The following is a 57,671-nucleotide window of genomic DNA, read 5'->3' as shown; positions in this document are numbered from 1 at the left end:
TAAATATTCTGGATATGAGTATTGAAAGCATTGTCGGCTTTATTGGCAATACAACGATTCAAGTAGCTTTCCGTGCCGCAATTGTGCTAATACTGCTGGCTGTTATGGATTACTTTTTTCAAAAGTGGGAATTTGAGAATGATTTAAAAATGTCAAAGCAAGAGATTAAGGAAGAGTATAAGCAAACAGAAGGAGATCCTCAGATAAAATCAAAAATCAAAGAAAAGCAGAGACAGATATCGATGCGCAGAATGATGCAGGATGTACCGAAGGCTGATGTGATTATAACCAATCCAACTCATTATGCTGTTGCAATACGCTATGACAGCAATTTAGACGCAGCTCCTATTCTGTTGGCTAAAGGGGTAGATCTCATTGCACAAAACATTAAAAAAGCAGGGAATGAACATGAAATACCGATTGTAGAAAACAAATTGCTGGCAAGAACAATTTTTTACCAAGTGGACATAGGTGCAAACATTCCACCTGATCTTTATCAAGCAGTAGCTGAGGTTTTAGCCTATGTATATCAATTAAAAAACATATATTAGGGGGAACATCCATGAAGTTTGGTGATATTGTTGTATCACTGGCAATCATTGCAGTCATAATGATTATTATTATACCGGTACCATTACCGGCTTTGGATATACTGCTTAGCTTAAATATATCTTTATCCTTACTTATTCTTCTGATTGCCATATATAATAAGGAGCCGCTCCAATTTTCTGTATTTCCATCAATGCTCCTTTTAACAACGCTATATAGATTATCATTAAATATATCAACTACAAGATATATTTTATCAAGAGGAAATGCAGGAAATGTAATTCAGGCATTTGGTGACTTTGTAATCGGAGGAAATGCAGTAGTCGGTTTTATTGTCTTCTTGATTATTGTAATTATTCAGTTTATGGTAATCACCAAGGGAGCAGAAAGAGTTTCTGAAGTTGCAGCCCGGTTTACATTGGATGCAATGCCAGGAAAGCAAATGGCTATCGATGCGGATTTGAATTCTGGCTTAATCAGTGAAACCGATGCAAGAGAAAGAAGATTACGCATTCAGAGAGAAGCAGATTTTTATGGTTCTATGGATGGAGCCAGTAAATTTGTAAAAGGGGATGCCATTGCAGGAATTATCATTACACTTATAAATATTATAGCAGGCTTTATCCTTGGAATGACTGGCGGAGGATTAACCTTTGCTGAGGCAATGCAAAAATACACATTGCTGACAGTAGGAGATGGTCTGGTGAGCCAGATTCCTGCACTTTTAATTTCAACAGCTACTGGTATCGTAGTTACCCGTGCAGCATCAGACTCAGATTTAGGAAATGATGTGATTCGTCAGCTCTTTAACCAGCCCAAAATCATGTTTATCATTGCAGGCGTATTATTTTTTCTAGGACTGACACCCTTGCCAAACACGCCCTATTTTTTACTTAGCATTATGTTTCTTGTATTAGGTTTCGTTCTACACAAATCATTAAAAGAAAATGAAATCCAGGAAAAAGAAACTGCTCAGGATGTAGAAGTTGAAGAAATTAGAAAACCGGAAAATGTTATTCCGCTTCTGCAGGTAGATCCTATCGAACTTGAATTTGGTTATGGAATTATACCATTGGCTGATCCAAATCAAGGTGGAGACTTATTTGACCGATTGGTTATGATTAGACGGCAATGTGCACTTGAGCTGGGAGTTATCGTGCCGATGATCCGGTTGCGGGACAACATCCAATTGGAACCAAACCAGTATATTATTAAAATCAAAGGCATTGAAGTTTCTGATGGAAGTATTGTTTTTGATCATTATTTAGCGATGAATCCTGGAAATGCTGAAGGAAATATAGTTGGTATTGATACTGTAGAGCCAGCCTTTGGCTTGGCTGCCAAGTGGATAACCGAAGATGAAAGGGAAAAGGCGGAAATATTCGGTTATACTGTCGTAGACGCTTCTTCGATTATCTCAACCCATCTCACTGAGATCATTAAGAAACATGCCCATGAGCTGTTAGGTAGACAGGAGGTTAAATCTTTAATTGACAATGTAAAAGAACATCATAATGCGTTGGTAGATGAACTGGTACCTAAAATATTGGGCTTAGGAGATATTCAAAAAGTTCTCGCAAACTTACTGCGAGAAGGGGTTTCTATAAGAGATATGATTACCATATTGGAAACTTTGGCAGATTATGGACCGATTACCCGTGATACAGATCTGTTAACCGAATATGTCAGACAAGCCCTAGCCAGAGCAATTACAAAACAGTTTATCAGCAGCAAAAAGGCAAAAGTGATTACCCTGGACGGAGAGTTGGAACAAATGATTATGGAATCTATACAGCAATCTGAACATGGTTCCTATCTAAGCCTAGATCCAGTGACTACACAATCCATACTCAATAATCTGGCACAGCAGGTGCAAAAATTGATGTCTGTGGGAGAGCAGCCAATTATTCTTACTTCTCCTATTGTGAGATTTTATTTCAAAAGACTAACGGAGCAGCTAAGTTCAGATCTGATTGTACTATCATATAATGAAATCGATTCAAAAGTAGAGGTTCAGTCTATAGGAACGGTGGGGGCTTAGAATGAAAGTAAAAAGATATATTGGTAATGATCCACAAGAAACTATGCTTAAAATAAAGTCAGAGCTTGGTTCAAATGCGGTCATATTACACTCCCGCAAAATAAAAAAGCCTGGGATATTCGGATTTATGAAGAAACCATTAATTGAGATGGTTGCAGCAATAGAGGAAAACAAAGAGAAACAGGAAAAGGATGCACTAAGAGGAAGAATTGGGCTCTCTGGAACGAATGCTGTTCATTCGGAAGGAAATAAAATCGATTTATTGCAAAATCAAGTAGGGAATATCGAAAATCTCCTAAATAATGTATTAAATAAAATTGGATACAGTCAGGATGATAAAGAAGACAGTCAAGAAACGCTCTATAAAAAATATCATGATCTTTTGGTTTTGAATGATATTGAACCAGAGTTAGCGGATAGAATTTTAGCCATCGTAAGAAAGCAGGTAAGTTTTGCTGAAGGTCATGAAGAAGCCATTTTAAAGACAATTAGAATTGTGGTAAGAGAGTACCTGGAGACACCGGAGACGATTGGCGACAGCTTTGAAAAGAACAAAGTAGTCGTGTTTGTCGGACCTACTGGAGTGGGAAAGACAACAACTTTAGCAAAGTTGGCGGCAAAACTGTCGATTACAAAAGGAAAGCGTGTAGGCGTTATCACTTCAGATACCTATAGAATTGCAGCGGTAGAGCAGCTTAAAATATATAGTGAGATATTAAGCATTCCAATTCGAATTGTTTATGAACCCACGGAGATCGCTGAAGCCATTGAAGCTTTTTCAGACAGGGATATTATTCTCGTAGACACAGCTGGCAGAAATCATAAAAATGAAGAACAACTGAAAGAAATTAAGGCCTTGTTGGAAAATATAAAGGATCCTGAAATCTTTTTAGTCATGAGTGCTACAACCGGAAATAGAGATATGGCCAGCATTGTAAAATATTACCAATTTATTCAGAGTTATAAAATCATTTTTACGAAGTTAGATGAAGCCGTTACAGTTGGCAATATTTTAAATGCAAAACTACAGACAGGAAAAAAACTTTCTTATATAACTACAGGACAAAGCGTCCCAGATGATCTGGAAATTGCACATCCCGATAAACTAGCAAACATGATTGTAGGTGAAATCCATGAGTGATCAGGCACAGCGGCTAAGAGATATGATCAACACGATGAAAAAACAGCGGATGTACGAAAACAATAAAGAAGCAGACCTAGAAGTGGAAATGAAAGAAGAAGTACATGCAAGAGTCATCACCATTACAAGTGGAAAGGGTGGTGTTGGGAAGACGAACTTTACAATTAATTTAGGCCTTGCCTTGAGAAAGCTTGGATATCGCGTCACAATCTTAGATGCTGATTTAGGATTAGCAAATATTGATGTAGTAGTAGGTTTGATTCCGAAATACACATTGGCTCATGTAATTCGCAATGAAAAAACCATTGAAGAGGTTATCGTGGAAGGGCCAGAAGGTATAAAGATTGTTTCAGGAGGGTCCGGATTAAGCGAACTGGTAAATCTATCTGAGGAGCAGCTGTCAAATTTAATTCATAGCTTGAAGAGCCTGGGAAGATCCGCAGATTTCTTACTAGTAGATACGGGAGCAGGCATTAACCATTCAGTGATGTCCTTTGTACATGCCACCAATGAAATTGTATTGGTTACTACGCCAGAACCAACTTCTATTACGGATGCCTATGCAATGATCAAAAATATTGTTTCACAAGATAAGGATAAGAAAATTCGATTGCTTATTAATCGAATAGAAAATAATCAAGAAGGGGCAGCTATATTTGAAAAATTAAATACTGCAGCGCAACGATTTTTAAATGTATCTTTAGAGAAATTGGGGTATCTATATGATGACGCCAGTGTGTCAAAAAGCGTTAAGTCCCAAGTTCCCTTTATTTGCAACTATCCAAATAGTCTTGTAAGCCAAGGTGTTTTTACCATCGCATCAAGGATCATAAACGAAGCCAATGGAGAGATCTATCAGGTTGGCAGCTTTAAAAGGTTTATGAATAGATTATTCCACGGATATCGATAGTTAAGAAATAAATTAACTATATGTGTGATCATCAAACCGAGAGGAGGAAAAGTAGCACTTATGAGCAGCAATGTAAATCTACCTGGTGTTGGTGATAAAATTGAAATAGAAATTAAGAGGGAAAAAAACTTTGAAAAAGAAAAACCCTTGATTAGCCAGGTTCTGGATGTTATCGATCCGCAGCATCAATTTATCGCTACACCTATTCTAAATAGTACGATTGTAAGTATTCCTAATGATACTGTTATAAGGGTTATTTATTATAAAAAGAGTGCGGGTGTATACTCTTACCTGGCAAAGATTATTGGAAGAAAAACTGTGAATAATATTTCATACCTTAAGGTTCAGAAAATTGGGAACATCTTAAAAACGCAGAGAAGAAATTTTTTCCGGCTAGATGTGGTATTAAATGCGAAGATCAAAGTTATTGAGCCTCAAGAAAATAAAGAACTAAACATAGATGTTTTGACAAAAGACCTCAGCGGAGGCGGGACAAAGATGATCAGTAAAGTAAAATTATCGCCTGGTACAAACATTCAAGTAACAATTGAGGCCGACGGTAATTATATTATTACAGAAGGGAAGATCATTCGTTGTATTCCATGTTTAGAATCGGATTATCCCTTTGAGTTAGGAGTAATTTTCGAAGATATAGATGAGAAAATAAGAACGCAAATTGTTTCATTTATTTTTGATTATCAAAGAAAAATGAGAAAAAAGGGATTGATTTAAATGAAAAAGATATCTGTATTGGTAGTAGACGATTCTGCTTTCATGCGCAGAGTCATTACGGACATTATAGAATCAGAACCTCAGCTCAAGGTAGTGGATACAGCAAAAAATGGGAAAGAAGCCATTGAAAAAATCAAATCTGTACTACCCGATGTGGTGACGATGGATGTAGAAATGCCTATTATGGACGGCATTACAGCTTTGAAAGAAATTATGCAAGAGAAGCCGGTTCCAATCATTATGCTTAGTAGTTTAACTCAGGAGGGAGCAGATGCTACAGTAAAAGCATTAAGCTTAGGGGCAGTTGATTTTATTACGAAGCCTACAAGTATTTTTAAAATGAATACGGAAGACATGAAAATACATCTAATCGATAAGATAAAAATAGCAGCAAAAGTTAAGCTTCAATCTCAAAACACATTTTTACCACAGCAGAAAGTTACTGTTGTGAAAAACATGTCCCATGGCAGCTTAGGCCTAAAAAAAATTATAGCAATAGGAACTTCGACAGGCGGCCCAAGAGCGTTGCAGGAAGTACTTCCTTATCTACCGCAAAATTTGCCTGCAAGCATTTTAGTTGTTCAACATATGCCGCCAGGCTTTACCAGATCCCTGGCAGAACGATTAAATAGCATCTCCCAGATTCATGTAAAAGAAGCAGAAGATGATGACATATTGCAGCCTGGATATGCTTACATTGCTCCCGGAGACCATCATTTGAAAGTTATCAAGACGGGAAGCACATATCGTATTCGCCTGACGCAGGAAGAACCTGTCTCCGGACATAGACCTTCTGTTGATATGATGATGAATTCACTGGCACAGCTGCAAATCAGCAATATTATGGGTGTGATTATGACGGGAATGGGTTCAGACGGGGCAAAAGGGATGAAAAATTTAAAAAACCAAAAAGCATATAATATTGCACAAAACGAAGATACCTGTGTTGTCTACGGTATGCCAAAGTCAGCAGTAAATCTGGGGTGTATCGATGAAATAATACCATTACAAGAAATTGCGGAAAAGATCACAAAAGTGGTGGGGGTGTAAAATATGATGGATATGGGTCAATATTTAGAAATATTTATCGAGGAATCAAAAGAAAATTTACAGAATATGAATCAGAGCTTGCTGGATTTAGAGAACAATTATGGGGATAAGAATATATTAAATGATATTTTCCGTGTTGCACATACGCTAAAAGGTATGTCAAGCACTATGGGATTTAGCAAAGTAGCCAGCTTAACCCACGAGATGGAGAATGTGCTGCAGGCTTTACGAAACAATGAAATTTCTACTTCAGAGAAAATTATTGACCTCCTCTTTGAATGTCTGGATATATTGGAAGAGTATATTACGGAAATATCCAATATCGGTGATGAAGGGGATATAGAATCGGATCACTTGGTAAAAAAATTAAACAATATCATGAATGCAGATACGGAATTGGTGAATCAAGAAAACCATTCAGAAGAAATAGCGGTATCCAGCAATGAAGTTATCATTGAAACTGAAGAATTCTCAAGAAATATTGTAGAAAAAGCGGTACAGGAAGGGTACAGCGGATATCGAATAAAAGTAGAGTTAAATCCAAATTGCATGCTCAAATCTGCAAGAGCCTTTATTGTTTTCAATACGATTGAAAGAGATTGTGAGATTTTAAAATCCAGCCCATCTGTTGAAGACATTGAAGATGAAAAGTTTGACACCTCATTTGAATTAATTATTCTTACAAAAATAGATGAGGGAGAGTTAAAAGAAGAGTTATCAAGCATTTCGGAAGTTGAGTCTGTAATTATTGAAAAAATCGTGTTAAAAGAATATAATACGCTTGCTGAGCATTCCGAAACAGAAACAGAAACAAAACAAGACATGGACATGGAAGACAATGCTGATGAAGAAGAAGATAAGAAGCAGTCAAAAACAAAAAAACCAAAGGTTGGAAAAACCGTTCGAGTAGATATTGACCGTTTAGATAATCTAATGAATCTAGTAAGTGAGCTAATCATCATTAAAACAAGGCTGGAAGATATTGATGATGATGGACGTAAGCAAAATATGAATGAGGCAATTGAGTACTTGGAGAGAATTACCACAAGCTTGCATGATGCTGTAATGAAAGTAAGAATGGTACCGATTGAGAGAGTGTTTAACAGATTCCCAAGGATGATCAGGGATCTTTCAAAGGAGCTGGGAAAAGAGATATCCCTATTTATGTCAGGTGAGGAAACTGAAGTAGACAGAACCGTTATTGATGAGATCGGAGATCCATTGATCCATTTGATTCGCAACTCAATCGACCATGGAATTGAAGATCCGCAAACACGAAAAAGATTAGGAAAGCCTGATGCAGGTACAGTGAAATTGATTGCATACCCTGATGGGAATAGTGTAGTCATCGAAGTAGAGGATGATGGACAAGGAATTAATATAGAAAGAGTTAAAGCAAAGGCTTTGGAAAAAGGGATCATTACGAAGGACCAATCTGACGCTATGGATGAAAAGGAAGCCATCCATTTATTGTTCCATGCAGGCTTTAGTACGGCAGACAAGATATCGGATATTTCCGGAAGGGGTGTAGGGTTAGACGTTGTAAAGACAAAGATTGAATCCCTGGGCGGAATTGTAGAGGTACAGACTATAAAAAATAAAGGAAGCAAATTTATTATACGCTTGCCGTTGACACTGGCAATTATACAGGCACTTTTAGTCAATATTGGGTTAGAAAAATATGCAATTCCACTTAATTCTATAAAAGAAATTATTACGATTAAAACAGCTTCCATTAGAAAAGTGCAAAATCAAGAAGTGGTTTTATATAGAAATCACACCTTGCCGATTTTACGAATGGGTAAAATTCTAAATGTTGATCGGAAAGAACCTGAAAAAGAGGACTTAATCGTGGTTGTCGTGAAGAAAGGTGATAAGACAGCAGGATTTATAGTAGACAGCCTAATTGGGCAGCAGGAGATTGTTATTAAATCATTAGGCAAATTTCTTTCTGGTATCAAAGTCATCGCGGGTGCAACAATTTTAGGAAATGGACAAGTCGCATTAATTGTGGACACAAATTCTCTTTTTTAATGGAATAATGAGAGCAAGGAGAGTGATTTCATGAATCATCAAAAAAGTTCAGTGGAGCAGCAATATGTGTTGTTTAAATTAGATAACGAGTTCTATGGTATTGATATTCTTCAGGTTGAAACAATAGAAAAGGTAATGGACATTACCAGAGTTCCCCATGCGCTACCTTATGTACAGGGTGTAATTAATCTAAGGGGAGAAGTTGTTCCGGTGATTAATCTAAGAAAGCGCTTCAATCTTCCAGAAGTAGCTCTTGATGAGGAATCGAGAATCATGATCATATCCATTGAAGATATGATTGTTGGATTATTGGTCGATTCCTCATCGGAAGTAATTCAACTAGAAGATGCGGATGTAGACGAAGCTCCGGAGTTGGGAGAACAAAAAGACAACGAGTATATTAAAGGAATTGGAAAAAATGAGGATAGAATCATCATTCTGCTGGATTTGAAAAAAATATTGGGGATTACGGATACCAACGAATTATAATGAGTAGGAGGAGGCAAAGTGGGAATTACGCTAGATGAATTAAATGGTATACAACTGGATGTACTAAAGGAAATTGGGAATATCGGTGCAGGAAATGCAGCTACTGCTCTGGCAAAAATGATTGACAAAAAGATTGACATGAATGTACCTAAAGTTCAAATTCTTGAATTCAAAGAAGTCCCCGAATTAATTGGAGGCGAGGAAACGCCTGTCTGCGGCATCTATTTTCGTGTAGAGGGTGATATCACAGGACATATTATGTTTCTGCTGGCATTAAAATCTTCTAAATCGCTAACTAACATGCTGATGGCAAGAGATGATGAAACTGAGGCAATGGATGAAATTGAGCAATCTGCTATTCAGGAAATCGGGAATATTCTATCGGGTTCATATGTATCTTCTTTATCGGCGTTAACAAATCTAAACATCAAAATATCTATCCCCTCTCTAGCCATTGATATGGCAGGAGCAATATTAAGTGTCCCTGTTATTCAATATGGACAAATGGGAGACAAGGTATTATTAATTGAAACAGAACTTATAGAGGGTGGGCATCAAGTAAAGGGATTCTTCTTTTTGATTCCAGATATGGAGTCTTTTGAAACACTATTAAGCAGCTTGGGAGTATTAAAATAATGAGTGAAATTAAAAAAATTGGAATGGCTGATTTAAATGTCATAAAGAATCCTGGCATTTTAACAACGCTGGGCTTGGGTTCTTGTGTTGGGATTACGCTATATGATCCAATAACTAAAATCGCAGGAATGGCCCATATTATGCTGCCCTCTAGTAAAACAATACGAAATAATACCAATGCTGCAAAATTTGCGGATACAGGGACGCAACTGCTGCTGGAAGAGGTTTTAAAATTAGGCGCTAGCCGCGGGAGACTTCTAAGTAAATTAGCTGGTGGGGCGCAAATGTTCAGCTTTGCAAATAAGAATGATATCATGAAAATTGGTGAGCGAAATGTTATTGCCGTAAAAGAAGTACTGCAAGAACTTAGAATTCCTATTATTGCAGAAGATACAGGCGGAAACTTTGGAAGAACCATTGAATTGTATGCTGATTCAGGCATTTTGCTAGTTAAGACCATCGGTCATGGAACGAAACAAATTTGATAGGAGTCCTCATATGAAATCTTTAAAATCAATACCTTATTATCTGTTAGTCTTTTCGATATTTATCAGTACGCTCATTGCAGCCTTCCACAATATTAGTTTCATTAGCTATATAAAGAGATCCCTTCTCTTTGTTATTCTAATTTTTATTGCCAGTCTAGTTATTTCAAAAACATTACAGAAAAGTAAGTCAACTGAAGAAGCTAAGCCAACCATAGAATTGACAGTACCGGCCGAACAAATTACCTTAGACTACGGGGTAGAAAATTCAAGTGAAGAGGATTACATGGCAACGGAAGAAGAAGGCGATTTTGCACCCATGGATTTTCGGGAATATAAAGAAAAAAACGAAGAATAGCCGCCTCTTGAAAGTAGAATTGTATCCTAGGGGGTAAAGCAAATGGACAAAGAAGTTATGTGGGAAAAATACGCGAAATCAAGGGATAAAGCTCTAAAGGATCAGTTAATCGTCGGGTACGTTGATCTTGTTAAAATCATTGCCGGAAGATTATATACGAATTACGGAAAAACGGTAGAGTTTGATGACTTAGTCAGCTACGGAATTTTCGGCCTCATTGATGCGATTGAAAAATTTGATCCTACAAAAAATGTTAAGTTTGAAACCTATGCCTATATACGAGTAAGAGGCGCTATTATTGACCAACTCAGAAATTTAGACTGGATTCCCCGATCTGTACGCCAAAAGCATAAGAAACTTGAAGATATTTATAAGACCATTGAGAATGAATTTGGGAGAAGTGCTAGTGATGAGGAAGTAGCGGAGCGGCTTGGCGTAACAATGGATGCTTTTAATGGTATACTATCAGAAATTCATTCTTTTACAGTTGTATCATTAGAAGAAAAAGTTTTAAATAATTCAAACTTTTCGATCATAGATGACGATATAAATAGTGAACCGCAAACTTATTTTGAGCAGGAAGAGTTAAAAAGCACATTAATAGAGTTGATTCAAAATTTGCCCGAACGCGAAAGGAAAATCATTACCTTATACTACTATTCTGAGTTAACTTATAAAGAAATTTCCACAATATTAGGTGTATCTGAATCAAGAATTTCCCAATTGCACACAAAAGCAGTGATGAAATTGCGGGGAAAGTTGGAAAAATAAACTGAATAGCCAGATGGGAGTGGGGACTTGTGGAGAATAATTTTATTATCGTAGAGGGAAAAACTTTTGATGAAGCAGTTGAACAGGGACTGAAGACATTAGATTGTGACCGGGAAAATGTAACTATTGAAGTGTTAGAAGAAGGCAAATCAGTTCTAAATGTTACATTAAAGAAGCACAAGATAAAGATGACAAAGATTCATAAACCAGTTTCAAAAAATGACCCCCAAGAATCGTTAAGTGAAAATGGACGATTTGAAATTAAGACAATGGATCAGGAGAGCTTTTTATACATCTATCCGCCTAAAGGGGGAGGAAGCCCTGTTAGTGCGGATGAAATTGCTTTTGCATTGCAGAGAAAACAGATCGATAATATGAATATGGAAAAGTTAAAAGCTTTTGCGGCCAAAAGAGATTTGTTTATAGTGAATATAAATGCTTTAACAGGTGACAATCCTATCGATGGACAAGTAATTGTAGAAATTTCTAAAGATGTAATGACCGCGGTTGTAACACTTCTTCCACCTGAGGGAGGGAGAAGCCTTACCACAGAAGAAGTAGTCGAAAAGTTAAATAAGAATCATGTAGTTTTTGGAATCGATGAAAATAAGATTCAGGAAATATTAACCCATGAGAGATATTATCAAAAACATATTGTTGCTACAGGTGCAGCGCCTATACAGGGGACGGATGGTAAAATAAATTATCTTTTTAACGTGAATGCAAAAATAAAACCAGAAGTTCTTGAGGATGGCAAGGTGGATTTTAAGGAATTAAACCTGATTCAGAATGTAAAAAAAGGAGATGTCGTTGCAGAACGGATTATGCATACAGAGGGTACTGATGGGATGACTGTGATCGGAAGGCCTCTAAAAGCAAAATCAGGGAAGCCGATCAATTTCAAAAAAGGGAAAAATGTCGTTGAAAGTTCTGACGGTTTACAGCTGATTGCAGATGAAGACGGACAAGTAAAAGTAATAGAGGATAAAGTATCTGTACTGCAGGTTTTCGAGGTTAATGGAAATGTAGATAATGCTACCGGTAATATTTCATTTAACGGAAGAGTTGTTGTAAAAGGAAATGTTGCAACCGGTTTTAAAATAGAATGTGATGGAGATATTGAGGTTCTAGGTGTAGTAGAAGGTGCAACCCTCATAGCAGAAGGAAATATCATATTACACAAGGGAATCCAAGGGAATCATAGCGGAAAGCTAATTAGTAAGCAGGATATTGTTGCACGGTATATGGAAAATTGCTATGCAAAAGCTGCCGGAAATATCTTAGCGGATGCTGTAATGCATTGTAACTTGGAATCAAAGAATAAAATCACTGTTTCAGGCAAGAGAGGCTTGATTGTCGGTGGCGTGGTAAGGGCAAATAGTGAGATTGCTGCCAAGTATATTGGTTCTACTATGGCCACAAGTACAAAGATTGAAGTAGGGATTGATCCCGAGTTAAAGGAGCGGTATGATCAGTTAAAAGGGGAAATGGAGCTGCTGTATAAAAACAAAGAAAACGTTATGAAAGCAGTAGAATTGCTTACAAAAATGTCAAAAATGGGCCCCTTACCACCAGATAAAGAGCAGATTTTAACAAAATCTATTTCTACCAATGCGTATTTAGAGGAAAAAATAGAAAAGATAAATGATGAATTAGTTAATATAAAATACATACTGCAAACCCTGTCAGGGGGCAAGATTAATGTATCGGCTACAGTTTATCCAGGCGTAAAACTGTTTATTGGAAATTCTATGTATTTCGTTAGAGACCAGATCCAATGTTCTACTTTTATAAGGGAAAATGGAGAGATTAGAATAGCACCCTATATGGGCTAAAGGTTAGGGGGGGGTAACAATGGCCATAAGACCAATTGATTTTCAAATCTTAATCCCTAAAACACAACAGACATCCCAAGATTATCAGTCCCAGCAAAATAAAATCCGTCTCGAGCAGCAGCATCTTATTCAATCAGATCAAAAAGAAACAGAACATCATTTAAATAAAGTAAACGCTTTTTCAAATAAAGATGAGTCTAGAATTAAGGATCATAGGGAAAAAAATGGAAAGGGAAGCAAACATTCTAATGGAAGAAAGCGAGAAAATAAAAAAGATGCTTCAAATCAAGAAGAATCTACAGTACCAGGTGTTGGTGGAAATATTGATATTAAGATATAGTTGGGGGTTCAAATGATAAACTATGTTATCTTTACAATCGGCATCATTGTGATCGTTATTTCACTTCTTATCTTTAAAAAAGATACAGTCCAAGATTCAAAGATAGATTTGAAAAAGGTAAAGGAAGAGCAGCGGAAACTAATGGAATGCATTGAAATTGGAGAAGAAATCATTGAAGAGATCAATCAAGTTGGTGTTCATGTGATTGAAAAGATTGACAAAAAGACAATGGAGCTCCGGAATTTAATGAAGAATTGTGAAGAAAGCTCTTTACAATCTATTCATGAAGATTTAAAACAAAGAACATTACAGGAAGAAGTACCCATTGCAGAACCGGATATAAAAAAACAAAACATAGAACCACCAGAGAGATCATCTGTAGATTTAGAGCCAGAGGAAGATTTGTCGGAGAAAATATTGAAATTAAAAGCATCGGGATATACGATTTCTCAGATTGCCAAAGAATTAGACAAGGGAATTGGAGAAGTTCAATTGATTCTACAATTAAAAAAGAGGTGACATGTTGGATAAAAAAAATCTCAGAATATTGTTGCTAGGAGTAGGAATCGGACTAATACTATCTTCTAGTTTGAATCTCTTTTTCCAAAGTAGTAATCAAAAAAAGATTACACCAGAGTATATCCGGGCAGAAGCACGCAGGCTAGGAATGATAGAGCCTAAGGAATACTTTGACAAATCTGTGACTGATCAAAATCAAACTGCAGATAATCAACAACTAGAAATTGAAGAAGAAGCTGTAGTTGTTATTGTAATTAGGAAAGGCAATACAAGTGAAGATGTAGCGAAGCTTCTTAAAGAAAATAACCTTGTCGAATCGGAAAATATGTTTTTGAACCGAATTTATGCACGAAAAGCGGCTAGCAAGCTACAGACAGGAAGCTATGCTTTTAATAAAAATATGACGGTAGATGAAATGATTGATGCGATGCTGATAGGAAATAAGCCCTCTGGAAATTAGCAAAGATTCTTTCCAAATAAGATCAGTAGAGTATAGAAAGTATAAAATTGGCAATAATATTTTTTAGAGTCAATAGATGTATAAATTTTGGGTTGCAAAAAACCTTTGGGTTATGTTATACTACTTAAGGTGATTAAACACACACACTTTGGAATTTTCAACAGGGTCCTTCGGGTCGTTGAAAAGATGAACAAGGTGGAGGAAAAAACCAGGGAGGTGAAAAAATGTCAGTTATTTCAATGAAGCAATTATTAGAAGCAGGTGTACACTTCGGTCATCAGACAAGAAGATGGAATCCCAAAATGGCTGAATACATTTTTACAGAGAGGAACGGTATATACATTATCGACCTTCAAAAAACTGTAAAAAAAGTAGAGGAAGCTTACAGCTTCGTAAAGGAAATTGCAGAAAGCAATAAGACGATTTTGTTTGTAGGTACAAAGAAACAAGCACAAGAGTCCATTGAACAAGAAGCAAAAAGAAGCGGTATGTATTTTGTAAATCAAAGATGGCTTGGTGGTATGCTTACAAACTTCAAAACCATTCGAAAGAGAATTGACCGTTTGAATGAGTTAGTAAAAATGGAAGAGCAAGGATTGTTTGAGGTACTGCCTAAGAAGGAAGTAATTAAGCTGAAAAATGAACAAGAGAAGCTTGAAAAATTCCTAGGTGGAATCAAAGAAATGAACGATATCCCAGGCGCACTATTTGTTGTAGATCCAAGAAAAGAAAGAATTGCAGTAAAAGAAGCTCAAATTCTAGGGATTCCTGTAGTTGGAATTGTAGATACTAACTGTGATCCTGAAGAAGTGGATTATGTAATTCCAGGTAATGACGATGCAATTCGTGCAGTAAAGTTGATCACAGCAAAAATTGCAGATGCAATCATAGAAGGAAGACAAGGCGAGCAAATGGAAGAGTAATCACTAATGGTAAGGGTTAAGGAGGGATTTTTTCCCTTACTGCTCTTACCTTTTATAATATTTGATACTTGAGGAGGCGTTTGTATGGCTGTTTCAGCAGCAATGGTGAAAGAACTAAGAGAAAAAACCGGTGCAGGAATGATGGATTGTAAGGGTGCACTACAAGAATCAAATGGAAATATGGATAAGGCAGTAGAAATATTAAGAGAAAAAGGTTTAGCAAAGGCAGCAAAAAAATCTGGCAGAATTGCAGCAGAGGGCTTGGTAGAATCTTATATTCATGGCGGAAGAATCGGTGTTTTGGTTGAAGTAAATAGTGAGACGGATTTTGTTGCTAAAAATGAGGAGTTCAAAAAGTTCGTTAAAGATGTAGCTATGCAGATTGCAGCTTCTAATCCACAGTACATAAGAAGAGAAGAAATTGCTGAAGATGTAATTAATAAAGAAAGAGAAATTTTAAGAGTGCAAGCTTTAAATGAAGGAAAACCTGAAAAGATCGTAGATAAAATGGTTGACGGAAGAATTGAAAAGTTCTTTAAGGAAGTATGTCTGCTAGAACAACCTTTTATAAGAGATCCTGAAATTACTATACAAGATCTATTAAATGAAAAAATCGCTAAAATTGGCGAGAACCTTTCAATTAGAAGATTCGTTCGCTTCGAAGTTGGAGAAGGTATTGAAAAGAAAGAAGAAAATTTTGCAGAAGAAGTTGCGAAACAAATTAATAATTAATCGGACAATTAAACATAGAGAACACGGCGTGTGTTCTCTTTTTTAAGATAACCCTCCTGGAGGGTGAAGGGTTTTTAGCAGTTATGTAGAATAATTAGAACGGAGGTTATTCACAGTGAGGCCAAAATATAAACGGGTCATTTTAAAATTAAGTGGCGAAGCACTGGCAGGAAATAAGGGATTTGGATTAGATGAGGAAACACTTGACTCTATTGCCATGCAGATAAAAGAAATCATAGCACTAGGCGTAGAAGTATCCATCGTTGTTGGCGGCGGCAATTTTTGGAGAGGCAGAAGCGGAAAGGGTATGGATCGTACAACTGCAGATTATATGGGAATGTTAGCCACTGTGATCAATGGATTGGCCTTACAGGATGCATTGGAAAGCATGGAAATTCTAACACGGGTGCAAACTGCGATTGAAATGAGACAAATTGCAGAACCCTATATTCGGAGAAGAGCAGTAAGACATCTTGAAAAAGGAAGAGTTGTAATTTTCGCAGCAGGAACAGGCAACCCATATTTTTCAACAGATACCACTGCAGCCCTACGTGCCGCAGAAATAGAAGCAGAAGTAATCCTGTTAGCAAAAAAGGTAGATGGTGTTTATGATTCGGATCCGCATATTAATCCAAATGCAAAAAAATTTGAAACCTTAACCTATATAGATGTACTAAATAAAGGTTTAGGTGTAATGGATTCTACGGCAACATCCTTATGTATGGATAATAATATCCCTATTATTGTTTTTGGGTTGGATGAACCACAAAACATATACCGGGTAATAACCGGAGAAAATATTGGTACAATTGTAAGGGAGGAATAATTTATGAGTTTACAGGTACACAAAGAACTGGAAGAGAAAATGCAGAAAACGATTAAAGTGCTGAAAGAAGACCTACATAGCATACGAGCAGGTAGAGCAAACCCTGCCCTGCTGGACAGAATTGTGGTAGACTATTATGGATCTCCGACTCCATTAAAACAAATTGCTACCATATCTGCACCGGAACCTAGGTTATTAGTCATTCAACCTTATGACAAATCGGCCATACAGCCTATAGAAAAAGTAATTACACAATCAGATCTTGGAATCAATCCTTCGAATGATGGAAAAACGATTCGTCTTGCTATTCCTCAACTTACAGAGGAACGCAGAAAGGACTTATTAAAGGTAGTGAAAAAAACAGGTGAAGAGGCAAAAGTAGCCATACGAAATGAAAGAAGAGATGCCAATGATAAGCTGAAGAAGATGCAAAAATCAGGTGAACTTACGGAAGATGACTTGAAAAAAGCAGAAGATGATGTGCAAAAGGCTACAAATAAATATGTGGAAATAATAGATGAACTAGTAGTAAAGAAAGAAAAGGAAATCATGGAGGTATAAAATTGTCACATGTACCTGATGTTATCGGTTACACATGTAAGGAAGCAATAAAAGCTATTGAAAAAGCAGGCTGGCTGGTATCTATTCAAGAAACGATGCCACCAAAACAGCAAAGCAAAGATGGAGAATGTAGAGTAATTCGACAAATACAGTCGAATGAGCGGATTGAAATTGTTATTAGTTATTTTTAAGCCCCCAGACTTCCGGGGGTTTAAAAATATTTTTCATTATTGTCTACTGGAGGCATTTATATGGGGTTTTTTAAAAATTTATTTATAAAGGAAGATAGAAGAACGGATTTGGAAAAAATTGATCCTGAAAAAATACCAAAGCATATTGCTATCATTATGGATGGGAACGGCAGATGGGCCAAAAAGAGGAGTTTGCCGAGGTCTGCCGGCCATAAGGCAGGGGTCGAGGCCCTGAGAGAAGTAATAAAAACTTGTTCTAATCTTAATGTACAATATTTAACACTTTATGCTTTTTCAACGGAGAACTGGAAAAGGCCTGAAGAAGAAGTCTCAGCACTAATGAATCTACTGGTCTATTATCTTAGAAATGAAATCCAAGAATTAAATGAAAATAATGTTCGCATTAATACCCTTGGGGATATAAACAAACTTCCGAATACAGCTTTAATAGAGATAGAAGCTGCTCAAAAGCTTACAAGAAATAACACGGGTCTTACAGTAAATATCGCACTGAATTATGGTGGTAGACTTGAAATTATTAATGCTGTCAAATCGATCTGTATAAAAGTAATAAATAAAGAGATTGAAGTAGATCAAATTGATGAAAGATATTTTTCAGATCATTTATATACAAAAAATGTGCCTGATCCGGATTTAGTCATCCGACCTAGTGGAGAATTGAGAATTAGTAACTTCCTATTATGGCAAATTGCCTATAGTGAATTCTGGTTTTCAAAAATTTTCTGGCCGGATTTTAACGGAGAATATCTAGTAGAAGCGATCCTTGATTATCAAGGGAGAGATAGAAGATATGGTGGTGCAAAGTAAAGGCGGTGGAGTACAATGTTCGTAAGAATTCTTTCTGCAATTATTGGGATCCCATTACTACTTTTTATAGTAATTACAGGGGGAACACTTCTAAAGCTTTCAGTAGGGATAATGGCTTGTATTGGACTTAATGAATTTTTTAATGCCTTTCAAAATATTGGCATGAAGCCTTTAAAAAAAATAGGATTTATCAGTGCCGTTTTACTGCTTCTATTAACTTATCGCTGGACGATTGTAGAGATCATGATGTTCTGGATATTCTGTTCAATGTTAATGGTACTAGTGGTTAACTTATTTAGTTGCAAAGTAGATGTAAATGATTCCGCAGTAACTGTATTGGGAATTTTCTATGTTGTTTTTTTTATGTTTCATATTGTTTTTGTTTCTGATATCACTACCTATAGTTATTTAATTTGGATGATTTTTTTATCTGCTTTTGCTACCGATACTTTTGCCTATTTTACTGGATATTTTTTCGGTTCTAGAAAACTGTGTCCTACCATTAGTCCTAAAAAAACTGTTGAGGGCTCAATTGGCGGTGTAGTAGGAAGTATATTATCAAGTGCTGCCTTCGCATATTTCTTTAATATTGATTTAATCGTGCATTGTATGATTATGGGTTTCGTAGGGAGCATTTTTGCACAAATCGGTGATCTTACTGCTTCTAGCTTTAAACGTTATGTAGGAATAAAAGATTATGGAAAAATAATGCCTGGTCATGGAGGCGTGTTAGATAGATTTGATAGTATACTTTTCACTGCACCAACAGTATATTATTATATACTATTCTTTTTAGTAGGATTAAAATAAGCAATAATGCCTTTTTATTTTTAATTCTGTTGATCATTGAGATCTTAGAAGGGAAGATATTTAATAATGAAAAAAATTAGTATTTTAGGTTCTACAGGATCTATTGGCAGACAGACTTTAGATGTGGTACGTGCCAATCGAGAAGCATTTTGTATTATGGGATTGAGCGGCAACCACAATATTGATTTATTGGAAGCGCAGATAAAAGAATTTCAACCAAAAATAGCTGCGGTGATGGATCATGAGAAAGCACTGGAACTATCAAAAAGATTAGGAAAATGTTCAACCGAAGTTTTGGCAGGAATGGAAGGGCTCATTGCGATTGCTACTATGGAAGAAATCGAACTGTTAATGACGGCTGTAGTCGGAATGGTGGGGCTGCTACCCACTATAAAGGCGATACAGTCTAAAAAGAATATTGCATTGGCCAATAAGGAGACACTGGTAACAGCCGGTGAAATCGTTATGGAAGAGGCAAGAAGAAATCAAGTAAAAATTATTCCTGTTGACAGTGAGCATAGTGCAATATTTCAATGTTTGAAAGGGTATAATTTAAAAGAAGTGAATCGAATTATACTGACAGCATCCGGCGGTCCCTTTCGGGGATTTCAGCGGAATCAGCTAGAAAAGGTTACCCTTGAGGAAACGCTGAAACATCCTAAATGGAATATGGGAAAGAAAATTTCTGTAGATTCGGCTACCTTGATGAATAAAGGTTTGGAGGTAATAGAAGCAAAATGGCTTTTTGACTTGGAGCAGCATCAAATAGAAGTGGTTGTCCATCCCCAGAGTATCATACACTCAATGGTGGAATTTATTGACAGTTCGATTCTTGCTCAACTAGGCTGTCCAGATATGCGTGTGCCGATTCAATTTGCTTTAACTTATCCCAATAGGGTAGAAAATCAACTACAGAGATTAAACTTTTCAGAATTAAGGGAGTTGACTTTTGAAAAACCAGACATGGAAAACTTCACTTGTCTGAAGTTGGCCATTGAGGCGATGAATCAGGGGGGCAGCTATCCAACTGTATTGAACGCAGCGAATGAAGTACTGGTAGACCGATTTTTACAAAGAAAAATAGGATTTATGGATATACCGAATGAAATCGAGTCTGTACTAGAGAACAATCCTTTTAAGAAAGTAGAGGACATTAACGAAATTATAGTTATTGATCAGTGGACGCGGGATTTTGTCAATAACAGAATATCATCATAAGGTGGTGTAAGCATGGGAACGATTCTTGTAGCTTTTATTGTATTTGGTCTTTTGGTTATTTTCCATGAGCTAGGTCATTTTGCAGTGGCTAAGTTCGTGGGAATAAAAGTGCATGAATTTGCAATCGGTATGGGCCCCAGACTTTTAAAGGTAAAAAAAAGAGAAACAGAATATTCGCTTAGAATCTTACCAATTGGGGGATATGTAAAAATGGAGGGAGAAGATGAAGCTTCTTCCGATGCAGGAAGTTTTAACAATAAACCTATATGGGCGAGAATGGCTGTTCTGATCGCAGGTCCTTTTATGAACTTTGTTTTAGCCATTCTGTTATTTTCGATGATCTTTTACTCTTTAGGATTTCCAACAACCATCATTGACCGAGTCACTCCTGGATTTCCAGCGGAACAGGTAGGTTTAAGATCAGGGGATCAGATTATTGCAATTAATGAAGACGCTATTACAAACTGGGATCAAATTGTTAGGAGAATCAATGGGAGCAGAGAAGAAGAAATTAACATTACACTTTTGCGAGAGGGTGCAGAAAAGAAGTTTCAGGTTATTCCCATTATCAATAAAGAAACCAATCAAGCAATTATTGGAATAACCCCAACTGCTGAAAAATCTCTAGCAAAATCTATTACTACCAGTGTGGATAGAATGTTTTTTATTATGGGAGGCATGATGGAATTCTTAGGGAATCTTTTTGGAGGCAAAGCTTCTACGGAAGATGTAGTAGGCCCAGTAGGAATTATTCATCTCGTAGGTGAGGCAGCAAAAACCAGTATCTATAATGTAATGTCTCTGGCTGCATTAATCAGCATTAATTTAGGAATTGTAAACTTGATTCCAATACCAGCTCTAGATGGAGGAAGGTTGTTGTTTTTATTGTTTGAAGGGATTAGTGGGAGACCTATTGATCCTGAAAAGGAAGGGTTTATTCACTTGATTGGTTTTGTGTTGTTAATGGTTTTAATGTTGTTTATAGCATATAAAGACATTATTAGATTTGATTTGTTTTAATATCAGGAGGAGACATGGAATCTAATCTACGAAAAAAAACAAGAAAAATTTACTGTGGAGACTTGGAAATTGGTGGAGACGCGCCTATCTCAATTCAATCTATGACCAATACCAAAACCGCAGATATACAATCTACTGTAGCGCAAATAAAAATGCTGGAAGAGGCAGGATGCGACATTGTTAGAGTAGCAGTACCAGATGCTGAATCTGCAGCTGCAATTTTTGAAATTAAAAAAAATATAAAGATCCCCTTGGTAGCAGATATTCATTTCGATTATCGGCTGGCCCTTTCCTGTATTGACAATGGAGTAGACAAGCTGCGGATTAATCCGGGAAATATTGGAGATATGGACCGGGTAAAAGCAGTTGTTAAAAAAGCAAAGGAAAGAAAAGTTCCAATCCGTATTGGCGTAAATTCCGGATCTATTGACAAAAAAATATTGAATAAGTATGGGAAAGTAACTGCGGAGGCGATGGTAGAGAGTGCGTTAGAGCATATAGCGATACTAGAACAATTAGATTTTTATGATACAGCCATATCCCTAAAAGCATCAGATATTCCTTTGACAGTAGAAGCATATCAACTGATGTCAGAAAGGGTAGATTACCCCCTGCATGTAGGGATTACAGAAGCTGGAACCCTATGGAGCGGTACAATCAAATCTTCCATAGGTATTGGCGCATTGTTGCTAAAAGGAATTGGGGATACCATTCGCGTTTCTTTGACAGGTGACCCAATAGAAGAAATAAGGGTAGGGAAAGAGATTTTGCAGGCAGCTGGAATTCGAAGCTTTGGTATAGAAATTATCTCTTGCCCAACTTGTGGGAGATGTCAGATCGATTTGATTTCTTTGGCAAATAAGATTGAGAAAAAAATAAAGGGAATCAATAAACCTATAAAAGTGGCAATTATGGGCTGTGCAGTTAATGGTCCGGGAGAAGCGAGAGAAGCAGACATAGGTATTGCCGGCGGCAAATCATCGGCCTTGCTTTTCAAAAAGGGGGAAGTCATTAGAAAGATTGATGAAGAACAAATTGAAGCTGTTCTTCTAGAGGAAATTTCTAAAATTTAACCTTTTTGGGAGGATTTATATGGAAGTTGCAGTCATTATACCTGCTTTTAATGAGGAAGAAAGAATTGGTAAAGTATTAGAGGTCGTAACACAGGTAGAAATAATCAGTCAGTTGGTTGTTGTCAGTGATGGTTCAACGGATGATACAGCTAAAACTGCCAGATTATTTACGAAGGATGTCATTGAATTAGAGAAAAATATTGGTAAAGGCGGTGCAATTATGGCGGGTTTCGCCTATAGCCAAGCAGATATCGTACTGCTGCTGGACGCCGACTTAATTGGACTGAAAAGGGAACATGTCCTTGCTTTGCTAGAACCAGTAATCCAAGGTGAAGTTGAGGCTACTGTTGGAATCTTTTCATCAGGAAGATTGTTTACAGACTGGGCTCAGAAAATTGCTCCATTTTTATCCGGACAGCGGGTATTGAAGCGCACGATCCTTAAAGATATTCAGAAGTTAGATCATACATCTTATGGATTTGAGCTAGCACTGACAAAATATCTTCATGCCCGAAAAGTTGACGTGAAGAAAGTATTTTTGTATGGCATAAGTCATATCATGAAAGAGGAAAAACTGGGTTTGTATCGAGGCTTTTTATGGCGCTTGAGAATGTATTGGCAGATACTTAGATCTATAAATGTAGACATTAAATAAGGAAAGCGAAAAGTTTGCAATAAATAAATTATGTAACCTTAAAGAATAGGGGGCATCAGATGAACTGTTTACTAACCAAAGTAATGGGTGATATTTTTTCTGAAAAGCCTTTTAATTATAATGCTATGATAGAAAAGGTAACCTATAATCGGTCAAATAAGATATTAAATGTTGTACTAGTATCTGAGGAAATAATACATAAGCGTTATTTTGATGAAATTAAAGAACACATGATAAAACATATCCCATTTATTCGGGATATAAGTTTTTTGCCGAGATATTATAAATTAAAAGATCAGAATGAGGTATTGCAAAACTATTGGGAGAATATCCTCTACGAATTAAACAAAAAAATGCCCTCAGCAGCAGCATGGATAACTGATGCTGAAATAAGCTTTGAATCCTCAAAGATGGTAATCATAGTTAAAGACAGTATAGGAAGGGATAATTTATTAGAAAGAAAAATAGATAGCTTTATAAGAGAAATTTATAAAATAGAGTTTAATAAAGACATTCAAGTTTCTATAGAATCAACAGAAGTGCCAGATGATGAAGCACAGATTAGGTATCATATGGAAAAAGAGAGAGAGACCCAGGATCTTCTCAAGGAAATACTTACTGCTACAGAAACGCAGACACCTAAGAAAAAGAATCACATCTCAGATCCGGATAAAAATATTATCCTAGGTAAGAAATTTCAAGATTATTCTATACCCATTGCATCTATATCAGAAGAATCAGGTATCGTTGTGATAGAGGGTGAAATCTTTGATATAGAGACAAGGGAATTAAAAAATGGAAAAATTCTTTTTACCATGAGTATGACAGATTATGATAGTTCTATCGGTGCCAAGATTTTTGCAAAAAAAGAACAGAAAGATTTGTTAAATGAAACCTTACATACAGGCAAATATTTACGGGTAAAGGGAGATGCACGCTACGATACTTTCTCTAAAGAAGTTGTTGTAATGGTTAATGACATCATGGAAGGCACACCAACTGTTCGTGAAGATCTTTCAAAGGTAAAAAGAATAGAGCTTCATGCCCATACACAGATGAGTGCAATGGACGGCGTCACATCAGCGTCCAACCTAATAAAAAGAGCTGCAAAATGGGGCCATCCTGCAATCGCCATTACAGATCATGGTGTGGTTCAGGCTTTTCCTGAAGCAATGGAAGCTGCTAAAAAGCATGGTATTAAAGTTATTTATGGTATCGAAGGTTATCTGATTAATGATGGGGAAACAATTGCTATTGGCTGCAAGCAAGAAACCATTCATCAGCGTTACGTCGTATTTGATATTGAAACAACTGGGCTTTCGAGCAAGCATGATAAGATTACGGAGATTGGAGCCGTCAAAATTGAAAACGGGCAGATTATTGATCGTTTTCATACATTTGTAGATCCTATTATTCCAATACCTGAAAATATTGTCAAACTGACTGGTATTACTGATGAAATGGTAAAGGGTCAGCCTACCATAGATAAAATATTGCCAGAATTTCTAAAGTTTACGGAAGGCGCTGTGATTGTGGCGCATAATGCTGTCTTTGATGTTTCTTTTATTAAAGAAAACTGCCATCTGTATGGTTATTCTTTTGATCATCCAATAGTAGATACATTGCCACTGGCAAAGGTATTATTGCCCAAACTAAAAAAATATCGCTTAAATGTTGTCGCAGAAGCGTTGGATGTGACTTTAAAGAATCATCATAGAGCAGTAGATGATGCAGAAGCTACCGCTCAAATATTTTTGAAATTTCTTAATATGGCAGCGGAGAAAGGCGTTCACTACCTGAGAGATTTAAATGCCTTATTTCAAAATACGATTGACATTAAAAAACTAGATACCTTTCATATTATTATTCTGGTAAAAAATGCAACAGGTTTGAAGAACTTATATAAGATTGTATCTACGTCTCACCTTGAATATTTTTATAAAAAACCACGTATTCCAAAGTCTCTTCTTAGCAAATACCGGGAAGGACTTGTGATTGGCACTGCCTGTGAAGCTGGAGAATTATACAGATCCATATTAAATAACCGTTCACAGAGAGAAATTGAAAACATTGTAAAATATTATGACTATCTTGAGATACAACCGCTTTTTAACAACAAGTTTTTGCTAGATAAGGGATTGGTTAAGGATCAAAAAGAACTTATTGAAATCAATCAAAGGATTGTAAGGCTTGGAGAAAAATATAAGAAACCGGTTGTAGCAACAGGAGATGTTCATTTTCTCGATCCAAAGGATGAGGTATATAGAAGAATTCTCATGAGTGGACAAGGTTTTGATGATGCAGACGATCAAACTCCTTTATATCTTCGTACAACTGAAGAAATGCTTGAGGAGTTTGCTTATCTTGGAAAAGACAAAGCCATGGACGTTGTGGTGAATCATCCAAATCGAATTGCAGAAGAAATCGATTCGCTCATTCCGATTCCGGACGAAACCTTCCCTCCAATTATTGAAGGATCTGAAGAAGATTTAAGAAAGATGTGTTATGAAAAAGCAACGAGAATATATGGGGATCCTTTGCCGGAGGTTGTTCAAAAAAGATTAGACAGAGAACTGAATTCTATTATTAATAATGGATATGCGGTTATGTATATTATTGCCCAAAAGCTGGTAACCAAGTCCCTAAGAGACGGATATCTGGTTGGGTCCAGAGGTTCTGTAGGGTCATCCTTTGTTGCAACTATGAGTGATATTACGGAAGTAAACCCTTTGCCTCCCCACTATGTTTGTAGCCACTGCAAGCATTCAGAATTTATATTGGATGGAAGTATTGGCAGTGGTGCGGATCTGCCGGATAAGCATTGTCCTGGTTGCAGCAAGGAGCTTATTAAGGATGGGCATGATATTCCTTTTGAGGTTTTCTTGGGGTTTGAAGGAGATAAAGAGCCGGATATTGACTTGAACTTTGCAGGAGAATATCAGGCAAATGCCCACAAATATACGGAGGAATTATTTGGTACCGGCTATGTTTTTAGAGCTGGAACGATAGGTACAATTGCTGAAAAAACGGCATATGGTTTCGTGAAGAAGTACTTTGATGAAAAAGGAATATTTGTAAACAACCGGGAAATCTCACGATTGGTAAAAGGATGCACCGGTGTAAAGCGGACTACGGGGCAGCATCCCGGAGGGGTTATGGTTGTTCCCAACTATAAAGAAATATATGATTTCTGTCCGATTCAATATCCGGCCAATGATGGTTCTTCCGGTGTTATTACTACCCATTTCGATTACCATTCCATCAGTGGAAGGCTGCTAAAACTTGATATTTTAGGACACGACGTGCCAACCATTATTCGTATGCTTCAGGATTTGACAGGACTGGAGCCTACGCAAATTCCCTTGGACGATCAAGAGACAGTAAAGATATTTACTAGCCTAGAGCCATTAAAAATAGTATATGATGATTTTGAATGTGAAACAGGAAGTCTTGGAATACCTGAATTTGGGACGAAATTTGTTCGTCAAATGCTTGTAGATACAAAACCAACAACGTTTGCAGAGCTCGTCAGAATCAGCGGTCTGTCCCATGGAACAGATGTGTGGTTGAATAATGCACAAGATCTAGTACGTCAAGGGATTGCAGAATTAAAAGATGTTATTTCCACAAGAGATGATATTATGAACTATCTTATTTATAAAGGCTTGCCGCCAAAGAGTGCATTCAAAATTATGGAGAATGTGAGAAAAGGTAAAGGCCTAAACAGTGCAGATGAAGAAATAATGAAACAGAACAATGTGCCCCAGTGGTATATAAATTCCTGTAATAAGATTAAATATATGTTCCCAAAAGCTCATGCAGCTGCCTACGTAATGATGTCCTTTAGAATTGCATATTTCAAAGTACATTACCCCTTAGCTTTTTATGCTACCTATTTTACAACAAAGGCTTCTGATTTTGATGCAGAACTTGTAGCGAAAGGCAGAGAGCATGTACGAGATAAAATTAAAGAATTAGAGAGTCTTGGAAACAATGCTTCACAAAAAGAAAAGGATCTTCTGACAGTTCTAGAAGTTGTTCATGAAATGTATTGCAGAGGTTTTGGATTTTGTAAAGTAGATTTATATGAATCTGATGCAGAGCGGTTTAAAATTTCAGGAAATAATCTGCTGCCTCCCATAAGAGCATTACAAGGAGTTGGGGAAAATGCAGCCAGAAGTATTTGTGAAAGTAGAAAAGAAGGAGAATTTATTTCCTTGCAGCATTTACGGGAAAGTGCAAAGTTAACAAAAACCGTTATAGAGACACTTCAAACACATGGATGCCTGGAAGGATTACCAGATACAAATCAGCTATCATTATTTTAGACTTGCATAGGTTTTTACAGTGTGCTATAATATTAGTTGCAGAAAACTATTTTGTGTACGAAGAGTGGGCTATATCCCACTCTTTGCTGTTATTTACTTACTTTTATTAACAGAATAAAGTTTATCCTTTTACGGAAAAATATGTATATAAAAATAGATTTAAAAAAATTTCATAGGAGGGATATCAGTTGGCAAAAAAAAGAACGGTGGATATTGTAGAAGCTTTTGCATTACCGATCGTAGAAGAAAATGGTGTTGAATTGGTAGACGTTGAATATATCAAGGAAGGACAGGACTGGTTTTTAAGAGTTTACATAGATAAAGAAAATGGGATTACTTTAGATGACTGCCAAGCCGTTAGTGAGGCTTTAAGTAAAAAGCTTGACGAAACAGATCCTATTGAAGAAAGCTATTATCTAGAAGTTTCTTCGCCAGGTCTGGATCGTGAATTAAAAAAGGATAAGGATTATGAAAAGTTCAAAGGGCGAATGATCCAGATTTCCTTATATGAACCGCTGGACGGTAAAAAGATGATTGAAGGGGAACTGTTGGGACTTGAGGGCAACGCTGTAGTGATTAAGGTTGACGAGAGACACAACTTAGAGATTCCCAGAGAAAAAATTGGCAAGGTAAAGCTTGCTGTAATAATTGAATAGGGAGGGTGTAAAAATGAATGGAGAGTTTATCGAGGCTCTTGACCAGATAGAAAAAGAAAAGGGGATCTCGAAGGATATTTTAATTGATGCAATAGAAGCTGCATTGATTTCCGGGTATAAGCGAAATTACGGTTCTGCACAAAATGTAAAAGTTTATATTAATAGAGACAGCGGGGAAGTAAAAGTTTTTTCACTTAAAGACGTAGTGGAAAATGCAGAAAGCGATTTATTAGAAATCAGCTTAGAAGAAGCAAAGGAAATTGACAGCAATTATGAGCTTGGTGATGTAGTTGAGAAGGAAGTTACACCTAGAAATTTTGGCAGAATCGCGGCTCAGACGGCAAAACAAGTAGTTGTCCAAAGAATTCGAGAGGCAGAGCGAGGCATTATCTATGATCAATTTATTAACCGTGAAAGCGAAATTGTAACAGGTATTGTTCAAAGAATCAGTAAGGGGAACGTTTTTATTAATTTAGGAAAGACGGAAGCGATTTTAGCACCAGGAGAACAAATACCCGATGAAGAATATAAACATAATGACAGAATTAAAACCTATATCATTGAAGTGAAAAAGACCACAAAAGGACCACAAATTCTTGTATCTAGAACTCATCCAGGTTTAGTAAAGCGACTTTTTGAGTTGGAAGTACCGGAAATCCATGATGGGGTAGTAGAGATTAGAAGCATTTCAAGAGAGGCGGGTTCTAGAACGAAAATCGCCGTTTATTCAAAGGACCCAAACGTAGACCCGGTAGGTGCCTGTGTAGGACATAAAGGAACGCGCGTACAGGCTATTGTAGACGAACTTAAGGGGGAAAAAATAGATATCATAAAATGGAGCGAGAGTCCGGAAGAATTTATCGCTAGTGCACTGAGTCCTTCAAAGGTTGTCCGCGTAGAAGTAAAAGAAGATGAAAAATCTGCGCTGGTTGTGGTACCAGACTATCAATTGTCATTGGCTATTGGCAAGGAAGGACAGAATGCAAGATTGGCCGCTAAGTTAACAAGCTGGAAAATAGATATCAAGAGTGAAACCCAGTATAAGGAATCTATTACACACGCAAAGACGGATGAATAGAGGAGGTATAGGATATGAAGGTTAAGAAAATACCTCTAAGACAATGTATTGGATGTATGGAAGGAAAGCCAAAGAAAGAGTTAATCCGAATTGTGAAAAACAAGGAGGGTGAAATAAAAATTGATTTTACAAGTAAGGCTGCCGGTAGAGGTGCATATATTTGCAATAATGTGGAATGTTTGGCAAAGGCTCAAAAGAAGAAGGCCTTAAATAGGGCTTTTGAACAAGAAATTGACCAAAGTATCTACCAGCAACTGCAAGAGGAGCTGGAGAAGCATGTCAAATAAATTTCTCTCCCTGCTAGGACTTGCCCAACGGTCTGGCAATTTAATTACTGGAGAAGATACCTGTGAGATTTATATAAAAAAGGGGAAAGTAAAACTGATTATTGTAGCCCACGATGCCTCTGAAAATACAAAAAAAAAGTTCCATGATTTATGTGTATATAGAAACATTAAAATAATAACCTATGGTGATCGTGATGAAATGTCTCATGCAATAGGAAAGAGCAACCGGGCAGTGTATGGTATCAAAGATATGGCCTTTTCTGAAACGCTAATTAAGTTAATAACAGAGGACGGTCATAGTGTAAAAAATTCGGGGGGTGAATAATATGTCAAAGGTACGCGTATATCAAATTGCAAAGGATTTGGGAGTATCGAGCAAAGAACTTATCAATAAGCTAGCTGAATTTGGTGTTCAGGTGGCGAATCATATGAGTACTTTAGAAGACGAAGAAGTAGATATTATTATGGAGATGTATAATGGAGATAATAATAATAGCAAGAATTCAAATAGCAAAATAGAGAATTCTGTAAAAGAACAAGAAAAATCAACAGAAGGCAATTATCAAAAAGAAAATATGGAGAAACAGCCTGTGCAAAATACTATAGAACAGAAGACAATCAAAATAGAAGGTGCAATTACAGTAAAAGACTTTGCAGATTTACTTGGAAAAAGTGTATCGGAAATAATGACAAAACTTATTGCTTTAGGCGTGTTTGCTACGATTAATCAGGAGATTGATTTTGATGCTGCCAGCATGGTGGCGTCTGACTATGGCATTGAGATTGAAAAAGAAGAGGAAAAGGAAGAAGTAGAAGTTGGATTAGAACAAGCAGAAGATAGACCGGAGGATCTGAAAGAAAGGCCGCCAGTGATAACCGTAATGGGTCACGTCGACCATGGAAAGACATCCCTATTAGATGCGATTAGAAAGACCCATGTTACAGCAAAAGAAGCCGGTGGAATTACCCAACATATTGGAGCTTCTGAGGTAGAAGTAAGAGGAAAGAAAATTGTATTTTTAGATACGCCTGGTCATGAGGCATTTACTTCCATGAGAGCGAGAGGGGCCAGCGTTACAGATATTGCGATTCTAGTTGTTGCAGCTGACGATGGTGTGATGCCTCAAACAATAGAAGCACTTAGTCATGCAAAAGCGGCAAATGTACCTATTATTGTTGCAATGAATAAGATTGATAAACCTGGAATAAATCCAGATCGTGTAAGACAAGAGTTGGCAGATCATGGATTGTTAGTTGAAGAATGGGGTGGAGAAACGATTAATGTACCAGTTTCTGCCCATACAGGTGAGGGATTAGACAGTCTTTTAGAAATGATTCTATTAGTTGCCGAAATGCAAGAACTAAAGGCAAATCCAAATCGACTGGCTTCAGGAACCGTTATTGAAGCTAAATTAGATAAAGGAAGAGGCCCAGTAGCTACCATCTTAGTACAAAATGGAACGCTAAAAGTTGGCGATCCTATTGTAGCCGGTTCTGCTTATGGGAGAGTTCGTGCCATGGTAAGCGATAAAGGGAAAAACATTAAGAAGGCAGGCCCATCTACAGCAGTAGAGATCTTAGGGTTGTCCGATGCGCCTGAAGCAGGAGATCTGTTCAATGCAGTAAAGGAAGATAAGATTGCAAGACAGATAGGTGAAAAGCGGAAGGCAAAATTCAGAGAAGAAAATCTTCATGCTACAGCTAAGGTTACGCTGGAAGACTTATTTAAGCAAATACAAGAGGGTAGTGTGAAAGATCTAAATATTATTGTGAAGGCAGATGTACAGGGCTCTGTAGAGGCTGTCAGACAATCAATGGTGAAGCTCAGCAATGAGGAAGTGAAAGTAAAGGTTATACATGGTGGCGTAGGTACGATTACTGAGTCTGATATTCTACTGGCATCTGCATCTAATGCGATTATCATTGGTTTTAATGTAAGACCTTCTTCAGCAGTATCCAGTTTAGCAGAAAGAGAAAATGTTGATTTAAGAACCTATCGAATTATTTATGAAGCAATTGCAGATGTAGAAGCCGCTATGAAGGGGATGCTGGAACCTGAGTACAAAGAAGTCGTACTCGGTAAGGTTGAAATCAGAGCTACATTTAAAGTACCTGGAATCGGCACCATTGGCGGAGCTTATGTGATGGAAGGAAAGGTTAGTAGAAATGCAAAGGTAAGGTTAATTCGGGATGGTATTGTAATTCATGAAGGATCGATTTCATCATTGAAGAGATTTAAAGATGATGCGAAAGAAGTGAATACAGGATACGAATGTGGAATAGGTTTAGAGAACTACAATGATATAAAAGAAGGAGATATTGTTGAACCCTACACTATAGAAGAAGTAAAAAGAGGGTAGCAGCTACGAAGGAAAGGTGAAAAAATATGGCATATCCCAGAACCAATAGAATCGGAGAAGAAATAAAAAAATTGGTAAGCCATCTCATAAGAAATGAATTGAAAGATCCAAGAATATCTAATCTTACGAGTGTTGTAGAAGTAGATGTAACAAGAGATTTACGATACGCCAATATATATATTAGTGTATATGGGACAAAAGAAGAACAAGAGAATACGATTGATGGGTTGACAAAGGCAGCTGGATTTGTCAGAAAAGAAATCGGAAAAAACCTAAAATTAAGATATACGCCTGAACCAATATTTAAAATGGACACCTCAATAGAAAAAGGATTATATATTTCTAGGTTGATAAATAAGGTGAATGAAAAGACACCAGAAGAGGTAAAAGATGACACCGTTAAATAGTGTTGCAACGCTGTTGAATAGGGGGAAATCTATCTTGATCCTCCCCCATATTCATCCCGACGGAGATACAATTGGTTCATCTTTAGCACTCTTGCTTGCTTTAAGAAGGATAGGAAAGGAAGCATTTGTACTAGTAGAGGATGAGATTCCTTCCAATTTGAATTTTCTGCCCTTAGAAGATATTCATAGCAAACTTCCAGTAGGAATTTGCCCAGATGTAGTAGTTTCTATAGATGCAAGTGATCTAGATCGTCTGGGCAGTAGAGCTGATTATTTAAAAAATGCAGCGGTTACGATTAATTTAGACCATCATATTACAAATCTCCGCTTTGCTCAGTATAATTATATTGATGTACAGGCTGCTGCTACTGGAGAGATCGTCTTTGAATTAATTAAAGCAATGCAAATTGATATGGATAAAGAAATGGCTACTTGTATATATTGTGCACTTTCAACGGATACTGGCAGTTTTAAGTATGACAACACTACAGCTAGAACCCATCAAATTGCTTCAGGTTTGCTGGAACATGCTTTAGACCTAAATGAAATTACTGTTGCTTTATACCAAAATAAAGCCTATGGGAAGATTAAGCTATTGGGAGAGGCACTGAATAGTTTACAATTGCATTATGATGGTAAGCTTTCTATATTATCCGTTACGAAATGTATGTTGGAAAAATCAAAAGCTGATCATACTGATGCAGATGGTCTGATAGAATTCGCCAGGGACATAGAGGGTGTTGCGGTAGCTGTTTTATTAAAAGAGCTTTCTCATAATGAAATTAAAGTAGGATTTCGAGCTAAATACGATGTAGATGTCGCTAAGGTAGCTGCTAAATTTGGTGGTGGAGGACATAAAAAGGCTTCAGGTTGTACGATCTATAGTAACATCGCAGAAGCTAGAATACAGATTATGGATGCATTCAAATTTTTAGAACGATAGGTGATGCTATGGATGGTATTATTAATCTATTAAAACCCCCCCATATGACTTCTCATGATACAGTAGGATATCTTCGGAGACTGCTTAAGACTAAAAAGGTAGGGCATACAGGTACATTAGATCCAATGGCGGCAGGTGTTTTACCAATCTGTATTGGAAATGCTACAAAAGTCAGTCAATTTTTACTGAATGATTCTAAAGTTTATCGATGCGAATTGACATTAGGCTATAATACAGATACGCAGGATCGGTGGGGAAAAGTCATAAAAGAGGGTAAGGTAGATGCAACCAAAGATGAAATTATCAAAGTATTTGATGAATTTAAAGGAGAAATTCTCCAGAAACCGCCGATGTATTCTGCATTAAAACACCAGGGCAGGAAGCTGTATGAATTAGCTAGAGAAGGAAAAACTGTAGAGCGTGAGGCTAGAAAAGTAACTATTCATGAGCTTAATATCTTAGATATACAAAGTGAGAAGATATTATTTGATGTATATTGCTCAAAAGGAACCTATGTCAGAACATTGTGTGAAGATATTGGAAATCGCTTGAATGCTGGTGGTCATATGTCTTTTTTACTTAGAACATCCAGTGGCAGGTTTACATTGAAAGAAACGGTTACAGTAGAGCAACTGCAAGAGTTACAGTTGGAAGATATTGAACAAAACCATCTTTTCCCAATGGATTATCCCTTATTGGAAATGCCAAGTGTTCATATAAAATCCAATTCAATTAAGTATCTATTAAATGGCAATAATATGCTACATAAAAACATCCTCCGACATGACCCGATGAGAGAAAACCAATATGTGAGAGTTTATGCAGAGCAAAAGTTTATGGCAGTTGGTATTGTAAAGAAAGATGAAGAATTTTACATTGATATTCATAGAGTTTTTAATTAAAGGGGCAGCAGTATGAAAATAATTACTTCTTTAGAAAATATTGATTTTCAATCTAATCCTACAGGAATTGCTTTAGGAAACTTTGATGGCATTCATATGGGGCATAAAACCTTAATTATAAAATTAGTAGAGATTTGTAAGCAGCACAATATTCCAAGTGTAATTTATACCTTTAGGAATCATCCCAAAAGTCTTACCTCTAATAACCGGGGACCTTTAAAGATTGTTTCCGATAAGCAAAAATTACAACTGCTGCGGGAGCTGGGTATAGATTATACGATATTTATTGAGTTTGACGAAAATCAGAGACGGTTAGCTCCAGAACAATTTATAAAAGAAATACTTGTAAATCGCTTAAATATGCAATATGCAGTAGTTGGTTATGATTATCGTTTTGGACATAAAGCCAAAGGAGATATCCATTTACTGGAAGATTTAAAAGATCAATATGGATATCAACTTCAAGTGATCCAGCCGGTAGCTATTGAAAATGAAATCATTAGCAGTACGGTTATAAGACAATTAATCCAAGCAGGAGAGATTAGTAAAGCAAATCTATATCTGGGAAAACCTTTTTCAATTACAGGAACTGTTGTTCGGGGAAAAGGACGGGGTGGAAAACAATTGGGGTTTCCTACAGCGAATATTGAAACAGATGCACCTTTTGTGCTGCCAAGTCCAGGTGTATATTACACAAAGACAGTATTAGATCAAAGAATATATAATAGTGCAACAAATGTTGGTTATAATCCTACTTTTGGAGATAATCCTATCAGTATAGAAACCCATCTGATAGATTTTGATGATACGATTTATGGGAAAAAAATAGAAGTATCTTTTCTATATAGAGCGAGAAAAGAGATTAAATTTTCTTCTAAAGAAGAACTTATTGTACAAATGTCTATGGACTTAAAAAGAACGAGAGTGTATTTTGGTGAAGAAATACTGTGAAAAAGTTATTTGAATATCTTTTATCAATAATGGAGGATGATTTAAAAGATACCCTTTACAGAAACTTTTATTTATGATAAAATTAGGCGTTGTATAGAACCATAAGCTATGTAATACGATGCTCCGACGTACTACTTGGCCTATGGCGATTATTAAATAAGGAGGTGAATGTACCGTGACGATGAATAAAGATAAAAAAGTAATAATCATCAATGAACATAAAGTACATGAGAGTGATACCGGATCTCCGGAGGTTCAAATTGCCCTATTGACTACAAGAATCAATGAGCTGAATGAGCATCTAAAGATTCATAAGAAAGATCATCACTCAAGACGTGGCTTATTAAAAATGGTTGGTAAAAGAAGAAATCTACTGAACTACTTGAAGGATAAAGATATTGCAAGATATAGAAGTGTTATTGAAAAACTAGGATTAAGAAAGTAGTAGCTTCTGAGCGGGAAAGTCCCGCTCTTTATTTTATGATTATTTAAGTGATTTTTTATATAATGTAGGAAATAATAAATTTAATATAGAATATATATTAGACTTAAAAAATTTAAAGTGAGGAGGTTTAAAATGGAAAAAACTTTTAAGACTATATTAGCTGGAAGACCCTTTGAAATTCAATTGGGGAAAATTGCTCAGCTGGCAAGCGGCTCTGCTCTAGTCAGATATGGGGATACAGTAGTGCTAGTTACTGCTACTTCATCTGCTGAACCCAAGCAAGGCATTGACTTTTTTCCTTTGAGCTGTGACTATGAAGAGCGACTTTACTCTGTAGGAAAAATACCCGGCGGATTTATAAAAAGAGAAGGGCGTCCAACGGAAAAAGCAATTTTGACTTCAAGACTGATTGACAGACCGATACGACCGCTTTTTCCGAAGGGATATCGTAATGATGTGCAAGTAATCGCCACTGTACTTTCTGTTGATCAAGATTGTACACCTGATGTGGTAGCAATGATTGGTTCATCTATTGCATTATCCATCTCAGATATTCCTTTTAATGGTCCAACAGGCTCTGTGATCATTGGTCTAATTGATGGAGAATTTGTGGTTAATCCCACAGCTGTTGAGAGAGAAAAAAGTGAAATGCACCTTGTGGTTTCCGGAACAAAGGATGCCATTATGATGGTTGAGGCAGGTTCAAATGAAATAGGCGAGGATGTAATGCTTGAAGCGATTCTGTATGCCCATGAAGAAATAAAAAAAATTGTTGCCTTCATTGAAGAGATTGCTCAAGAAGTAGGAAAACCCAAGCAAGAAGTTAAACTATTTAAGATTGATGAAACCATTGAAAAGGAAGTAAGAGAATTTGCTACCGACAAAATGGTACAGGCTATCAAGACGGTTGATAAAATGGAACGAAATGAGAATATGGAAGCTGTTAAAGCAGAAACCTTAGCGGCATTATTAGAAAAATATCCGGAAAATCAAAAAGATATTGATGAAACCTTGTATCAACTGATCAAGGAACAAGTAAGAAATATGATTTTAGATGAGGAGATACGGCCAGATAACAGAAAACCAAAAGAAATCAGACCCATTAGTTGTGAAGTATCTGTATTACCGCGGGTACATGGAACCGGATTATTTACAAGAGGCCAAACGCAGGCACTAACTGTGGCAACCCTTGGTGCAATAGGTGATGCACAGATTTTAGACGGGTTAGGAGAAGAAGAATCAAAAAGATATATGCATCATTATAATTTCCCTCCTTATAGTGTTGGAGAGGCTAGATTTTTAAGAGGACCTGGCAGAAGAGAAATCGGACATGGTGCTTTGGCAGAGAGAGCATTAGAACCAGTAATTCCTTCTGAAGAAGAGTTTCCTTATACCATACGTCTTGTTTCGGAAATTGTAAGCTCAAATGGAAGTACTTCCCAGGCAGCTGTATGTGGAAGCACATTGGCGTTGATGGATGCAGGTGTTCCTATAAAAGCACCGGTTGCTGGGATTGCAATGGGTTTAATTAAAGAAAATGAAAAAGTGTCGATTCTAAGTGATATTCAGGGAATGGAAGATTTCCTGGGGGACATGGACTTCAAAGTTGCAGGGACTGAAAAAGGAATTACTGCCATACAGATGGATATTAAGATCGATGGAATTAACAAAGAAATTCTGGAAAGAGCATTGGCACAAGCTCATGAAGGTAGATTATACATACTAGAAAAGATGAAAGAAGCAATTGCGGAGCCAAGAGCAGAGATGTCTCCTTATGCGCCAAGAATTATAAGAACGACTATTCATCCGGACAAAATTCGAGAGCTTATTGGCCCTGGTGGAAAGACAATTAATAAAATTATCGATGAAACCGGCGTAAAAATCGACATTGAAGATGATGGAAGTGTGTTTATTACTGCAACGGATATGGAGAGTGGCAACAAAGCACTTAAGCTAATTGAGGGAATTGTGAAAGAACCACAGCCTGGAGAACTATACATGGGCAAGGTAGCTCGAATTACAACCTTTGGAGCCTTTGTTGAAATACTGCCGGGTAAAGAAGGTTTAGTACACATATCGCACATAGCAAAAGAACGAATTGCAAAAGTAGAGGATGTGCTGGCTGTCGGTGATGAAATTCTTGTTAAGGTGTTGGAAATTGATAAGCAAGGCAGGCTAAATTTATCAAGAAAAGCAGCCCTCCAGGATGAAGAACAAGAGAAAAAAGTGGAAGAATAAAAAGCATAAACCAAGTTGGTTTATGTTTTTTTTATATAATAGAAAGTTCTACTTTTCTATTATATAAAAAATAGGGGTTGTAGGAGATGAAATCCCCTGCCGCCTTCAGGAAGGTGCTCAGACAGCTTTGCTGTCGTCGAAGGAAACCTAGGGTTTCCTAGCGAAAGCGTCGTAGATGCTTTTTTTATATAATTAATCTTGTTCTATCGAATAAAAACTAAATCATTGAATATCCATGATATAGGGAAGGAGGGAATTCTTTGAAAATAATTATTTTAAAGGGTAAACATTTAATCTTTTCTGCTGGATGTGTTTTACTGATCATGCTGGGATTTATATTTATATGGAACAACAATATTTCTGTATTGCAATATGCGTTACTTCGTGAACCGATACGAAATGGAGATCCTTCTTTGAGTAAAGCTGCAATCACTTGTAATGTAGACTGGGGAAATGAAGTAATACCGGAAATATTAGAAGTGTTAGAGGATAAAAACATTAAGATAACTTTTTTTGTAACAGGCAGGTGGGCCTCTAAGTATCCAGAGCTTTTGCAGGAGATCTATGACAGGGGCCATGAAATAGGCAATCATGGATATAGCCATAAGGCCCACAGCAAAATGAATGAAAAAGAAAATTACTTAGAAATCAAGAAAGCAGAAGAAGCCATCGAAAAAGTCCTGGGAATAAAGCTAAAGTATTTTGCACCACCCTCTGGAGATTATGGAGAAGCTACACTAGAAGCAGCTGAGAAGTTAGGCTATCAGACCATTTTGTGGAGTATTGATACGATCGACTGGAAAGAAGGTTCTACAGCGGATGTTATTCTTAGCAGGGTTATGAAAAAGCCTCACCATGGAGCAATTCTTTTGATGCATCCGAAGAGTGAAACGGCAAAGGCACTTCCAATTCTTATAGATAAAATTAGAGAAGAAGGTATTCAATTAGGGACGGTCTCAAATTTATTGGAGTAGGTTTTTTTCTTGATTATTGAGTTATACTAAATTATAATAGTCTATGTATTTATGAATACCGAATTGGGAGGCCGAAATGTTTAAAAAATATACGTTAAGCAATGGTGTGAGGTTGGTAGCAGAAAAGATACCCTATGTAAAGTCAGTAACCTTAGGATTTTGGATTGAAGCCGGATCTATTCATGAAGAAACTAATAATAATGGGATTACACATTTTGTTGAGCATATGCTTTTTAAAGGTACGGACAAAAGAAGTGCAAGAGAAATCGCTGAAAGCTTTGACAGTATCGGTGGTCAGCTAAATGCTTTTACCAGCAAGGAGTGCACTTGCTTTTATGCAAAAGTACTGGATACACACTTGTCTATAGCCATCGACGTCTTGACAGATATGTTGTTTTATTCCAGTTTTAATCCTGGAGAAATTGAGAAAGAGAAAAGCGTTGTATTGGAAGAAATCAACATGTATGAAGATTCGCCCGAAGATTTAGCCCATGAACTATTGTCAAAAACTGTCTTTAAGCATCATAAGTTGGGAATGCCGGTATTAGGAACGGGTGAAACGGTTACAAGCTTTGATAGGAGAAAGCTGGTATCATTTATAGAAGAGCATTATTCTATAGAGAATATTGTAGTTTCTGTAGCAGGTAACTTTGATGAAGATCAATTGATTGAACAGTTGGAAGAGAAGTTTAATCATTTCACCAATAGAAAGAGTACCCGAAAAGTGGAGAACAATCCTTCTTTCAATGCAGAAGGAATTACTCGATATAAAGACATTGAACAATTACATATATGCTTAGGGTTAGAAGGAGCTTCCCTGACAAGCAGGGATTTATACCCATTGTTAATTATGAACAATATATTTGGCGGAAGCATGAGTTCCAGACTTTTTCAAAATATTCGAGAAGATAAGGGCTTGGCGTATTCCGTATTTTCTTATCCTTCTTCTTATAAAGAGATTGGCTTACTAACGGTTTATGCAGGGATTAATCCAAGTCAGCTAGATGAAGTGCTTAAGTTGATCAACTATGAAATTAGAAATTTAAAGAAGGATGGACTAACAAAAGATGAATTGCATAAATCCAAGGAACAACTGAAAGGTAGTTATATGTTGGGATTGGAGAGCACCAGTAGTCGAATGAGTGCTATTGGAAAATCAGAACTACTAATCAATCGAATTTACTCGCCAAAGGAGATATTAGAGAAAATTGATCAAGTCACTCTGTCAGATGTAAGGGAAGTAATTGATAAAGTTTTTGTAGTAGAAAAAAGTGCATTGGCAGTTGTAGGTAAAGTAGAACAGGATAAGGATCTAATGAGTTTGCTGGATTATTAAAAAAAAGATATTAGCGGATGCTAATGTCTTTTTACATTTAATAATTACTAAGAATGAGTTTATACGGAGGGGGAAGAAAAATGAGCAAGGTAAAGATCATATGTAATGATCAAGCATTGCTGCCGGCCTATGAGACAGCAGGGGCAGCAGGAATGGACTTAAAGGCAAGCATTGAGACAACCGTTATAATAAAACCAGGACATAGGACACTAATACCTACAGGCGTATTTATAGAGATTCCAGTTGGGATGGAAGCACAGGTTCGAGCGCGAAGTGGACTAGCTGTTAAATATGGCATTGGTTTAGTAAATGGAATTGGGACCATTGATAGTGATTATCGAGGAGAGATAAAAATTCCTTTGATTAATTGGGGACATGAAGATTTTGCAGTTAACAGAGGAGATCGAATTGCACAGTTAGTATTCTGTAGATATGAGAAAGTCTCATGGGAGTGTGTAGAATTGCTAAGTGAATCTATACGTGGAGCCGGAGGTTTTGGACATACAGGAAAATAAAAATAAGCATATTGTTATCTCTCTACAAATAAAATAGTAAAAAGTATTGGAGACAGAATAAATGGGTGATTTAGTGTAACATAACAAAGGATTTAAAAATAAGAAACGATTTTATAAAGTGGGGAGGGTATCATATATGAGATTGAGTAAATTAGGCGGAAAAGAGATTGTTAACTTGAATGATGGCGGAAGATTAGGAATCCTTGCAGAATCAGATCTTTTGGTGGATGAAAGAAATGGTAAAATTAGATCGCTGCTTGTTCCGGACTTTCGAAACCAATTTTCAATTTTCTCAGATAAAAGCTTTGTAGAAATTCCTTGGGACTGTGTGCGGAAGATTGGCAATGATATGATTATCATAGAGATGGAAGATGAAAAATCAATACGCCGAAGTTTTTCATTATAATTCCTATATAAGCGAGCATATGCAGAATTATTTTAAACCAGAGCACAAAGAATATGCGAGAGAAAAATGGTTCCACAGAATCCTCCTTAACATATTATAATTATAAGGTTAGATAATGCTAAAAAACGTAGAAAATATTGCAAATATATGCTAACATTAAGATATATATCTGGTAAGGAGGATAAAAATGAATATTATTGTTCAGAAATTTGGGGGAACCTCTGTTGCAACAGAAGAGTTAAGAAATAAAGCGGTAGATAAAGTAATTGGGTGTATTCAAGAAGGGAAACAGCCTGTTGTGGTAGTTTCTGCAATGGGAAGAAAAGGCGAACCTTATGCTACCGATACCTTGCTGCAGATAGGGAGAGATCCTTACCAAGAGTATACAAGCAGAGAATTGGATCTAATAATGGCTTGTGGAGAAACCATATCATCCGTAATTTTTGCGAATACGATAAAATCAAGAGGATACAAAGCTGCTGCATTAATGGGATTTCAAGCGGGTATTATAACCGATGAAAAATATGGTGATGCCGATGTGATCAAAGTAGAATCACAAAGCATTATTAGGCTGTTAGAGAATGGAATTATTCCTGTGATTACAGGATTTCAAGGAATATCAGAAAGTGGTAACATTACCACTCTTGGAAGAGGAGGCAGTGATACTTCAGCTGCGGTAATCGGAGAAGCGTTAAAAGCAGAGCTTGTAGAAATCTACACGGATGTAGATGGTATCATGACTGCGGATCCTAGATTGGTAACACAGGCGAAGGTGATTGATCAGATCTGCTATGATGAAATTTATCAGATGGCAGAAGATGGTGCAAAAGTTATCCATCCCCGGGCTGTTGAGGTTGCACGCAGGGGGAGCATTGTTCTAAAGATCAAAAATACTTTTACAAATGCACCAGGAACAGTGATTAGCAGCTTTGAACATTATGAAAATAAATATAGCAAATATCCATCTATTGGAGAGTGTATAACGGCTATCGCACATAAAAATAATATTGCACAAGTTATTGTACAATACGAGGATGCATCAGAGGCAAATGAAATTTTTATGAGCGCGTTGGCAGAGAATGACATTAGCATAGATATGATTAATTTCTTTATAGACAAGAAGATCTTTACAGTAGAAGAACAACACCTCGCAAAACTGGAAAGCATCCTGAGGGACATTGGGTTAAAATATGATATTCACAAAAACTGCAGTAAAATAACTACCATAGGACATAAAATGAGAGGAGTCCCTGGGGTAATGGCACGAATTGTAAAAGCGTTGGCAAAAGAAAATATAAAGATTCTCCAGACCTCTGATTCTTATACGACGATATCTTGTCTGGTGAGTTGTGAGAATATGGAAAAATCTGTAAACCTTTTACACCAGGAATTTCAACTAGCATAAATAAAAAAACTGCTATTCTCGACCTAGAGTATAGTAGTTTTTTTATTGGAAAAAATAAATTATGAATCATAGCGACAAAGAAATATTTCTTCAAAATGAGCAAAGCCAATAAAATGCCTAAAATAAGGAAGTGATAGAATGAGCGAAAGAGAAGAAAAAACCGGTGCACCGACACCGGGAGACAATCCACAAATTAAATTGGAACCAGGATTGACTCCAAAAATCAAAGTAAACGCAAAACTAAGTAATATTCAGAACCTTGGAACACAAAATATTCCGGATATGCCTGCGAATATCCATTATCTAACAATTATTGGTCATATTGAAGGACATATGGTTTCGCCTCCCCAAAACAAATCAACTAAATATGAGCATATCATCCCTCAACTAATTGCAGTTGAAGAAAATCCAAAGATTGAAGGCATGTTGACAATCCTAAATACAGTTGGTGGAGATGTGGAAGCAGGATTAGCCATTGCGGAAATGATATCAAGCCTGTCAAAACCAACCGTCTCTCTGGTATTAGGAGGAGGCCACAGTATCGGGGTACCTTTAGCTACAGCCAGTGATTATTCTTTTATTGTAGAAACTGCGACGATGACCATTCATCCTATACGCATGAACGGACTTGTTATTGGCGTACCTCAGACTTTCAAATATTTTCAAAAAATGCAGGAGCGAATTATCCAATTTGTAACGAGAACTTCGAATGTCTCAAGGGAGAAACTGATTCAGTTAATGAATGAGACGGATGAGATCGCTAATGATATTGGAACCATTTTAATTGGAAGAGAAGCGGTTAACCTTGGTCTAATTAATGAAATTGGCGGAATTAAACAAGCAATGGATCATCTAAGAAAAATGATTGATAGCAAAAAGGATAAAAATAAGGCTATAGATTTAGAAATACCAAGGAATTTGCAATAGAATAATTGAAATGCATATGTTATAATAACAATGTTAAAGTGTTAATAGAAATATTAACACTTTTTCTTTTGATGCAAGTCATAAGGAAGTATATAGAAAAGTGGATTGAACAATTATTTATATGGGCACAGAAACTCTGTGCCCTTCACTAACCGGTTGAGGTGGTTATACATGTCAAGAAGAAAAAATAAGACAAAGCAGCAGTCGCCATTAAAGCAAGAAATATTGTCCATATTTGTTATAGCCGTAGGAATACTTATTTTAATCAGCCTTCAGACAGAATCAACGGGAGAACTAGGGAAATTTATCAAATTCTCATTAATGGGCTTACTCTCCATCCCATCCTACATATTGCCATACTTTATTATTTTGCTTGGTGTAATGTCTTTTTCAGGCAAAACGAAAAATATTGATGCGCGGTGGAAGCTTTCATTGTTAGTATTATATTTAGGTTATATTATGCTCTATACCATCTATCATCTGGAGGATATGGCCAAGGGAGATTATTATCTGCAGACTTTGATGTTATCTTATGAGCAAGGAGTAGAAGGATTAGGAGGCGGATTAATTGGTACGATTTTGACTTCCTTTAGTATAAAGCTTTTGGGGATCAATGGAAGCTATGTAATCATTATAACCCTTATGATTGCTGCAATTATACTTTTAACAGGTATTTCACTTAATCACTTGCTGAAAACTTTAAAACAGTCTTTGACAGACATATCTAAATCCTTTATTTCGTCTGTCATTGATTTTATTCAGGTATCTGAAGAGAAAGTGGAACGGAAAAAAGAGAAACCGAAAAAATTCAAGTTATTAGACTTTGAAGAATCGGAAGTAGAGGTGACATCACAGGGAGACGCCATAATAGATGAGAAAATTAAAATATTAGATTTTACCAGGGATAATGAGAAACCTGAACCGATTGAGATCCAGCAGCAGCCAGAAAGAAAACCTGCTTCGGCCACAGCGATAGAAGATGGTGGAAATTCTGATGATACAAAGCTGCCGATAAATATTTCTAATAAAAGTAATGTACCTTTAAGTTATACAATGCCTGATTTGTCACTATTAGATGATTATGCTGCTACAAATTCAAAAAATGACAAAAAAGAAATTATGCAAAAAGTAAAAATACTGGAGGAGACTATGCAGAACTTCGGTGTTGATGCGAAAGTAATGCAGGTTAGCAAGGGGCCGACGATCACAAGGTATGAAATACAACCTAGCCCAGGCGTAAAGGTTAGTAAAATTGTTAGTCTATCTGACGACATTGCATTAAATTTAGCTGCTTCGAACATACGTATTGAAGCACCAATCCCGGGAAAAGCAGCTGTAGGAATTGAAATACCAAATGATTCTACTACTACAGTAAGTGTAAAAGAAGTTCTGGAAAGTGATAAATATACCCATAGTGATTCTAAATTGACTTTCGTTCTTGGGAAAGATATTGCAGGAAATCCGGTGACTGCGGATTTGGCGAAGATGCCCCATATGTTAATTGCAGGCGCTACAGGATCTGGGAAAAGTGTTTGCATCAATACACTGATTACCAGTATTCTATTTAAGGCTACACCGGATGAGGTGCGGTTGGTCTTAATAGATCCAAAGGTAGTTGAGTTGAATAATTATAACGGCATTCCACATCTGTTAATTCCTGTTGTTACTGAGCCTAAAAAGGCAGCATCCGCACTGAATTGGGCAGTTCAGGAGATGACAAATCGTTATAAGCTCTTTGCGCAAAATGGTGTTCGTGATATCAACAGTTATAATGAGAAGCAGTTGCGGGAAGAAAATGAGGCGCTGCCCAAAATTGTAGTCATCATAGACGAATTGGCAGATTTGATGATGGTTGCTCCTGGACAAGTAGAGGATGCAATATGCAGATTGGCGCAGATGGCAAGAGCTGCGGGTATTCACCTAATTGTAGCAACCCAGAGACCTTCAGTTGATGTTATTACCGGTGTTATAAAGGCGAATATTCCTTCTCGAATCGCTTTTGCGGTTTCGTCCCAGGCAGATTCCCGGACGATATTAGATATGGGAGGAGCTGAAAAGCTGCTAGGAAAAGGTGATCTGTTATTTTATCCTGTGGGGGCATCAAAACCTAGGAGATTACAAGGAGCCTTTATATCCGATGCAGAGGTAGAAAAGGTTGTATCTTTTATTAAACAACAAGTTGCAGAAGCGGTTTATGAAGAGGATATATTGGAAAAAATAGAAACAGAACTCCCAGTAGATGAGGGTACAGTTGATGAACTGCTTCAAGAGGCCATAGAATTTGTTGTGCAAACCGGACAAGCATCCATTTCAATGCTTCAAAGAAGATTCAGGATCGGATATAACCGGGCGGCAAGACTGATCGACGCCATGGAAGAACGAGGGATCGTAGGAGAGCATGAAGGAAGCAAGCCGCGGCAGGTACGCATATCGAAAGAAGAGTTCGAGGAAATCAAGAGTAGGGTTTAAAATTCTACTCTTGAAAATTGTTTCACAAGGTTTTTTGTGGAAAGTAACCACAGATATTTTATATAGAGAGGTATTATTATGACGGCTTTTATTACAGTTGATGAGGCACTGCGTTTTAAAAATGCTATTTATATTGATGTTCGCTCACCCTCCGAATATAAAGAGTCAACAATTGTTGGTGCAGTTAATTTTCCGATTCTTAACGATGAGGAAAGAGCAGAGGTAGGAACAGTTTATAGGAAAGAAAACCATCAAAAGGCTATCAGTCTGGGTGTTAAGTATGCTTCCTACAAGCTTCCAATTCTTTACGAGCAGATTTTGGATTACCAAAACAAGTATGAGCAAATTATTTTTTTCTGTTGGCGTGGTGGAATGCGCAGTAGATCTGTGTGTGATTTTTTAAGTATGTTCAACATTCCTAAAGTATACCAGCTTGTTGGTGGATATAAGGGATATCGAAAGTATATTATGGATTATTTTGAAAATAAATTAGATTTTTTTCATTTTATTATGATTCATGGATTAACCGGTGTAGGGAAGACTCATATTCTGGAGGATTTATCCAGTGAGGGGATGGCTGTTCTAAATCTTGAAGAGCTTGCTCAAAATAGCGGCTCAGTATTTGGAGATATTGTGTTTAATGGTGAGCCACCCTCTCAAAAAATGTTTGAATCAAAAATTTTCCATAAACTGTTTGCTTCAATGGAGAAGAACATCTTCGTTGAAAGTGAAAGTAAGCGAATAGGAAATGTTCAGATTCCAGAAAAGATCTATCGAAAGATGATCAGTGGAAATCATATATTGATAAATACTAGCCTTGATAATCGAGTGAAAATTATTTTGCAGGATTATATTGATCATATAGATGAAAATAAAGAAAAAATAGTAAAAGCTTTAGAGCATCTCCGAAAGAAATTGGGAAATGAAGCTGTAGATAATCTCCTACAGAAGCAATCGGAAAATGCCTATACCTATATTATTAAATATTTAATTGAGCATTATTATGATCCTTTATATCAATATTCTATTGATAAATATAAGGAATACGATTTAGAGATATACTATGAAGATATAAAAACCGTTGCAGCTACACTGCAAGATTTTGTAAAATCGTTAAAACAGCAACGATAAGGAAGGAGTAACACCCTCTATGAACTTAAAAGTATTTGTGGAAACATTAGGATGTGCAAAAAATTTGGTGGATTCGGAAGTTATGATGGGTCTGCTGACACAAAATGATTATATGCTAACGAAGGACAAGTTTGCGGCAGATATTGTGATTGTGAATACCTGTGGATTTATTGAGGCGGCGAAACAAGAGTCTATTGATACAATTATCGATCTGGGACAGTTAAAGAATGATGGAAATTGTAAGCTGCTGGTTGTAGCTGGCTGTCTTGGTGAACGCTATGCAGAGGATCTAATGAAGGAGCTGCCGGAAGTAGATGCAATTATCGGAACGGGCAATTTTCCGGAAATCATTCAGATTCTTGATGACACACTGCAAGGAAAAAAGATTATTAAATCTGGAGATATCAATATTAAAGTGTCAGAAGATTTACCAAGATTTATTAGTACTCCTAGACATACTGCCTATTTAAAGATTGCCGATGGATGTGATAATGGATGCACTTATTGTATTATTCCTAAACTGAGAGGAAGCTACAGAAGCAGGGATATGGAGCAAATTTTAAAGGAAGCCCGGTCCTTGGCACAAGAGGGAGTAAAAGAGATTATTCTGATTGCTCAAGATACAACACGGTATGGCATAGACCTATATGGAGAATACAAGCTATCCGACTTACTGAAGAAATTGTGTACAATTGATCAATTCCATTGGATCAGAATCCTTTACTGCTATCCCGATGAAATAACGGAAGAACTGATTGATGTCATTGCAAAAGAAAAGAAAATATGCAAATATTTGGACATGCCTATTCAACATTGTAATAATCAAGTTTTAAAAAGAATGAATAGAAGAACAAGCAAGGAGCATATTTTAAAAGTAATAGAGAAGTTGAGAAACCAATGTCCTGATATTGCTTTAAGAACATCTTTAATTGTGGGATTTCCGGGAGAGTCTGATGAGCAGCATGAAGAATTAAAGCAATTTGTTGAAATTGTCCAGTTTGATCGTTTGGGCGTATTCACATACTCACAGGAGGAAGATACACCAGCAGCAAACTTTCCGGATCAGATTGCTGAAGAACTTAAAGAAAAAAGAAGAGATGAAATTATGCGCTTGCAGCAGCAAATATCTTACAAAAAAAATATGGAGAAAATAGGTAATATTTATGATATACTTGTAGAAGAAAAAGTAGAAGGAGAGAGTGTGTATATAGGAAGAACAGCATATGATGCACCTGAAATCGACGGAGTTGTTTATGTGCACGCTGAAAAAACTCTACACCCAGGAGCTCTTGTACGGGTATTAATTAAAGATGCTCTCGAATATGATTTAATGGGAGAGATGCTGAATGAACCTTGCCAATAAGTTGACCATTGCGAGAATTTTTTTAGTTCCAGTTTTTATGATTGTTTTATTAAACAAAATGCCTTATGGAATCCATCTGGCTGCAGCTATTTTTACAATTGCAGCAATTACAGATACCCTGGACGGATATATCGCCCGAAGTAGAAATCAAATAACGAAATTCGGGAAATTTATGGATCCTTTAGCCGATAAGCTTTTGGTAACAGCTGCCTTGGTTTCCCTTGTACAGATGGGAAGATTGTCTGCATGGGTTGTTGTTGTCATTATTTCCAGAGAGTATATTATCAGCATCCTTAGGGCTATTGCCGCTTCTGAGGGAATTGTTATTGCTGCAAGCTGGTGGGGAAAATCAAAAACGCTGGCACAAATTATTGCAATTATAGCCATCCTTATTGACAACTATCCTTTTAGCTTGATTAATTTTCCTTTCAGCACAATTGCATTATGGGTTGCGGTTGCTTTAACGATTATTTCTGGCATTGATTATGTTTATTTGAATAGACATGTATTTAAACAGTAAAGCAGCTTTGCTGCTTTTTGTTATTTACAAGAATATGAAAGGAGTCCTCTGATGAATTGTGCTTTAATTTCAATTGGTACAGAACTGCTTTTTGGACAAATAATAAATACCAATACAGTTTATTTGTCCCAACAACTGAATACGTTGGGGATAAATGTATATTATCATTTTACTGTGGGAGATAATCATCAACGGCTGAAAGAGGTGCTAAACTATGCATTGCAAAATGCGGACATGGTGATCACTACCGGCGGTTTGGGGCCTACACAAGATGACTTGACCCGTGAAACCATTGCAAAAGCCATGGGAAAAAGGCTCGTGCTGCATGCACCTTCTATGAAGCGGTTAGAATCCTTTTTTAGAGATCTGAATAGACCCATGTGCGAAAATAATAAAAAGCAGGCTTACCTTCCAGAAGGAAGTATTGTGCTGCAGAATAATAACGGTACTGCTCCAGGCTTTATTATTGACCATGAGGGAAAAGTTATCATTAGCTTACCGGGACCGCCTAAAGAGATGATGGGCATGTTTACTGAAGGTGTCATGGAATATCTGCAAGAAAAATCAAAAGCTACCATTTATTCGAGGGTTTTACGCTTTTTTGGGATTGGAGAATCTGCTCTTGAAACAGAACTGTTGGATATGATTTCGAATCAGGAGAATCCTACTCTTGCACCCTATGCCAAAGAAGGAGAAGTGAGCCTGCGGATAACGGCTAAAGCAGAGAATGATGTAAAAGCGATGGCACTTATTAAACCGGTCATAGAGGAAATCCGTTCAAGAGTTGGAGAATATTTATATAGTGAGCAGGACGAAGAGTTGGCAGAAGTTGTAGCTAAGCAACTCATGGAGAAACAGATTACCATATCTTTGGCGGAATCATGTACAGGCGGACTTTTAGCAGGTCGGCTAACGGCTGTACCCGGTATTTCAAAATGCTTTTATTCTGGCTATATAACTTACAGCAATGAGGCAAAGGCAGGCATGTTGGGCGTGAAGAATGCTACCCTTGAGAAATATGGTGCAGTAAGTGAAGAAACAGCGAAGGAAATGGTAATGGGTTTGAGAAAAAAACAAAACAGTGATCTTTGTGTTTCCATTACAGGTATTGCAGGCCCTGATGGGGGGACGGATGAAAAGCCAGTTGGCTTGGTGTATATCGGAATAATGTATAAAGAGCAGTTGACTGTACATCGGTTAAACACTTTTGGTGATCGTGCTAGAATTAGGAATTATACAGTACTTTCAGCGTTAAATGCAATAAGAAATGCTATAAAATAATGGACTTTTTTTGTTGACCAAATGCAGGAAATCATGTATAATCGTATTAGAACATTTGTTCGCTATTGTGAAGAGAGGCAGGTGAAGACCAGATTTATATCTGGGATAATATGCAAGAGAAACAAAAAGCGTTAGAAATTGCTATGGGTCAAATAGAAAAGCAGTTCGGCAAAGGATCAATTATGCGATTGGGGGAAGACACTTCACGATTAAATATGGAATGTATTTCCACAGGAGCTTTAGAATTAGATATTGCCATCGGTATTGGCGGTGTACCAAGAGGAAGAATCGTTGAAATATACGGACCGGAATCCTCCGGTAAAACAACGGTAGCGCTCCATATCATTGCACAAGCTCAAAAAAATGGTGGTGTTGCTGCTTTCATTGACGCAGAGCATGCCCTTGACCCTGTGTATGCAAAAAAACTAGGCGTAAACATAGATGATTTGATTGTATCTCAACCGGATACAGGGGAGCAAGCCTTGGAAATTTGCGAAGCTTTAGTACGAAGTGGAGCGATTGACGTCATTGTTATCGACTCAGTAGCTGCGCTGGTGCCGAAAGCAGAAATTGAAGGGGATATGGGAGATAGTCATGTTGGTCTTCAAGCCCGACTTATGTCTCAAGCACTGCGTAAATTGGCCGGTGTTATCAATAAGTCAAAGACAACGGCCATATTTATCAACCAATTGAGAGAAAAAGTGGGAATTATGTTTGGAAGCCCTGAAACAACAACAGGCGGAAGAGCATTAAAATTTTATGCTTCTGTAAGATTGGATGTTAGAAGAATTGAATCCATTAAGCAGGGAGAAGATGTGGTTGGAAGCAGAACACGGATTAAGGTTGTAAAGAACAAGGTAGCGCCGCCTTTCAAGCAAGCAGAATTCGATATTATGTATGGTACGGGAATTTCTCGCGAAGGTAGTGTACTAGATTGTGCTGTTAATGCTGAGATTGTTAAAAAATCTGGTTCATGGTACAGTTATGGAGAACATCGCCTAGGACAAGGAAGAGAAAATGCTAAACAATTTCTGATGGATAATAAAGAGCTTTCACTGGAAATAGAAAATAAAGTAAGAGAAATAAATAAACTTCCGCTTGCAAAAAAATCAGATCTGATCATAGAGGAAGTTGAAACAAACTAAAACCCTTTTTAAGGGTTTTTTGTTATTAAAACTGAGATTAGAGGAGTCGTTAATATGGAAGAATTTCAAGAGGCATATGGAAAGGCACTAAACTATTTATCCTACAGATCGAGAACGGAAAGTGAAATGACACGTTATTTGATCGGAAAAGAATATAGTGAAGAAGTAATTCGAAAAGTTATAGAGAGATTAATTGAATTAAACTATCTTAATGATTATGAATATGCACGAAGATATATCGAAATAACCGGTGAAAATAAAGCCTTGTCTTCAGATATGATTAAAATTCACCTAAAACAAAAAGGAATTCCATCAGAAGTGATTAAGGATGCTTTGAATGCATTAGAAGTAGATGAGCTGGAACACTGTATAAGATTGTTGAAAAAAAAAGTTAAAGAAAACGAGTATTTATCTGATAATCAACAAAGAATAAAATTGAAATCCTATCTATTTAGAAAGGGATTTCGAATGGAAGTTATTCATAAGGCAATAGATCTTTTACATAAAGAATTTAGCAAAGGATAATTACATAGAAACCTTGGAAGGGTGATATTGTCTAAGGTCAGCGAATATCAACTTGACAGTGAAATAAAAAAGATATACAATTATATCAAATCATGGTGTATCATTGAATAATTCAAGAGGCCTGCCAAGTTTTTTAAATTTTTACTCTATAATAACATAGTAAAAGATTTAAAAACCGAGGCATCTCGGTTTTCTTCTTTTTTATTAGACTTTTTACAGGGGAGGTGTGCCTATTAATTACGTAGAGATTATAATTTTTGTTGTTGTCGGAGCTGCTGTTGGCTTTGGAATAGGTTATCTTTTTAGAAAAAATATTGCTGAAGGTAGAATTAATAATGCTGAGCAAAAAGCAAAAGAGATCATAAACGAAGCTGAGAAAGAGGCTGAAACTACAAAAAAAGAAATTCTTCTTGAGGCGAAAGAGGAAGTTCATCGCCTGAGAAGTGAGTTTGAGAGAGATAGCAGAGAAAGACGTAATGAGATTCAAAGATTAGAGAGAAGAATGGTTCAAAAAGAAGAGACTTTAGATAGAAAATCGGAAAACCTTGAGAAAAAAGATGAGTCACTAAACAAGAAAATAAAAGAAGTCGGGGAAAAAGAAGAACAAATTGAGCAACTCTATCAAAAAGAGCTTGAGGAACTTGAAAGAATATCAGGATTAACACAAGAGGAAGCGAAGGAACTGCTTTTAAATGACATTCAAAAAGAAGTAAAACACGAAGCTGCCATCATGATTAAAGAAATTGAGCAGAAGACAAAGGAAGAATCTGAAAAGAAAGCAAAGGAAATTATTTCCTATGCCATTCAGAAATGTGCTGCAGACCATGTTGCAGAAACGACAGTTTCCGTTGTAGCCTTGCCTAACGATGAGATGAAGGGAAGAATTATCGGTAGAGAAGGGCGAAATATTAGAGCGCTGGAAACCTTAACAGGAATTGATTTGATTATTGATGATACGCCTGAGGCCGTAATTTTATCAGGATTTGATCCGATTCGAAGAGAGGTTGCAAGAATTGCTCTTGAAAAATTAATCGTAGACGGGAGAATTCATCCAGCCCGTATTGAAGAAATGGTTGAAAAAGCAAAAAAAGAAGTGAATAACATTATTAAAGAAGAAGGTGAACAAGCAACTTTTGAAACAGGTGTTCACAGTCTTCATCCAGAATTGATTAAATTGTTGGGAAGATTAAAATTTAGAACAAGCTATGGACAAAATGTACTAAAGCATTCCATAGAAGTGTCCCATTTAGCAGGACTCATGGCTGCAGAATTGGGCGCAGATGTGAAATTGGCAAAAAGGGCCGGTTTGCTTCATGATATTGGAAAGGCTGTAGACCATGAAGTAGAGGGAACCCATGTAGATATCGGAATGGATCTTTTGAAAAAATATAAAGAATCAAGTGAAGTAATTCATGCAATGTCAACCCATCATGGGGATTATGAACCACAGACTGTAGAAGCCGTATTGGTAACTGCTGCCGATGCCGTGTCTGCAGCAAGACCTGGAGCCAGAAGAGAGACTCTGGAAACATATATCAAACGTCTTCAAAAACTAGAAGAAATTGCAAATGATTATGAGGGAGTAGAAAAGTCTTTTGCAATCCAAGCTGGTAGAGAAATACGAATTATGGTAAAACCGGAAGAAATGAATGATGATAATATTGTGTATCTGGCAAGAGATATTACAAAACGAATTGAAGGTGAATTGGAGTATCCTGGACAGATTAAAGTAAATGTTATCCGAGAAACCAGGGCAATAGAATATGCCAAATAAAAGGAGCCATAGGGCTTCTTTTTTATGTAGTTTAAATTTGTTGAAATTTTCTTATTTATCTGGTAAAAAAAAAGGATTTTAAATAATAATGTAGAATATACTAGTCGAAGAAATTTTTACTATTTTTTTATTGTCATTCTAATATTAAAGGGGGCTTTATTCATGGAAGTATTAAAGGTATCAGCAAAATCAAATCCAAATTCTGTTGCAGGAGCATTGGCTGGCGTTTTAAGAGAACGCGGAGGTGCCGAAATTCAAGCAATTGGCGCAGGCGCCCTAAACCAAGCAGTTAAGGCAGTAGCGATTGCAAGAGGGTTCGTTGCTCCTAGTGGTGTTGATTTAATCTGTATCCCTGCTTTTACTGACATTCAAATTGATGGAGAAGAAAGAACTGCAATTAAATTAATTGTTGAACCAAGATAGCTTACACGAATAAAAAACCTGCTCTTTGCAGGTTTTTTTATTCTCTGGCATAGAAAATAACCTTTAGAAGTTTAAAAATAATGAGAAATCATGTTTAATTATTTTGAGCAAGATTGCTGGATGAAAATAAAAAAACGGGGTAAATATAATTAAATAGAGCAGAAAAAGAAGATTTGAGGTAAAAGAAGGTGAGATGACTATATGAGCAAAATTGATATGCATGTACATACAAAGGCCTCGGACGGTATATTAAGTCCGAAAGAAGCTGTAGAATGGGCTTTTAGAAATGGGCTTAAGGGTATTTCCATTACCGATCATGATACGGTAGATGGTATTGAAGAGGCATGTTTAACTGCAGCAGAATATGATAGCTTTTACGTAATACCTGGTATCGAGTTTAGTACCATATATAATGAAGAAGAGGTTCATATTCTTGGATATCATATTGATTATCATAATGATGAATTAGTTGCTTTAACCACAAAAATCAGAGATGAACGCTTAAACCGAGGCGAAAAAATGATCGAAAAGCTCAATCAGTTGCATTATAGCATCACCCTGGAAGAAGTACTTGGGCATACCGAAGGAGGCGTTATAGGGAGACCTCATATAGCAAGAGTTCTTGCAAAAAAGGGATATGTAGGGTCTTTGCAGGAAGCCTTTGAAAAGCTTTTGGGAAAAGGAAAGCCTGCTTTTATAGAGAGATTTAAGTTATCACCTAAGGAAGCAGTTTCTGTCATTGAACGGGCTGGCGGAATACCTGTACTGGCACATCCTGGACTATTAAAAAGAAATATTAATATTATGGAACTGTTAAATTGTGGAATACAGGGAATTGAGGTATACCATATCAAACATACGGCTACAGACAACAGAATTTATTTAGAAATAGCCCAAAAATATGAATTGTATATTACAGGAGGGTCTGATTATCACGATACATTTATACACGGAATCCCTGCGATTGGAAGTATTTCCGTCTTAAATCCTTTTGAAAACAAATAATAGGCAAGAAATAATAAATATTTTTGAAGGATTTATAATGTAATCATAGAATAATGTAAATGATGATTATTATGATACAGGAGGCATTTAAAATGAGCAAAGATTTATCGATGAAAAATATGAAAATCACTGATTCCGTTACCCTTGCGATTACGGCTAAGGCTAAAAAAATGAGAGCAGACGGAATTGATGTAGTTAGCTTTGGTGCTGGTGAGCCTGACTTTAACACGCCCAAACATATCCGGGATGCTGCTATTGCTGCTATTGAAAAGGGATCAAATGGTTATACAGCATCTTCAGGTATGCCAGAGTTAAGACAAGCTATTTGCGACAAGCTAAAGGAAGATAATCAATTAGATTATAAGCCGGAAAATATTGTAGTTTCCAATGGTGCGAAGCATTCTCTTCATAATGTGCTCATGGCTATTTGCAATCCAGGAGATGAAGTGATTGTGCCAGTTCCATACTGGGTGAGCTATCCTGAATTAGTAAAGCTGGCGGATGCTGTACCTGTTTTGGTTGAAACGCCAGAAGAAAACGGATTTAAGTATGATGGCGTTAGCTTAGAAAAAGCAATTACTTCAAAAACAAAGGCGATTATTTTAAATAGCCCCAATAATCCTACGGGTACAGTGTACACGGAAAACGAATTAAAAACAATTGCAGATATTGCTGTGAAGCATGATATTTATGTGATTTCAGATGAAATCTATGAGAAATTAACTTATGATGGGCGACATGTGAGCATAGCATCTTTCGGTAAAGAGATTAAAGATCTAACGATCGTGGTAAATGGAATGTCCAAAGCCTATGCTATGACAGGCTGGAGAATTGGGTACACTGCATCAACCAAAGAAATTGCCAATATTATGACCAATGTGCAAAGTCATGCTACTTCCAATCCGAATACAGTCGCACAGTATGCCAGCATAGAAGCTTTAAAGGGCGATCAAGAGCCAATCAACGAAATGGTAAAAGCATTTATCGAAAGAAGAAATTATATGGTAGATAAAATTAACTCCATAGAAGGCATATCCTGCAGAAAGCCTGAGGGCGCATTTTATGTTATGGTAAATATCTCAAAAACGATAGGCAAAACTTTTAGAGGAAAGACGATTCATAGTTCAATGGATTTTGCAGAGTATTTGTTGGATTCAGTAAAAGTGGCAGTAATTCCAGGATCAGGCTTTGGAACAGACAACTATGTTCGATTATCTTATGCCACCTCATTAGACAACATTAAAGAAGGGTTAAACCGAATTGAAGCAGCATTGAAATAGAATAAAAAAGATATGGAGGGAGATTTCCATATCTTTTTTATTCTACCTAAAAACTTTGACCTTTGTGCAAAATCATGGTTTTTGTTTGTTATTTTTAGCCAACTATTGTATAATACTAATATATATGCCTTAGAAGGGAGCGAAATCGTTGACACAAATTTATGAAAATCCGCTCATAACAAGATATGCTAGTAAAGAGATGGCACAATTGTTCTCAGCGGATACAAAATTTACAACCTGGCGGCAGTTGTGGATTGCTTTGGCTGAAGCACAGAAGGAACTTGGGCTGGATATAACAGATGAGCAGATTGAAGAATTAAAAAGATATAAGGATCAAATTAATTACGAAGTAGCTAGAGAAAGAGAAAGAGAAACGAGACATGATGTGATGTCCCATGTATATGCCTATGGTGCACAATGTCCTAAGGCAAAGCCCATTATTCATCTAGGTGCTACCAGTGCCTATGTGGGGGATAATACAGACATTATCGTAATGTATAAAGGATTAGAGTTAATTCGAGCGAAAATTATCAATTGCATGGACAAGCTTTCAAAATTTGCTTATAAATATAGAGATGTGCCGACTTTAGGTTTTACGCATTTTCAACCGGCTCAGTTAACTACAGTAGGAAAAAGGGCTACCTTATGGCTCATGGATCTTCTTATGGACTACGAAGATGTTGAAAACTTGCTATCAAAAATGATGCTTAGAGGTGTTAAAGGTACTACAGGAACACAAGCAAGTTTTTTAAGCCTATTTGATGGAGATCATGGAAAAGTAAAAATGTTGGATCAACTTGTAGCAAAAAAGATGGGCTTTGATAAAACTTTTCCTGTTACTGGTCAAACCTATAGCAGGAAACTGGACTATAAAGTATTATCTGTTTTAAGCGGTATTGCACAGACTATACATAAGATGACAAATGATATTCGGTTGCTGCAGCATTTAAAAGAAATAGAGGAGCCTTTCGAGTCAACACAGATCGGATCTTCTGCAATGGCATACAAACGGAATCCAATGCGTAGTGAAAGAGCTGCATCTCTTGCCAGGTATGTTATGACAGGTACGATGAATATGGCGATGACCACATCAACCCAATGGTTTGAAAGGACTCTTGATGATTCAGCTATCAGGAGAATAAGTATTCCTGAGACTTTTATGGCCGTTGATGCTATTTTAGAAATTTCTGTGAACATCACCGATGGATTGGTTGTTTATGAAAAAGTAATCCGGCAACATGTCATGAATGAATTACCTTTTATGGCAACAGAAAATATTCTCATGGAAGCTGTAAAGAAGGGCGGAGATCGTCAAGAACTTCACGAACAGATTCGTATTCATTCTATGGAAGCTGCGAAGCAGGTGAAGATGGAAGGGAAAGAAAACGATTTATTTCAAAGAATTATTCA

General features: G+C 36.8%; 57 protein-coding genes (2 of these 57 running past the window's edge). All 57 read left to right on the top strand.

Annotation, left to right across the window (positions count from 1 at the left end; all coding sequences use genetic code 11):
- Positions 1-551 carry the 3' portion of a flagellar biosynthesis protein FlhB gene (gene flhB, locus Gferi_RS00880; protein ID WP_069973817.1) on the top strand. It extends 538 nt beyond the left edge of the window, so 551 of the gene's 1,089 nt are visible here — the last part of the coding sequence; the start codon falls outside the window, past its left edge; its stop codon occupies positions 549-551.
- A gap of 11 nt (positions 552-562) precedes the next feature.
- Complete coding sequence (gene flhA, locus Gferi_RS00875; protein WP_069973816.1) at positions 563-2,590, top strand: flagellar biosynthesis protein FlhA; 2,028 nt, start codon at positions 563-565, stop codon at positions 2,588-2,590.
- 1 nt (position 2,591) lies between these two features.
- The gene (gene flhF, locus Gferi_RS00870) at positions 2,592-3,731 is read left to right on the top strand and encodes a flagellar biosynthesis protein FlhF (RefSeq protein WP_069973815.1); all 1,140 of its coding nucleotides are present in this window, start codon (positions 2,592-2,594) and stop codon (positions 3,729-3,731) included.
- Complete coding sequence (locus tag Gferi_RS00865) at positions 3,724-4,641, top strand: MinD/ParA family protein (RefSeq protein WP_069973814.1); 918 nt, start codon at positions 3,724-3,726, stop codon at positions 4,639-4,641. Before flhF ends, Gferi_RS00865 begins: the two co-directional genes overlap by 8 nt.
- Positions 4,642-4,701: 60 nt before the next feature.
- Positions 4,702-5,373, top strand: coding sequence for a flagellar brake protein (locus Gferi_RS00860; RefSeq protein ID WP_069973813.1), 672 nt, complete (start codon positions 4,702-4,704; stop codon positions 5,371-5,373).
- Positions 5,374-6,423 carry a protein-glutamate methylesterase/protein-glutamine glutaminase gene (locus Gferi_RS00855; RefSeq protein ID WP_069973812.1) on the top strand — a complete coding sequence of 350 codons (1,050 nt, stop codon included), beginning with the start codon at positions 5,374-5,376 and terminating at the stop codon, positions 6,421-6,423.
- Positions 6,424-6,426: 3 nt separating this feature from the next.
- Positions 6,427-8,457, top strand: a complete 2,031-nt coding sequence (locus Gferi_RS00850) for a chemotaxis protein CheA (protein WP_330389540.1) — start codon at positions 6,427-6,429, stop codon at positions 8,455-8,457.
- Positions 8,458-8,487: 30 nt separating this feature from the next.
- The gene (locus Gferi_RS27875) at positions 8,488-8,946 is read left to right on the top strand and encodes a chemotaxis protein CheW (protein ID WP_069973811.1); all 459 of its coding nucleotides are present in this window, start codon (positions 8,488-8,490) and stop codon (positions 8,944-8,946) included.
- 18 nt (positions 8,947-8,964) lie between these two features.
- Positions 8,965-9,582 carry a chemotaxis protein CheC gene (locus Gferi_RS27870; protein ID WP_069973810.1) on the top strand — a complete coding sequence of 206 codons (618 nt, stop codon included), beginning with the start codon at positions 8,965-8,967 and terminating at the stop codon, positions 9,580-9,582.
- Positions 9,582-10,067 carry a chemotaxis protein CheD gene (locus Gferi_RS00835; RefSeq protein ID WP_069973809.1) on the top strand — a complete coding sequence of 162 codons (486 nt, stop codon included), beginning with the start codon at positions 9,582-9,584 and terminating at the stop codon, positions 10,065-10,067. The genes Gferi_RS27870 and Gferi_RS00835 overlap by 1 nt, the downstream gene beginning before the upstream one ends.
- Before the next feature lie 13 nt (positions 10,068-10,080).
- A complete protein-coding gene (locus Gferi_RS00830; RefSeq protein ID WP_069973808.1) occupies positions 10,081-10,425 on the top strand; it encodes a hypothetical protein in 345 nt (114 codons plus the stop codon).
- Positions 10,426-10,467: 42 nt separating this feature from the next.
- On the top strand, positions 10,468-11,196 hold the full coding sequence (locus Gferi_RS00825; protein ID WP_069973807.1) for a FliA/WhiG family RNA polymerase sigma factor: 729 nt from the start codon (positions 10,468-10,470) through the stop codon (positions 11,194-11,196).
- A gap of 29 nt (positions 11,197-11,225) precedes the next feature.
- Positions 11,226-13,031: a FapA family protein gene (locus Gferi_RS00820; protein ID WP_083273298.1), complete on the top strand. Its 1,806-nt coding sequence runs from the start codon at positions 11,226-11,228 to the stop codon at positions 13,029-13,031.
- Between the two features lie 19 nt (positions 13,032-13,050).
- A complete protein-coding gene (locus Gferi_RS00815) occupies positions 13,051-13,371 on the top strand; it encodes a hypothetical protein (RefSeq protein ID WP_069973806.1) in 321 nt (106 codons plus the stop codon).
- A 12-nt stretch (positions 13,372-13,383) separates the two neighbouring features.
- Positions 13,384-13,890 (top strand): DUF6115 domain-containing protein, encoded by a 507-nt coding sequence (locus tag Gferi_RS00810; RefSeq protein WP_069973805.1) that lies wholly within the window; start codon positions 13,384-13,386, stop codon positions 13,888-13,890.
- Position 13,891: 1 nt separating this feature from the next.
- Positions 13,892-14,350, top strand: coding sequence for an endolytic transglycosylase MltG (locus tag Gferi_RS00805; protein ID WP_069973804.1), 459 nt, complete (start codon positions 13,892-13,894; stop codon positions 14,348-14,350).
- A gap of 224 nt (positions 14,351-14,574) precedes the next feature.
- Positions 14,575-15,273, top strand: coding sequence for a 30S ribosomal protein S2 (gene rpsB, locus Gferi_RS00800; RefSeq protein WP_069973803.1), 699 nt, complete (start codon positions 14,575-14,577; stop codon positions 15,271-15,273).
- Between the two features lie 84 nt (positions 15,274-15,357).
- Complete coding sequence (tsf, locus tag Gferi_RS00795; RefSeq protein ID WP_069973802.1) at positions 15,358-16,005, top strand: translation elongation factor Ts; 648 nt, start codon at positions 15,358-15,360, stop codon at positions 16,003-16,005.
- Between the two features lie 115 nt (positions 16,006-16,120).
- Complete coding sequence (gene pyrH, locus Gferi_RS00790) at positions 16,121-16,831, top strand: UMP kinase (protein WP_069973801.1); 711 nt, start codon at positions 16,121-16,123, stop codon at positions 16,829-16,831.
- Between the two features lie 3 nt (positions 16,832-16,834).
- Complete coding sequence (gene frr, locus Gferi_RS00785) at positions 16,835-17,392, top strand: ribosome recycling factor (RefSeq protein ID WP_069973800.1); 558 nt, start codon at positions 16,835-16,837, stop codon at positions 17,390-17,392.
- 2 nt (positions 17,393-17,394) lie between these two features.
- Positions 17,395-17,583, top strand: coding sequence for a PASTA domain-containing protein (locus Gferi_RS00780; RefSeq protein WP_069973799.1), 189 nt, complete (start codon positions 17,395-17,397; stop codon positions 17,581-17,583).
- Between the two features lie 60 nt (positions 17,584-17,643).
- Positions 17,644-18,411, top strand: coding sequence for an isoprenyl transferase (locus Gferi_RS00775; protein ID WP_069973798.1), 768 nt, complete (start codon positions 17,644-17,646; stop codon positions 18,409-18,411).
- Positions 18,412-18,426: 15 nt separating this feature from the next.
- Entirely contained in the window at positions 18,427-19,221 is a 795-nt protein-coding gene (locus Gferi_RS00770) for a phosphatidate cytidylyltransferase (RefSeq protein ID WP_069973797.1), read from the top strand.
- A 66-nt stretch (positions 19,222-19,287) separates the two neighbouring features.
- A complete protein-coding gene (locus tag Gferi_RS00765; RefSeq protein ID WP_156782291.1) occupies positions 19,288-20,439 on the top strand; it encodes a 1-deoxy-D-xylulose-5-phosphate reductoisomerase in 1,152 nt (383 codons plus the stop codon).
- 12 nt (positions 20,440-20,451) lie between these two features.
- On the top strand, positions 20,452-21,459 hold the full coding sequence (gene rseP, locus Gferi_RS00760) for an RIP metalloprotease RseP (protein WP_069973795.1): 1,008 nt from the start codon (positions 20,452-20,454) through the stop codon (positions 21,457-21,459).
- A 14-nt stretch (positions 21,460-21,473) separates the two neighbouring features.
- Entirely contained in the window at positions 21,474-22,532 is a 1,059-nt protein-coding gene (ispG, locus tag Gferi_RS00755) for a flavodoxin-dependent (E)-4-hydroxy-3-methylbut-2-enyl-diphosphate synthase (protein ID WP_069973794.1), read from the top strand.
- A 19-nt stretch (positions 22,533-22,551) separates the two neighbouring features.
- Positions 22,552-23,187, top strand: coding sequence for a glycosyltransferase family 2 protein (locus Gferi_RS00750; protein WP_069973793.1), 636 nt, complete (start codon positions 22,552-22,554; stop codon positions 23,185-23,187).
- Between the two features lie 59 nt (positions 23,188-23,246).
- Positions 23,247-27,515: a PolC-type DNA polymerase III gene (locus Gferi_RS00745; RefSeq protein WP_083273296.1), complete on the top strand. Its 4,269-nt coding sequence runs from the start codon at positions 23,247-23,249 to the stop codon at positions 27,513-27,515.
- A gap of 188 nt (positions 27,516-27,703) precedes the next feature.
- Positions 27,704-28,171, top strand: coding sequence for a ribosome maturation factor RimP (gene rimP, locus Gferi_RS00740; protein ID WP_069973792.1), 468 nt, complete (start codon positions 27,704-27,706; stop codon positions 28,169-28,171).
- 13 nt (positions 28,172-28,184) lie between these two features.
- Complete coding sequence (gene nusA / locus Gferi_RS00735) at positions 28,185-29,249, top strand: transcription termination factor NusA (RefSeq protein ID WP_069973791.1); 1,065 nt, start codon at positions 28,185-28,187, stop codon at positions 29,247-29,249.
- Positions 29,250-29,263: 14 nt separating this feature from the next.
- Positions 29,264-29,536 carry an RNase P modulator RnpM gene (rnpM, locus tag Gferi_RS00730; RefSeq protein WP_069973790.1) on the top strand — a complete coding sequence of 91 codons (273 nt, stop codon included), beginning with the start codon at positions 29,264-29,266 and terminating at the stop codon, positions 29,534-29,536.
- Positions 29,526-29,861, top strand: coding sequence for a L7Ae/L30e/S12e/Gadd45 family ribosomal protein (locus Gferi_RS00725; RefSeq protein ID WP_069973789.1), 336 nt, complete (start codon positions 29,526-29,528; stop codon positions 29,859-29,861). The genes rnpM and Gferi_RS00725 overlap by 11 nt, the downstream gene beginning before the upstream one ends.
- Before the next feature lies 1 nt (position 29,862).
- The gene (gene infB / locus Gferi_RS00720) at positions 29,863-31,896 is read left to right on the top strand and encodes a translation initiation factor IF-2 (protein WP_069973788.1); all 2,034 of its coding nucleotides are present in this window, start codon (positions 29,863-29,865) and stop codon (positions 31,894-31,896) included.
- 26 nt (positions 31,897-31,922) lie between these two features.
- Positions 31,923-32,303: a 30S ribosome-binding factor RbfA gene (rbfA, locus tag Gferi_RS00715; protein WP_069973787.1), complete on the top strand. Its 381-nt coding sequence runs from the start codon at positions 31,923-31,925 to the stop codon at positions 32,301-32,303.
- Positions 32,287-33,246 carry a DHH family phosphoesterase gene (locus Gferi_RS00710; protein ID WP_069973786.1) on the top strand — a complete coding sequence of 320 codons (960 nt, stop codon included), beginning with the start codon at positions 32,287-32,289 and terminating at the stop codon, positions 33,244-33,246. The genes rbfA and Gferi_RS00710 overlap by 17 nt, the downstream gene beginning before the upstream one ends.
- Before the next feature lie 8 nt (positions 33,247-33,254).
- The gene (gene truB / locus Gferi_RS00705; RefSeq protein ID WP_069973785.1) at positions 33,255-34,148 is read left to right on the top strand and encodes a tRNA pseudouridine(55) synthase TruB; all 894 of its coding nucleotides are present in this window, start codon (positions 33,255-33,257) and stop codon (positions 34,146-34,148) included.
- A 12-nt stretch (positions 34,149-34,160) separates the two neighbouring features.
- Complete coding sequence (locus tag Gferi_RS00700; RefSeq protein ID WP_069973784.1) at positions 34,161-35,099, top strand: bifunctional riboflavin kinase/FAD synthetase; 939 nt, start codon at positions 34,161-34,163, stop codon at positions 35,097-35,099.
- Positions 35,100-35,280: 181 nt separating this feature from the next.
- Positions 35,281-35,544 (top strand): 30S ribosomal protein S15, encoded by a 264-nt coding sequence (gene rpsO / locus Gferi_RS00695; RefSeq protein ID WP_207645825.1) that lies wholly within the window; start codon positions 35,281-35,283, stop codon positions 35,542-35,544.
- 132 nt (positions 35,545-35,676) lie between these two features.
- Positions 35,677-37,782, top strand: coding sequence for a polyribonucleotide nucleotidyltransferase (locus Gferi_RS00690; protein WP_069973782.1), 2,106 nt, complete (start codon positions 35,677-35,679; stop codon positions 37,780-37,782).
- A gap of 260 nt (positions 37,783-38,042) precedes the next feature.
- Positions 38,043-38,756, top strand: a complete 714-nt coding sequence (locus Gferi_RS00685; RefSeq protein WP_069973781.1) for a polysaccharide deacetylase family protein — start codon at positions 38,043-38,045, stop codon at positions 38,754-38,756.
- Between the two features lie 76 nt (positions 38,757-38,832).
- Positions 38,833-40,092, top strand: coding sequence for a M16 family metallopeptidase (locus Gferi_RS00680; protein WP_069973780.1), 1,260 nt, complete (start codon positions 38,833-38,835; stop codon positions 40,090-40,092).
- 80 nt (positions 40,093-40,172) lie between these two features.
- Positions 40,173-40,607 carry a dUTP diphosphatase gene (gene dut, locus Gferi_RS00675; RefSeq protein WP_069973779.1) on the top strand — a complete coding sequence of 145 codons (435 nt, stop codon included), beginning with the start codon at positions 40,173-40,175 and terminating at the stop codon, positions 40,605-40,607.
- A 136-nt stretch (positions 40,608-40,743) separates the two neighbouring features.
- Positions 40,744-41,013 (top strand): YlmC/YmxH family sporulation protein, encoded by a 270-nt coding sequence (locus tag Gferi_RS00670; RefSeq protein ID WP_069973778.1) that lies wholly within the window; start codon positions 40,744-40,746, stop codon positions 41,011-41,013.
- Between the two features lie 187 nt (positions 41,014-41,200).
- Positions 41,201-42,418: an aspartate kinase gene (gene dapG, locus Gferi_RS00665; protein WP_069973777.1), complete on the top strand. Its 1,218-nt coding sequence runs from the start codon at positions 41,201-41,203 to the stop codon at positions 42,416-42,418.
- Between the two features lie 138 nt (positions 42,419-42,556).
- A complete protein-coding gene (locus tag Gferi_RS00660) occupies positions 42,557-43,345 on the top strand; it encodes a ClpP family protease (RefSeq protein WP_083273295.1) in 789 nt (262 codons plus the stop codon).
- A gap of 171 nt (positions 43,346-43,516) precedes the next feature.
- A complete protein-coding gene (locus Gferi_RS00655) occupies positions 43,517-45,814 on the top strand; it encodes an FtsK/SpoIIIE family DNA translocase (protein WP_069973776.1) in 2,298 nt (765 codons plus the stop codon).
- A 78-nt stretch (positions 45,815-45,892) separates the two neighbouring features.
- Positions 45,893-46,945 carry a tRNA 2-selenouridine(34) synthase MnmH gene (gene mnmH / locus Gferi_RS00650; RefSeq protein WP_069973775.1) on the top strand — a complete coding sequence of 351 codons (1,053 nt, stop codon included), beginning with the start codon at positions 45,893-45,895 and terminating at the stop codon, positions 46,943-46,945.
- Positions 46,946-46,964: 19 nt separating this feature from the next.
- The gene (gene rimO / locus Gferi_RS00645; RefSeq protein ID WP_069973774.1) at positions 46,965-48,308 is read left to right on the top strand and encodes a 30S ribosomal protein S12 methylthiotransferase RimO; all 1,344 of its coding nucleotides are present in this window, start codon (positions 46,965-46,967) and stop codon (positions 48,306-48,308) included.
- Positions 48,292-48,828 (top strand): CDP-diacylglycerol--glycerol-3-phosphate 3-phosphatidyltransferase, encoded by a 537-nt coding sequence (gene pgsA, locus Gferi_RS00640; protein ID WP_069973773.1) that lies wholly within the window; start codon positions 48,292-48,294, stop codon positions 48,826-48,828. The genes rimO and pgsA overlap by 17 nt, the downstream gene beginning before the upstream one ends.
- Positions 48,829-48,879: 51 nt before the next feature.
- Positions 48,880-50,109, top strand: a complete 1,230-nt coding sequence (locus Gferi_RS00635; protein ID WP_069973772.1) for a competence/damage-inducible protein A — start codon at positions 48,880-48,882, stop codon at positions 50,107-50,109.
- A 110-nt stretch (positions 50,110-50,219) separates the two neighbouring features.
- Positions 50,220-51,254, top strand: coding sequence for a recombinase RecA (gene recA / locus Gferi_RS00630; protein ID WP_069973771.1), 1,035 nt, complete (start codon positions 50,220-50,222; stop codon positions 51,252-51,254).
- Between the two features lie 54 nt (positions 51,255-51,308).
- Complete coding sequence (locus Gferi_RS00625) at positions 51,309-51,779, top strand: regulatory protein RecX (RefSeq protein WP_069973770.1); 471 nt, start codon at positions 51,309-51,311, stop codon at positions 51,777-51,779.
- Positions 51,780-52,011: 232 nt separating this feature from the next.
- Complete coding sequence (rny, locus tag Gferi_RS00620) at positions 52,012-53,553, top strand: ribonuclease Y (RefSeq protein ID WP_069981242.1); 1,542 nt, start codon at positions 52,012-52,014, stop codon at positions 53,551-53,553.
- Between the two features lie 162 nt (positions 53,554-53,715).
- Positions 53,716-53,976 carry a stage V sporulation protein SpoVS gene (spoVS, locus tag Gferi_RS00615; protein WP_068556162.1) on the top strand — a complete coding sequence of 87 codons (261 nt, stop codon included), beginning with the start codon at positions 53,716-53,718 and terminating at the stop codon, positions 53,974-53,976.
- 201 nt (positions 53,977-54,177) lie between these two features.
- Positions 54,178-54,981, top strand: coding sequence for a PHP domain-containing protein (locus Gferi_RS00610; RefSeq protein ID WP_069973769.1), 804 nt, complete (start codon positions 54,178-54,180; stop codon positions 54,979-54,981).
- Positions 54,982-55,073: 92 nt separating this feature from the next.
- The gene (locus Gferi_RS00605; RefSeq protein WP_069973768.1) at positions 55,074-56,261 is read left to right on the top strand and encodes a pyridoxal phosphate-dependent aminotransferase; all 1,188 of its coding nucleotides are present in this window, start codon (positions 55,074-55,076) and stop codon (positions 56,259-56,261) included.
- Positions 56,262-56,409: 148 nt separating this feature from the next.
- Positions 56,410-57,671, top strand: partial view of an adenylosuccinate lyase gene (purB, locus tag Gferi_RS00600; RefSeq protein ID WP_083273294.1) — the 5' portion only. It continues 169 nt past the right edge of the window; the window shows 1,262 of its 1,431 coding nt (coding positions 1-1,262); it begins with the start codon at positions 56,410-56,412; its stop codon lies off the right edge, out of view.

Source organism: Geosporobacter ferrireducens, from assembly GCF_001750685.1.
Classification (GTDB): Bacteria; Bacillota; Clostridia; order Peptostreptococcales; family Thermotaleaceae; genus Geosporobacter; species Geosporobacter ferrireducens.
Note: the sequence above shows the minus strand (reverse complement) of the source record. Positions and strands in the feature narration are given on the sequence as shown.

Coding starts and splice junctions, on each gene's coding strand:
- recA (WP_069973771.1), top strand. CDS start 50,220: ATGCAAGAGAAACAAAAAGCGTTAGAAATTGCTATGGGTCAAATAGAA.
- Gferi_RS00765 (WP_156782291.1), top strand. CDS start 19,288: ATGAAAAAAATTAGTATTTTAGGTTCTACAGGATCTATTGGCAGACAG.
- rseP (WP_069973795.1), top strand. CDS start 20,452: ATGGGAACGATTCTTGTAGCTTTTATTGTATTTGGTCTTTTGGTTATT.
- Gferi_RS00775 (WP_069973798.1), top strand. CDS start 17,644: ATGGGGTTTTTTAAAAATTTATTTATAAAGGAAGATAGAAGAACGGAT.
- Gferi_RS00610 (WP_069973769.1), top strand. CDS start 54,178: ATGAGCAAAATTGATATGCATGTACATACAAAGGCCTCGGACGGTATA.
- Gferi_RS00815 (WP_069973806.1), top strand. CDS start 13,051: ATGGCCATAAGACCAATTGATTTTCAAATCTTAATCCCTAAAACACAA.
- flhA (WP_069973816.1), top strand. CDS start 563: ATGAAGTTTGGTGATATTGTTGTATCACTGGCAATCATTGCAGTCATA.
- Gferi_RS00770 (WP_069973797.1), top strand. CDS start 18,427: ATGTTCGTAAGAATTCTTTCTGCAATTATTGGGATCCCATTACTACTT.
- Gferi_RS00680 (WP_069973780.1), top strand. CDS start 38,833: ATGTTTAAAAAATATACGTTAAGCAATGGTGTGAGGTTGGTAGCAGAA.
- tsf (WP_069973802.1), top strand. CDS start 15,358: ATGGCTGTTTCAGCAGCAATGGTGAAAGAACTAAGAGAAAAAACCGGT.
- Gferi_RS00710 (WP_069973786.1), top strand. CDS start 32,287: ATGACACCGTTAAATAGTGTTGCAACGCTGTTGAATAGGGGGAAATCT.
- Gferi_RS00725 (WP_069973789.1), top strand. CDS start 29,526: ATGTCAAATAAATTTCTCTCCCTGCTAGGACTTGCCCAACGGTCTGGC.
- dut (WP_069973779.1), top strand. CDS start 40,173: ATGAGCAAGGTAAAGATCATATGTAATGATCAAGCATTGCTGCCGGCC.
- Gferi_RS00750 (WP_069973793.1), top strand. CDS start 22,552: ATGGAAGTTGCAGTCATTATACCTGCTTTTAATGAGGAAGAAAGAATT.
- rimO (WP_069973774.1), top strand. CDS start 46,965: ATGAACTTAAAAGTATTTGTGGAAACATTAGGATGTGCAAAAAATTTG.
- Gferi_RS00655 (WP_069973776.1), top strand. CDS start 43,517: ATGTCAAGAAGAAAAAATAAGACAAAGCAGCAGTCGCCATTAAAGCAA.
- Gferi_RS00865 (WP_069973814.1), top strand. CDS start 3,724: ATGAGTGATCAGGCACAGCGGCTAAGAGATATGATCAACACGATGAAA.
- rpsB (WP_069973803.1), top strand. CDS start 14,575: ATGTCAGTTATTTCAATGAAGCAATTATTAGAAGCAGGTGTACACTTC.
- truB (WP_069973785.1), top strand. CDS start 33,255: ATGGATGGTATTATTAATCTATTAAAACCCCCCCATATGACTTCTCAT.
- spoVS (WP_068556162.1), top strand. CDS start 53,716: ATGGAAGTATTAAAGGTATCAGCAAAATCAAATCCAAATTCTGTTGCA.
- Gferi_RS00690 (WP_069973782.1), top strand. CDS start 35,677: ATGGAAAAAACTTTTAAGACTATATTAGCTGGAAGACCCTTTGAAATT.
- ispG (WP_069973794.1), top strand. CDS start 21,474: ATGGAATCTAATCTACGAAAAAAAACAAGAAAAATTTACTGTGGAGAC.
- Gferi_RS00810 (WP_069973805.1), top strand. CDS start 13,384: ATGATAAACTATGTTATCTTTACAATCGGCATCATTGTGATCGTTATT.
- Gferi_RS00805 (WP_069973804.1), top strand. CDS start 13,892: ATGTTGGATAAAAAAAATCTCAGAATATTGTTGCTAGGAGTAGGAATC.
- rbfA (WP_069973787.1), top strand. CDS start 31,923: ATGGCATATCCCAGAACCAATAGAATCGGAGAAGAAATAAAAAAATTG.
- mnmH (WP_069973775.1), top strand. CDS start 45,893: ATGACGGCTTTTATTACAGTTGATGAGGCACTGCGTTTTAAAAATGCT.
- dapG (WP_069973777.1), top strand. CDS start 41,201: ATGAATATTATTGTTCAGAAATTTGGGGGAACCTCTGTTGCAACAGAA.
- Gferi_RS00830 (WP_069973808.1), top strand. CDS start 10,081: ATGAAATCTTTAAAATCAATACCTTATTATCTGTTAGTCTTTTCGATA.
- rnpM (WP_069973790.1), top strand. CDS start 29,264: ATGAAGGTTAAGAAAATACCTCTAAGACAATGTATTGGATGTATGGAA.
- infB (WP_069973788.1), top strand. CDS start 29,863: ATGTCAAAGGTACGCGTATATCAAATTGCAAAGGATTTGGGAGTATCG.
- frr (WP_069973800.1), top strand. CDS start 16,835: ATGAGTTTACAGGTACACAAAGAACTGGAAGAGAAAATGCAGAAAACG.
- Gferi_RS00860 (WP_069973813.1), top strand. CDS start 4,702: ATGAGCAGCAATGTAAATCTACCTGGTGTTGGTGATAAAATTGAAATA.
- Gferi_RS00855 (WP_069973812.1), top strand. CDS start 5,374: ATGAAAAAGATATCTGTATTGGTAGTAGACGATTCTGCTTTCATGCGC.
- Gferi_RS00745 (WP_083273296.1), top strand. CDS start 23,247: ATGAACTGTTTACTAACCAAAGTAATGGGTGATATTTTTTCTGAAAAG.
- flhF (WP_069973815.1), top strand. CDS start 2,592: ATGAAAGTAAAAAGATATATTGGTAATGATCCACAAGAAACTATGCTT.
- nusA (WP_069973791.1), top strand. CDS start 28,185: ATGAATGGAGAGTTTATCGAGGCTCTTGACCAGATAGAAAAAGAAAAG.
- Gferi_RS00850 (WP_330389540.1), top strand. CDS start 6,427: ATGATGGATATGGGTCAATATTTAGAAATATTTATCGAGGAATCAAAA.
- Gferi_RS00660 (WP_083273295.1), top strand. CDS start 42,557: ATGAGCGAAAGAGAAGAAAAAACCGGTGCACCGACACCGGGAGACAAT.
- Gferi_RS27875 (WP_069973811.1), top strand. CDS start 8,488: ATGAATCATCAAAAAAGTTCAGTGGAGCAGCAATATGTGTTGTTTAAA.
- Gferi_RS00605 (WP_069973768.1), top strand. CDS start 55,074: ATGAGCAAAGATTTATCGATGAAAAATATGAAAATCACTGATTCCGTT.
- Gferi_RS00635 (WP_069973772.1), top strand. CDS start 48,880: ATGAATTGTGCTTTAATTTCAATTGGTACAGAACTGCTTTTTGGACAA.
- Gferi_RS00835 (WP_069973809.1), top strand. CDS start 9,582: ATGAGTGAAATTAAAAAAATTGGAATGGCTGATTTAAATGTCATAAAG.
- Gferi_RS00700 (WP_069973784.1), top strand. CDS start 34,161: ATGAAAATAATTACTTCTTTAGAAAATATTGATTTTCAATCTAATCCT.
- rpsO (WP_207645825.1), top strand. CDS start 35,281: ATGAATAAAGATAAAAAAGTAATAATCATCAATGAACATAAAGTACAT.
- Gferi_RS00670 (WP_069973778.1), top strand. CDS start 40,744: ATGAGATTGAGTAAATTAGGCGGAAAAGAGATTGTTAACTTGAATGAT.
- Gferi_RS00625 (WP_069973770.1), top strand. CDS start 51,309: ATGGAAGAATTTCAAGAGGCATATGGAAAGGCACTAAACTATTTATCC.
- Gferi_RS00825 (WP_069973807.1), top strand. CDS start 10,468: ATGGACAAAGAAGTTATGTGGGAAAAATACGCGAAATCAAGGGATAAA.
- pgsA (WP_069973773.1), top strand. CDS start 48,292: ATGAACCTTGCCAATAAGTTGACCATTGCGAGAATTTTTTTAGTTCCA.